Origin of the sequence: Flavobacterium sp. HJ-32-4 (genome assembly GCF_022532105.1) — a bacterium.
Taxonomy (GTDB): domain Bacteria; phylum Bacteroidota; class Bacteroidia; order Flavobacteriales; family Flavobacteriaceae; genus Flavobacterium.
In genome coordinates, this window is record NZ_CP092832.1 from 864,637 (window position 1) to 922,307 (window position 57,671).

The 57,671-nt window shown below is 50.0% G+C and carries 53 protein-coding genes and 2 pseudogenes (2 of these 55 only partly in view); 16 read left to right on the forward strand and 39 right to left on the reverse strand.

Annotation, left to right across the window (positions count from 1 at the left end; all coding sequences use genetic code 11):
* Positions 1–76, reverse strand: partial view of an ATP-binding protein gene (locus MKO97_RS03445; protein ID WP_241104673.1) — the 5' portion only. Its footprint begins 2,090 nt before the window's first position; the window shows 76 of its 2,166 coding nt (coding positions 1–76); it begins with the start codon at positions 74–76; the stop codon falls past the left edge of the window.
* Positions 77–1,336, reverse strand: coding sequence for a DNA cytosine methyltransferase (locus tag MKO97_RS03450; protein WP_241104674.1), 1,260 nt, complete (start codon positions 1,334–1,336; stop codon positions 77–79).
* A 101-nt stretch (positions 1,337–1,437) separates the two neighbouring features.
* Between MKO97_RS03450 and MKO97_RS03455 the strand changes: the two genes are divergently transcribed.
* Entirely contained in the window at positions 1,438–1,812 is a 375-nt protein-coding gene (locus MKO97_RS03455; RefSeq protein WP_241104675.1) for a very short patch repair endonuclease, read from the forward strand.
* 46 nt (positions 1,813–1,858) lie between these two features.
* Here the strand turns inward: MKO97_RS03455 and MKO97_RS03460 are convergent, their stop codons facing one another.
* The 3 genes from MKO97_RS03460 to MKO97_RS03470 form a co-directional block, all read right to left on the reverse strand.
* Positions 1,859–2,791, reverse strand: a complete 933-nt coding sequence (locus MKO97_RS03460) for an HNH endonuclease (RefSeq protein ID WP_241104676.1) — start codon at positions 2,789–2,791, stop codon at positions 1,859–1,861.
* Positions 2,772–3,980 carry a DNA cytosine methyltransferase gene (locus MKO97_RS03465; RefSeq protein WP_241104677.1) on the reverse strand — a complete coding sequence of 403 codons (1,209 nt, stop codon included), beginning with the start codon at positions 3,978–3,980 and terminating at the stop codon, positions 2,772–2,774. Before MKO97_RS03465 ends, MKO97_RS03460 begins: the two co-directional genes overlap by 20 nt.
* A 151-nt stretch (positions 3,981–4,131) precedes the next feature.
* On the reverse strand, positions 4,132–4,623 hold the full coding sequence (locus tag MKO97_RS03470; protein WP_241104678.1) for a hypothetical protein: 492 nt from the start codon (positions 4,621–4,623) through the stop codon (positions 4,132–4,134).
* A 566-nt stretch (positions 4,624–5,189) separates the two neighbouring features.
* Here MKO97_RS03470 and MKO97_RS03475 point away from each other — a divergent pair.
* Together MKO97_RS03475 and MKO97_RS03480 are read left to right on the forward strand one after the other, a co-directional pair.
* Positions 5,190–5,387, forward strand: a complete 198-nt coding sequence (locus tag MKO97_RS03475) for a YqaE/Pmp3 family membrane protein (protein ID WP_241104679.1) — start codon at positions 5,190–5,192, stop codon at positions 5,385–5,387.
* A gap of 31 nt (positions 5,388–5,418) precedes the next feature.
* Positions 5,419–5,991 carry a hypothetical protein gene (locus tag MKO97_RS03480; RefSeq protein ID WP_241104680.1) on the forward strand — a complete coding sequence of 191 codons (573 nt, stop codon included), beginning with the start codon at positions 5,419–5,421 and terminating at the stop codon, positions 5,989–5,991.
* Between the two features lie 219 nt (positions 5,992–6,210).
* Here MKO97_RS03480 and MKO97_RS03485 read toward each other — a convergent pair whose 3' ends face one another.
* The 17 genes from MKO97_RS03485 to MKO97_RS03565 all read right to left on the reverse strand — a co-directional run bounded on the left by MKO97_RS03485 (position 6,211) and on the right by MKO97_RS03565 (position 23,555).
* Positions 6,211–6,597 carry a DUF805 domain-containing protein gene (locus tag MKO97_RS03485; protein WP_241104681.1) on the reverse strand — a complete coding sequence of 129 codons (387 nt, stop codon included), beginning with the start codon at positions 6,595–6,597 and terminating at the stop codon, positions 6,211–6,213.
* A 794-nt stretch (positions 6,598–7,391) separates the two neighbouring features.
* Positions 7,392–7,820: a VOC family protein gene (locus MKO97_RS03490; protein WP_241104682.1), complete on the reverse strand. Its 429-nt coding sequence runs from the start codon at positions 7,818–7,820 to the stop codon at positions 7,392–7,394.
* A gap of 600 nt (positions 7,821–8,420) precedes the next feature.
* Complete coding sequence (locus MKO97_RS03495; RefSeq protein WP_241104683.1) at positions 8,421–8,729, reverse strand: hypothetical protein; 309 nt, start codon at positions 8,727–8,729, stop codon at positions 8,421–8,423.
* Entirely contained in the window at positions 8,729–9,697 is a 969-nt protein-coding gene (locus tag MKO97_RS03500; RefSeq protein WP_241104684.1) for a zincin-like metallopeptidase toxin domain-containing protein, read from the reverse strand. The genes MKO97_RS03495 and MKO97_RS03500 overlap by 1 nt, the downstream gene beginning before the upstream one ends.
* A 454-nt stretch (positions 9,698–10,151) precedes the next feature.
* Positions 10,152–10,403 carry a hypothetical protein gene (locus MKO97_RS03505; protein ID WP_241104685.1) on the reverse strand — a complete coding sequence of 84 codons (252 nt, stop codon included), beginning with the start codon at positions 10,401–10,403 and terminating at the stop codon, positions 10,152–10,154.
* Positions 10,404–10,406: 3 nt separating this feature from the next.
* Positions 10,407–12,968 carry an ADP-ribosyltransferase gene (locus MKO97_RS03510; protein WP_241104686.1) on the reverse strand — a complete coding sequence of 854 codons (2,562 nt, stop codon included), beginning with the start codon at positions 12,966–12,968 and terminating at the stop codon, positions 10,407–10,409.
* Positions 12,940–13,230, reverse strand: a complete 291-nt coding sequence (locus MKO97_RS03515) for a nucleotidyltransferase domain-containing protein (protein ID WP_241104687.1) — start codon at positions 13,228–13,230, stop codon at positions 12,940–12,942. The genes MKO97_RS03510 and MKO97_RS03515 overlap by 29 nt, the downstream gene beginning before the upstream one ends.
* A gap of 57 nt (positions 13,231–13,287) precedes the next feature.
* Entirely contained in the window at positions 13,288–13,587 is a 300-nt protein-coding gene (locus MKO97_RS03520; protein WP_241104688.1) for a YrhB domain-containing protein, read from the reverse strand.
* Positions 13,588–13,712: 125 nt separating this feature from the next.
* Positions 13,713–14,009, reverse strand: a complete 297-nt coding sequence (locus MKO97_RS03525; protein WP_241104689.1) for a YrhB domain-containing protein — start codon at positions 14,007–14,009, stop codon at positions 13,713–13,715.
* Between the two features lie 153 nt (positions 14,010–14,162).
* Positions 14,163–14,507, reverse strand: coding sequence for a hypothetical protein (locus tag MKO97_RS03530; protein WP_241104690.1), 345 nt, complete (start codon positions 14,505–14,507; stop codon positions 14,163–14,165).
* A 59-nt stretch (positions 14,508–14,566) separates the two neighbouring features.
* The gene (locus MKO97_RS03535; protein WP_241104691.1) at positions 14,567–14,827 is read right to left on the reverse strand and encodes a hypothetical protein; all 261 of its coding nucleotides are present in this window, start codon (positions 14,825–14,827) and stop codon (positions 14,567–14,569) included.
* A 280-nt stretch (positions 14,828–15,107) separates the two neighbouring features.
* On the reverse strand, positions 15,108–15,467 hold the full coding sequence (locus tag MKO97_RS03540; protein WP_241104692.1) for a hypothetical protein: 360 nt from the start codon (positions 15,465–15,467) through the stop codon (positions 15,108–15,110).
* Positions 15,468–15,524: 57 nt separating this feature from the next.
* Positions 15,525–15,803, reverse strand: coding sequence for a PepSY domain-containing protein (locus MKO97_RS03545; protein WP_241104693.1), 279 nt, complete (start codon positions 15,801–15,803; stop codon positions 15,525–15,527).
* A gap of 2 nt (positions 15,804–15,805) precedes the next feature.
* Positions 15,806–18,124 carry a zincin-like metallopeptidase toxin domain-containing protein gene (locus MKO97_RS03550; protein WP_241104694.1) on the reverse strand — a complete coding sequence of 773 codons (2,319 nt, stop codon included), beginning with the start codon at positions 18,122–18,124 and terminating at the stop codon, positions 15,806–15,808.
* Positions 18,117–18,464, reverse strand: coding sequence for a hypothetical protein (locus MKO97_RS03555; protein ID WP_241104695.1), 348 nt, complete (start codon positions 18,462–18,464; stop codon positions 18,117–18,119). Before MKO97_RS03555 ends, MKO97_RS03550 begins: the two co-directional genes overlap by 8 nt.
* Complete coding sequence (locus tag MKO97_RS03560) at positions 18,461–22,582, reverse strand: hypothetical protein (RefSeq protein WP_241104696.1); 4,122 nt, start codon at positions 22,580–22,582, stop codon at positions 18,461–18,463. Before MKO97_RS03560 ends, MKO97_RS03555 begins: the two co-directional genes overlap by 4 nt.
* A gap of 226 nt (positions 22,583–22,808) precedes the next feature.
* The gene (locus MKO97_RS03565; RefSeq protein ID WP_241104697.1) at positions 22,809–23,555 is read right to left on the reverse strand and encodes a hypothetical protein; all 747 of its coding nucleotides are present in this window, start codon (positions 23,553–23,555) and stop codon (positions 22,809–22,811) included.
* Between the two features lie 392 nt (positions 23,556–23,947).
* Here MKO97_RS03565 and MKO97_RS03570 point away from each other — a divergent pair, with 392 nt between their 5' ends.
* The gene (locus tag MKO97_RS03570) at positions 23,948–24,745 is read left to right on the forward strand and encodes an alpha/beta hydrolase (RefSeq protein ID WP_241104698.1); all 798 of its coding nucleotides are present in this window, start codon (positions 23,948–23,950) and stop codon (positions 24,743–24,745) included.
* Complete coding sequence (locus MKO97_RS03575; RefSeq protein WP_241104699.1) at positions 24,742–26,628, forward strand: beta-N-acetylhexosaminidase; 1,887 nt, start codon at positions 24,742–24,744, stop codon at positions 26,626–26,628. The genes MKO97_RS03570 and MKO97_RS03575 overlap by 4 nt, the downstream gene beginning before the upstream one ends.
* 194 nt (positions 26,629–26,822) lie before the next feature.
* Here MKO97_RS03575 and recO read toward each other — a convergent pair whose 3' ends face one another.
* The 3 genes from recO to gdhA form a co-directional block, all read right to left on the reverse strand.
* Complete coding sequence (gene recO, locus MKO97_RS03580; RefSeq protein WP_241104700.1) at positions 26,823–27,533, reverse strand: DNA repair protein RecO; 711 nt, start codon at positions 27,531–27,533, stop codon at positions 26,823–26,825.
* Positions 27,530–29,881: a two-component regulator propeller domain-containing protein gene (locus tag MKO97_RS03585; protein ID WP_241104701.1), complete on the reverse strand. Its 2,352-nt coding sequence runs from the start codon at positions 29,879–29,881 to the stop codon at positions 27,530–27,532. Before MKO97_RS03585 ends, recO begins: the two co-directional genes overlap by 4 nt.
* Before the next feature lie 142 nt (positions 29,882–30,023).
* Complete coding sequence (gene gdhA, locus MKO97_RS03590; RefSeq protein WP_241104702.1) at positions 30,024–31,367, reverse strand: NADP-specific glutamate dehydrogenase; 1,344 nt, start codon at positions 31,365–31,367, stop codon at positions 30,024–30,026.
* Between the two features lie 268 nt (positions 31,368–31,635).
* On the opposite strand from gdhA, the gene MKO97_RS03595 reads away from it, so the two are divergent.
* A complete protein-coding gene (locus tag MKO97_RS03595) occupies positions 31,636–32,454 on the forward strand; it encodes an outer membrane beta-barrel protein (RefSeq protein ID WP_241104703.1) in 819 nt (272 codons plus the stop codon).
* Positions 32,455–32,494: 40 nt separating this feature from the next.
* Here MKO97_RS03595 and MKO97_RS03600 read toward each other — a convergent pair.
* Positions 32,495–33,640 (reverse strand): annotated as a pseudogene (locus MKO97_RS03600) (cystathionine gamma-synthase); the annotation flags it as partial.
* 84 nt (positions 33,641–33,724) lie between these two features.
* On the opposite strand from MKO97_RS03600, the gene MKO97_RS03605 reads away from it, so the two are divergent.
* Positions 33,725–34,474, forward strand: coding sequence for a DUF3298 and DUF4163 domain-containing protein (locus MKO97_RS03605; RefSeq protein WP_241104705.1), 750 nt, complete (start codon positions 33,725–33,727; stop codon positions 34,472–34,474).
* Here the strand turns inward: MKO97_RS03605 and MKO97_RS03610 are convergent.
* Positions 34,467–34,925: a DinB family protein gene (locus MKO97_RS03610; protein WP_241104706.1), complete on the reverse strand. Its 459-nt coding sequence runs from the start codon at positions 34,923–34,925 to the stop codon at positions 34,467–34,469. The genes MKO97_RS03605 and MKO97_RS03610 overlap by 8 nt on opposite strands.
* Positions 34,926–34,970: 45 nt before the next feature.
* Here MKO97_RS03610 and MKO97_RS03615 point away from each other — a divergent pair, with 45 nt between their 5' ends.
* The 9 genes from MKO97_RS03615 to MKO97_RS03655 all read left to right on the forward strand — a co-directional run bounded on the left by MKO97_RS03615 (position 34,971) and on the right by MKO97_RS03655 (position 46,078).
* Positions 34,971–35,333, forward strand: a complete 363-nt coding sequence (locus MKO97_RS03615) for an arsenate reductase family protein (RefSeq protein WP_241104707.1) — start codon at positions 34,971–34,973, stop codon at positions 35,331–35,333.
* 35 nt (positions 35,334–35,368) lie between these two features.
* The gene (locus MKO97_RS03620) at positions 35,369–36,229 is read left to right on the forward strand and encodes a YicC/YloC family endoribonuclease (protein ID WP_241104708.1); all 861 of its coding nucleotides are present in this window, start codon (positions 35,369–35,371) and stop codon (positions 36,227–36,229) included.
* A gap of 17 nt (positions 36,230–36,246) precedes the next feature.
* Entirely contained in the window at positions 36,247–36,816 is a 570-nt protein-coding gene (gene gmk, locus MKO97_RS03625) for a guanylate kinase (protein ID WP_241104709.1), read from the forward strand.
* A 3-nt stretch (positions 36,817–36,819) separates the two neighbouring features.
* Positions 36,820–37,401 (forward strand): nicotinate (nicotinamide) nucleotide adenylyltransferase, encoded by a 582-nt coding sequence (gene nadD, locus MKO97_RS03630; RefSeq protein ID WP_241104710.1) that lies wholly within the window; start codon positions 36,820–36,822, stop codon positions 37,399–37,401.
* A gap of 269 nt (positions 37,402–37,670) precedes the next feature.
* A complete protein-coding gene (locus MKO97_RS03635) occupies positions 37,671–38,666 on the forward strand; it encodes an NAD(P)H-dependent glycerol-3-phosphate dehydrogenase (RefSeq protein ID WP_241104711.1) in 996 nt (331 codons plus the stop codon).
* Positions 38,667–38,689: 23 nt separating this feature from the next.
* Positions 38,690–40,297, forward strand: coding sequence for a sensor histidine kinase (locus MKO97_RS03640; RefSeq protein WP_241104712.1), 1,608 nt, complete (start codon positions 38,690–38,692; stop codon positions 40,295–40,297).
* Entirely contained in the window at positions 40,294–40,953 is a 660-nt protein-coding gene (locus MKO97_RS03645) for a LytTR family DNA-binding domain-containing protein (RefSeq protein ID WP_241104713.1), read from the forward strand. The genes MKO97_RS03640 and MKO97_RS03645 overlap by 4 nt, the downstream gene beginning before the upstream one ends.
* Positions 40,954–41,046: 93 nt before the next feature.
* On the forward strand, positions 41,047–45,855 hold the full coding sequence (locus MKO97_RS03650; RefSeq protein WP_241104714.1) for a LamG-like jellyroll fold domain-containing protein: 4,809 nt from the start codon (positions 41,047–41,049) through the stop codon (positions 45,853–45,855).
* 10 nt (positions 45,856–45,865) lie between these two features.
* Positions 45,866–46,078 (forward strand): hypothetical protein, encoded by a 213-nt coding sequence (locus MKO97_RS03655; protein ID WP_241104715.1) that lies wholly within the window; start codon positions 45,866–45,868, stop codon positions 46,076–46,078.
* On the opposite strand, the pseudogene MKO97_RS03660 reads toward MKO97_RS03655, so the two are convergent.
* From MKO97_RS03660 to MKO97_RS03715, 12 genes and pseudogenes are all read right to left on the reverse strand, one after another.
* Positions 46,075–46,362: pseudogene (locus MKO97_RS03660) on the reverse strand (hypothetical protein); the annotation flags it as partial. The gene MKO97_RS03655 and the pseudogene MKO97_RS03660 sit on opposite strands and share 4 nt — an antisense overlap.
* 17 nt (positions 46,363–46,379) lie before the next feature.
* Positions 46,380–47,954: a T9SS type A sorting domain-containing protein gene (locus MKO97_RS03665; RefSeq protein ID WP_241104716.1), complete on the reverse strand. Its 1,575-nt coding sequence runs from the start codon at positions 47,952–47,954 to the stop codon at positions 46,380–46,382.
* A 30-nt stretch (positions 47,955–47,984) separates the two neighbouring features.
* A complete protein-coding gene (locus MKO97_RS03670; RefSeq protein ID WP_241104717.1) occupies positions 47,985–48,389 on the reverse strand; it encodes a hypothetical protein in 405 nt (134 codons plus the stop codon).
* A 298-nt stretch (positions 48,390–48,687) separates the two neighbouring features.
* Complete coding sequence (pheS, locus tag MKO97_RS03675) at positions 48,688–49,707, reverse strand: phenylalanine--tRNA ligase subunit alpha (RefSeq protein ID WP_241104718.1); 1,020 nt, start codon at positions 49,705–49,707, stop codon at positions 48,688–48,690.
* 177 nt (positions 49,708–49,884) lie between these two features.
* Entirely contained in the window at positions 49,885–50,241 is a 357-nt protein-coding gene (locus MKO97_RS03680) for a hypothetical protein (RefSeq protein WP_241104719.1), read from the reverse strand.
* Entirely contained in the window at positions 50,241–51,065 is an 825-nt protein-coding gene (locus tag MKO97_RS03685) for a hypothetical protein (RefSeq protein ID WP_241104720.1), read from the reverse strand. Before MKO97_RS03685 ends, MKO97_RS03680 begins: the two co-directional genes overlap by 1 nt.
* Before the next feature lie 91 nt (positions 51,066–51,156).
* On the reverse strand, positions 51,157–51,900 hold the full coding sequence (locus MKO97_RS03690) for a tetratricopeptide repeat protein (protein ID WP_241104721.1): 744 nt from the start codon (positions 51,898–51,900) through the stop codon (positions 51,157–51,159).
* A gap of 12 nt (positions 51,901–51,912) precedes the next feature.
* Positions 51,913–53,652, reverse strand: coding sequence for a BatD family protein (locus MKO97_RS03695; RefSeq protein ID WP_241104722.1), 1,740 nt, complete (start codon positions 53,650–53,652; stop codon positions 51,913–51,915).
* A 28-nt stretch (positions 53,653–53,680) separates the two neighbouring features.
* Positions 53,681–54,433, reverse strand: a complete 753-nt coding sequence (locus MKO97_RS03700) for a tetratricopeptide repeat protein (protein WP_241104723.1) — start codon at positions 54,431–54,433, stop codon at positions 53,681–53,683.
* Complete coding sequence (locus MKO97_RS03705) at positions 54,430–55,467, reverse strand: VWA domain-containing protein (protein ID WP_241104724.1); 1,038 nt, start codon at positions 55,465–55,467, stop codon at positions 54,430–54,432. The genes MKO97_RS03700 and MKO97_RS03705 overlap by 4 nt, the downstream gene beginning before the upstream one ends.
* Positions 55,468–55,472: 5 nt before the next feature.
* On the reverse strand, positions 55,473–56,474 hold the full coding sequence (locus MKO97_RS03710; RefSeq protein ID WP_241104725.1) for a VWA domain-containing protein: 1,002 nt from the start codon (positions 56,472–56,474) through the stop codon (positions 55,473–55,475).
* Positions 56,471–57,671 carry the 3' portion of a BatD family protein gene (locus tag MKO97_RS03715; RefSeq protein WP_241104726.1) on the reverse strand. The gene runs 440 nt beyond the window's last position, so only the last 1,201 of its 1,641 coding nucleotides appear in the window; the start codon falls outside the window, past its right edge; its stop codon occupies positions 56,471–56,473. The genes MKO97_RS03710 and MKO97_RS03715 overlap by 4 nt, the downstream gene beginning before the upstream one ends.

Sequence of the window (57,671 nt, forward strand, 5' to 3'; positions counted from 1 at the left end):
TAATTAGTTTGTCTCCTAATTGAAGGAGTAAACGAGCGCGAGGTTGGAAGAAATTTTTTTGGGACTTTAAATCCATCTATAGTATATTGTGAATTGCTGCAGCTATTTTTCTCGCCATCAATGGAGGAACTGCATTTCCAATTTGTTTAAATGCTGCTGTCCTATTCATTCCCTCCTTGACGCCTTCAAAAAAGTAATCATCCGGAAATGATTGCAAACGGGCAGCTTCTCTTACTGATATCGAACGGTTCTGTTCGAAATCATTGTGAATATAATAATGACCATCTTTTGCAATATGCGCTACAACTGTATGCGAAGACCGCAGGTTATGGGCAACAACTTTGAATCGATCGGTAAAGGACGTACGATTCACGTGAGTCTTCAATTTTTCAGGCAAATCATTATAGTTGAGCCTTTCCATCTTGGTTTCCCATTTGTCAACCGCGTATTTGTAAATTTCCTTGTCTTGATCGCTATGAGGTCTTGCAATGTGCTGCGTGACAAAGTCAAGTCCATTTCTGATGCGTGCTTCCGTCAAATACGTAGATGGTCGAGAGCTATAATTTATAAATCTTTCTGAGCCTTCGCCCGCCTTCAACCTACTAAGGTCATTGAACACATCATTAACAAATGCAAACATGTTTGACGTCAGAGATTCGAGGTTAGGTAATAAGGGCACCAAGTCCTTTTTCCATCCTACGATGATAAGACGCCTGCGCTTTTGCAACACGCCAAAGTTCTCAGCATTTACCCTGAAGATTTCGATCTCGTAGCCTTTCTTCGAAAAAAGTTTGCGCATATTCTCAAGATAAATGCCTTTTCCTGCGGATAATAGTCCAATTACGTTCTCAAAAACAAACATTTTTGGCTGGTAGCGTTCCAGAAAAGCGGCATACTGAACATAAAGGAAATTTCTGCTATCTCCTTTCATATTATCTTCAGATCTGGCCCTCCCGACAAGGGAATAGGCTTGGCATGGCGGCCCTCCAACAATTAAATCAATTTCCTTCCTTTTTAGGTTAGAAATTTGGTTATCGATCTGTTTAAAAATATCGAGATTATTCTCCGGCCCGATACCTTTATTGATTATGCTCGTTGAAACTTCATTAGGTAAAAACCCGTATAACGTTTGGCGGCTTATCTCGCCTCGAAGGTATTCGCAATAAGTACTAAAAGAATTGTTCTCTTTTAAATGGTGATAGGCCGCTCTTGTTTTTAAAGTAAAACAGGCAGCCGTATCTATTTCTACGTGGGCAACAGGGTTAAATCCTTGAGCCTTGAATCCTTCGGACAAACCTCCGGCTCCCGCAAATAAATCAATGTAATTAAAGCTCATTAATATAAGAAATTCTACGGAATTTTGTAAGTTTTGGCTAGTGTGTCAAATTTACCGATAAAATTCGCACTAATACAAAAAAAATTAATACCCTGCAAATCATGGATGTGCATTCTCGTGAACAGAGGTCTAGAAATATGGCTGCGATAAAATCGTCAGGCACAAAGGCAGAAATTCAACTCGGAAGAGCCTTGTGGTCGCAGGGATATAGATATAGGAAGAATAATAAAACTGTTATCGGTAAACCTGATTTTACTTTCAAGAGACGAAGAATAGCGATTTTTGTAGATTCGGAGTTTTTTCACGGAAAAGACTTCCAGACGAAGAAGAAACCAAAAACAAATGCTGAGTTTTGGGATAAAAAGATAAAACGAAATATCGCTCGGGACCTCGAGGTAAATCGCTATTTGACCGAGCAGGGGGGATCGTACTACGATTCTGGTCCGCTGAAATTAAAAAGGACCTTACAGGTGTAATAAACAAAATTGAACATCATCTTAGAAAAGTGTGACCGGAGTGGCTCTACCCTTTCTCCTTCCTGTGCACTTCATCATGACAAACCGTGCATAAAGTGATCAGGTTTTCTTCCGTGTTAGCTCCTTTGGTTTTATGCGATATGATGTGATGCAGCTCCAGATGCCTCGGGTCAGAACGATTCCATTCTTCCTGAGTCCAGCCGCAATTTTGGCACGTATAGTTGTCTCGCCGCAGGGTATTGCTGCGGACGCTGTCCGGAATGCGGCGGTCGTGTGTAGGGCTTTGCCTGTCAGACTCCAAGACATAGGTGCCAATGGGTAGGTCAGGCCTGCCGGAACTCTTACTCACGACGCTCCAGCCTTCCTCCGTGCGCAATTCTCTCACGCGTCGGGCCCACTCCGTAGCGTTATTGGCCACATACCTCAATTCCTCGCCTGTCACCGGCTTCCCCACGTTTGCCTTGAGATATTCCAACAACTTCATCTTCACGCCATCAGGACGCTTTCGGATATCGTTTGCAATATTCCAACGCAGGGCCGCATCACGGTCTTGTTCATCCGATAAAAGAAGGTAGTCGTCGGGTTTCATGGCAGCCAGCGCTTGTTTATCAATGGTCAGGTCGTCCTCCTGAGCCATTTCTTTTGCTGTCATCCCGGTTATGATCGACCATCCAAATTGAACTCTCAGTTCCCGTATGCGGCGGGCATACTCCTGAATGCCGGAAACCACTAAAAGTTCATCACCACTTATAACCACCCGCGGGTACTTTTTAAAATAGAACAAGATACGATCCCGAGCGCTCGACGCGGTAGTTTTCGGAATTAGGGATTTGCCGGTATCCCGCAATAAATGAAATATCGGGATAATCGACTTCACTTTTCTTCTCAAGTCGTCGCTTTCGAGTTCTTTTTCAAAATTACCCAAAAGCGATTCCAACTTCGCTTTCAGAGCCGGGAGGTCACTGCTGATTTTCTTCATGGAAGTGTTTCAGTAAAACGTATGCTACATCGGCGATTCGGGCGGCCAGTACGGGTGGCACGGCGTTGCCTATCTGTTTCGCTATTTCAATCTTACTGCCGGCAAATACGAACGAGTCGGGGAAGCTCTGTAAACGGGCTGCTTCCCTGTGTGTAATAGGGCGGTGCTGCTCAGGGTGGAGGTATCTTCCCTTTTCAGGTTTGAAAAACTCCGTGCGGATAGTAACCGCCGGACGATCCCACCAGAGTCTTCCAAATAAATCGGTTCCTCCGGTAGTTTTGCGGATCCAACAGTCTGGCGTAATATCGGGGGCATTTTTTTGTAAATCAAATCGATTCATTCCCTCAAGAGGAATTGCATGATAACGACGGATGCTCAATGGGGTAGGCGTCCGGCCGAAATGTAGGTTCATCGGTGGTCGTACCTCCGAAACATTTGTTCCGTCTGGCGGAGCTAGATCGTAAATGGCGTCGCGCACGGTTTGCCATCTCTCCATTTGAGGCATAAACAAATCCGGAGCCTGACCCTTCGGCCCATCTGGATTATAGTGCGTTTTACGCGGCGGGAATGCCATTGTTGGGTCGATGTTCTGTACACCGATGATAAACGCCCGCGTACGTTTTTGGGGAACGCCATAATCAGCAGCCATTAATTTCCCAGAAGCGAGCCTGAATCCCATTGCTTCCGCGGTCTCGATAATGTCCGCATGTTCTTGTGAACCAAGAAGCTGGGGTACATTCTCTATGATAAATAATTTCGCTTCACTACGTCGCACAACCTCTAGAAATGGCCTCCACAATTCGCGTCGCGGATCCCCCTGCCGATTTCTGTTTAACAAACTAAAACCCTGACAAGGAGGACCACCAATTACAATATCAGCCTTTGGAATCTTCGTATTTGGATCGGACAGAATTTCTACTATGTCTCCCTCTATGCAGTGGTTTCCAAAGTTCTTGTTGTAAGTTTCAACAGATTCTTTGTTGTAATCATTCGCCCAAATAGGTTTAAAATTATGTCCAAATGCTCTTGTGAAACCCAATGTCATCCCCCCGGCACCACAGAATAGATCGATTAGTTTGTATTCTTTCCTGTCGTCCGCATCCTTTGACTTCCGGGAGTAATAAAGGAACTCGTCCTCTAAGAGGATACTCTCTAAAGTTGGTATGGGTAAATAGTCGGTACGGAGCATGACAATTTGTTTGAAACAAATATATTTTGATTCAGTCGATTTTAGTGTTAACAACTATTTTACATCTCCAATGAAGCATTGTACTGCGCAAACTCCGCCGCGCACCCGTCTCCTACTTTGCGCGACCTTGCGCCCTCACATCAAAACCAACTCACCATTTTTTAATAAACTGGTACACTACAGCCGCTACGACAATCAGCCAAAGCTCGCCTTTCCATGGTGTGAAGTGGCGTCGGAGGCGATACATCAAAACACCTGACAAAACAATTACCGAAAGGCGCATCGGCACATACCACAGGGCCTTATGCCACTCGAGGTAGGGCTTGAGGCAGGATTTGTCAACGAAAAGATTGCCGACTTCGTAAACCAATGGGCAAAGCAGCACAGTAAGTAAAAAGAGTCCGGGAAGCCGCCGGTATCTTGATACGACAAGAAAACCAACCGTCGCTGCCGCCAGAAGGGTGATATGGAGCGCAACGTCCATCAAAACCCGGTGTTGTTGGATGGTCTGTACGGGCGTTCCGGAAGGGTAATCCGTGATGCGTTTAAAAACGACACGCCCTACATTGACCGAAACATCCCTGAAGTAATAGAGAATGGCAAGGCAACCGATAAAGAGCAGTATCTTTTTAACGTAAAGCACGGATGAGGTTGTTTTATCGTGGTGGTAAATATAGCGCTTTGCAGCTCCGCTCCGCAAACATCCCCGAGGGTGCAGCCCCACATCGCACAACCACGAACCACGAACCACTAACCAAAAACCAAGAACCAAGAACCAAGAACCAAGAACCATGAACTATAAACCAAGAACCCCCTATAGCCATTTCGATTTCGAGCGTAGCCGAGAAATCCAAAGAAACGGTACGGCCCGCGTCATCCCGAGCACCGCGAGGGACCTCTCACTGCCTCCCGAAATCGAAAGAAATCCCCGCAACTACCGAATAAAAGGTCAACCCTGAACTACCAACCCCCACATCCCACAACCAAGAACTAAGAACTATGAACCATGAACTATGAACCATGAACCATGAACCCTCAACCACTACCCACTGCCCACTGTCTTGTCCTAGCAATACACAGATAAAGCATGGATAGAGTATGGATACTGTATGGATACTGTATCACGAATGTATCAAAACCGCATCCCGCTGCTAACGGCGTGCAGCCACACCTCAAAATACCTATCTTTATCCCATTAACCGACTTGTTATGCGTTACGTCCTTGCGTTTTTCTTCCCGTGGCTGTCCCTGCTCTTACAGGGAAAGATCGGGTCGGGTATCGTGTGCCTGATCCTCCAGCTCACCCTCATCGGCTGGATCCCCGCCTTTATCTGGGCATGCACCTCCTTAAACCGCATGTATGCCGACCGGCGTACCAACCGTATTATAAAAGCAATGCGGAAGTAGCGTATCGAAATAAACACGTAAAAAAACCACTATGAGCTTCTTTAAAAAATTGTTTTCCGCCAATAAAGACAAACAACCGGAAACGGCGTCGCTTCCCAAGTTTATCGCAACCGACGAATATATCGATACGCGCTACAAGGAGGAGAGAATCCCAGACAAGATACGGGAGGGTAATGAAAAAATGATACGAAGCTATTACGTAGATAACGCTATCGTGCCGAAAGTGGCCGAGCCACTGAACAGTCCGTTGAACCTCGACCAGATCAACGAGAACGATGGCTTCCTACACTATTGCCGGGGATTTGGTTTGCCTGATGTGCAAATCATTTTTACGCTGGCGGCTTCCTTTGCCGCGTTTTTCGAATCGGAACATGGCTTCAAGCTTTATAAAGACCTTACCCCAGACTCGGAACTACGGGGAATGGTGATGAAGTATGAAAAGAATGGCGGGGTTTTGTTCGCGTATCCCTTTGAGTATGCGCTGGCCGCCCTCAATGGAGAGAAGAGCTTTGAAAACCTGAACAAACAAGTGGGCGAAAAAATCGGGAACCTCCCCACCACCCAGGATTTTCTGGACCAGTTAAAGAAACAGATGGGCGAGTAGCATGTCGAAACCGGCGTATGCACTCGTCGCGAAGAAACGCTAAGCCGTCTTCTCCCATGGCGCGACCTCTCCTATCGAAAAACATAGCCACGTGGGTTTCACCCGTTTCGAGCGCCGCCGAGCAATCAAAGGCTACCGCAGGGCCGGCAACTCTCAACCCCCATTTCGCACAACCAAGAACCATGAACCAAGAACCAACAACTATGAACCCTCAACTCCCTACATCCCGATTTCGTCGATTTCGTTCCCATACGGGTCGGGTCCGTATTGGTTTTCGCGCGGTTGCCCCTCACCTGCTAACAATACGATCAGCCATATCGGACCTACTAAGGGCACGAATTGAATAAAGAAGTACCAACCGCTGTTCCCCGTATCGTGTAAACGACGGACCGCCGCGGCCACCATCGGCAGTACCCCACCCAGTAAATACAGCAGGTAAAACGGACCGCCGGAACCCTCCTCGAAATTGAGGCCAAGAGCCTGGTCAAGGCAATACGCAGCAATTAAAAAGATGATGTGAAAGAGGACAGCCATCCAATATTCGCGGCGCGTAGTACGTCCCCGAAACTGGGCATACTGCTTCAGTACATTGAGGAAGTATTTCATGTCAGGTAGGATTTTACAGCGCCGATATTACAAATTCCTGTTGACATTTTCAAGAAATGGAATGCCGGCGGTGCATTTTGCGTGACCTGCTGCACAAAAGACGTAGACGTTGGGCAACCCTTATTAGCCGCTCCTTCACAACAGCCCGCATCCTGTTTCATCCTGTCTTGTCCTGAAATAACGATACCCAGATACTGCCTGTATAAAGCGTAGATAAAGCCTATATAAAGCGTATCTAAAGCGTATCGTGTGACAGATTCCTATCGCACGCCGGCCCTCAACGTGATATCCACGACCCATCTAGACATTTCGATTTCGAGCGCAGCCGAGAAATCCAACGTAACGGCACGGAGCGCGTCATCCCGAGCGCCGCGAGGGACCTAACCAGTCTTCAGTCGCAGTCACAGTCGCAGGAGTGGGCAGTAGGCAGTCGCAGTGGGCAGTGTTTCCGGATAACCCATTATCTAATTGACGAATTATCTAATTGTCTACGCCCCGCCATCCCGAGCGCCGCGAGAGGCCTATCCGGTATTCAGTCGCAGTCACAGTCTCAGGAGTGCGCAGTAGGCAGTCGAAGTGGGCAGTGTTCCTGGATACCCAATTATCTCATTATCTAATTGACGAATTATCTAATTGTCTACGCCCCGCCATCCCGAGCGCCGCGAGGGACCTACATCCGCTCCCGATATCTACAGGATCCTGCAAAACCCGAATAAACGTCGCGTCCGTCTCCACGGTCAACCCTGAACTATCAACCACCAACTACCAACCCTGAACTACCAACCCTCAACCTTTCACTCCCCGCTCCTCCTCGCATCAAAATCCACCATCCACTCAATACCATACTTGTCGCGGAACATGCCGAAGTACGAACCCCACGGACTGTCGCTGATCGGCATTTCCACCTGGCCGCCTTCCGATAGTCCGTGAAACAGCCGGTCGGCCTCCTCTTTGCTGGCGGCGCCGATGGCGATCTTGCTGCGATTTTCGTTTTCGTTGGTGCGTCCCATGGCTTCCGGCACGTCGTTGGCCATCAGCACGCTGTTGCCCACCGGTAGCGCGATGTGCATGATCTTATCGGCCTCGTGCGGCGCGAACGGAAAACCGGGCAGGTCTTTGAAGCGCATGACCATGGCGAAATCGCCGCCGAATACCGAGCGGTAGAAGGTAAACGCCTCTTCAGCGTTGCCATTGAAATTGACGTGTGGGTTAAGTGTTGCCATTGTTATATGCGGTGGTTTAGGCCCGAAGGCGGTTTTGGTAGGGAAAAGGTACGATTTTTTTGTTTGGAACAAGTCCGGGTTGACAGTAGCCACCGCATTTCGAGCGCAGCCGGGAAATCTAAAAGCTGCGATACGCCCTCGTTATCCCGAACCCCGTGAGGGACCTACACGCGCTCCTGATATCTAAACGCTTCTGCAAAACTCGAACAAACGCTAAACCTGTCTCCAAGGTCGCCCCTCAACCAGCAACCAAGAACTATGAACTCTCAACTCTCACTTCGCACAACCACGAACCACGAACCCTGAACTATGAACTATCAACCACGAACCACCAACCCCCGATGGCGCGGATTTGCAATCCGTGCGTGCTCAAATAATCCAGTACTTAGAATTCCGCAAATTGAGGGCACAGCACTTTTTCACAGAAGTATTGCTCTTCATTTTAACCACGGGCACGGATTGCAAATCCGCGCCAGCGGGGGTTGCGAAGGCAGGGGTAGACAATCCTGTTTACCCGCTACTTGTTCCCTGGTTCTCTTTTCGATTATTGTAAGAGTGTATCAAAAATTCGTTCCCGTCCTCAAACGATAATATCTTTGACTAGTTGTCTTTGCGATGATAATTACCCTTATTATCTCTAACTATTTCGTATACAACCATATTGAAATTTTGGTAATATAGAGGTTCTCCAGTTCTATCAGATATTGTGAGGAAATCCACATTATCAAACGGTGCTTTGATGGCGACCGTCCAACTAGGATGTGGTTTACCTTTGTTGATATCCCGGGCCATCTCTTTCGCCTCATTAAAGTACGCATTTTCAATGTCCGACTCTTTATATCTTTCGCCCCTCAGTCCCTGAAGAACAGTCTTCGCGATTTCTAAAATTTGCTGTTCGGTGTGGGTCATTATATTATAATTTTTAATGGTGTCAAATTGTGTCCGTACTTTGGGTTAGTTCTAATATCATTGATGTAGTTTAAAGCATCTCTTAGTTCGGAATCAGACCATTTGTTTCTGCTTGCTAAGATTTGCTCCCAAACATATGTTTCTTTTTCCAACCGAGAAAGGGTCAGGTAAATCTCACCAACCTCTTCAAAATGCCTCAAATGCGCCATTTCATGGAATACAACTATTTCTGTAGCACTCTTACTTAAAAAAAACTGCTTAGTGTGCGCATTGAATGCACCCCGTAAGCCGTCACCTTTCATTGCCTCGAATAAATCTTCAATAGTTTTAAAACCGTCGACAGGCTTGAATAACCGGGTAATATACTTCGCGTCCCCCTCTGCAATCAAATGAATTCCTTTTCGTTTTAAAATCCCGCGTAACTGCCTTATCTGAGATGCTTTTAAGACTCTACCGCCTAAGTTCCCCGTTTTTCGACTGGCCATCCAGTCCAATTCAGACTTGGAAAGGTTAGGGACATCATCAGCTATTTCCCTCAAAACATCATCAGACACCCCCTTCAACTCCTGCATCACCTCCATCCTCGTTCCCTGGGCGATGATTTGGCCATCGTAAAGCGCGGCCACCAATTTCTGCCCATTCCTGGCATCCGAAACCCCTTCTACAAATATAACCCCTGCCTTCCACAATTTGTCGGCGCGCGTAAGGAATTCCGCGCTATGGAACAACTCGGTAGGCTCGACAAAACGAAGCGTGTTTTTGACAAAGCCTGAAATCTCGATTTCAAGCACCAGCCGGGCGATACTGGCCCTCAGGAAGTTCTTCGTACTTTCCACCGCCGCCTTTCCCAGTAGTCGCGTTCCCGCCGTTATCAGGGAACCGGCAAGCGGCAGGGCCGTTACACCGGCTACGGCAAGCGTTACTTTGTTATAACCCTCAAGGAAGGCGCGCCCTTCATCGCTCTGCATTAGTTGGTCCTCGGCAAGCGCCACGCCAATGTCAAAGGTAGAAACCGCAATATCAGTGAGGGCGAGGAAATGACACGAACACTATCCGAGCTTTCGACTTCGAGCATGAGGCGACGCTGGTCCGAGGTGTCCTGATTTACTTGAATACAGAGAAAAGGGCTGTCTCGAAATTGAAGACAGCCCTATTTTATCCTTATGCTAAACTCAGAATGACTCGACAAGGTTCCCGTTTTCATCCCACTCTTGGAAGGTTCCTTCAATAACATCGTTATTGTGATTATTTGAAACCTGCTTCAGCCTGCCGTTTTTATGATAGGTTTTGATCCAACCTTCTTGATAGCCTTCTTTATATTGCGCTTCCCAAGCAGGAAAACCATTGTCATGTTCAATAAATACAATGGGGCTGTCTCAAAAGGATAGCCCCTTTGAATCCAAATCACCACTCTAAAAGTAGTCAATCTTCTGAATGTTTCTCAATGATGGTGTTTTGTTCTTTTAGAAACTCCTCTCTCTCTTTCGGGGTCATCAGCTGTAATTTAAGAGACATTATTTCTTTTTGTATTTCTTTTAATTCTTCAAGTTCGGCTTTATTGTTCTGAATGTACTTTTCAATTTCTTTTTTAGTAGGGAATGACACAGACCCATGCTTTTTTAGCAATACATCTCTCCTTTCTTGCAGTTGATGTAAGTTCTTATTTTTATCCATTTATCATTGTTCTATTAAGACTATTTCCTTTACATACTTCATAAAATTGTCAGGATCTGCCAAATCAATTGTATATCCTATTTTCTTTACGAGACAAGTAGTTTTTGATTTAAATAAGACTTCTTTTTCAGATGGGAGAGAGGATAATTTTTCGATTAATCTACCATTTTTCCCTTCAATTCTAATAAGAACAGTATACTTTCGAAAAAACATTGCTTCACTTATCGCTTGCTCAGAATATGTAGAAGAGGTGAAATGCTTGTTTTCTATATTTTGGCCTACTTTATAATAGCTATCAATTTCCATATCCGTCAGATCTTCAATCCTATATAAAAGGTCGTCTGACTTAAATTTTGGAAGTTTATCTAAAGCCTTGTTCATCAGCTTTTCCTGTGCAATGAATTTTTCAGATACTGATATTTGTTTTCTCAATGCCGAATTTAAATCTTTATAGCCCACTTTTGTAGTATAGTATTTCAACACTGATTCCTCGCCAAGAGTGAGTATAGACGAGTACGTTCTTGAAATGCCGATTTTTAATGCATCATAAATTTCCTTAAATTCTTTATCCTTTAGTAGGGTAGATAGCGCCTTAAATTCATATGTTTCTTCAAGAGCATCAGTTAGAGCTTTACCATCAAATTTTAAAAAGCTCTTCAGTTCTTGCATCACTTCAAATTTAGTTCCGCTGATAATTACCTCCGTTCCATATAATGCCCCAATCAATTTCTCTCCTTTTGTTCCAGACGAAACTCCTTCTACAAATATAACCCCTGCCTTCCACAATTTGTCGGCGCGCGTAAGGAATTCCGCGCTATGGAACAACTCGGTAGGCTCTACGAAACGAAGCGTGTTTTTGACAAAGCCTGAAATTTCGATTTCAAGCACCAGCCGGGCGATACTGGCCCTCAGGAAGTTCTTCGTACTTTCCACCGTCGCCCTTCCCAGCAGTCGCGTTCCAGCCGTAAGCAGCGAACCTGCCAGCGGCAATGCGTTTGCGCCGGCGATGGCCAGCGTTACTTTGTTGTAACCCTCAAGGAAGGCGCGCCCTTCATCGCTCTGCATTAGTTGGTCCTCGGCAAGCGCCACGCCAATGTCAAAGGTAGAAACCGCAATATCAGTGAGTGCGAGGGCTGTAACCAGTGCAGGTGTGGCCGTACCCAACGAGGCGATGCTCAGCACAATCGATAATACGTTGACACCGATCCGAACGTTGGTCATGATGTCTTTCCATTCCGCTTCGTCCGAAAGGGTTTTCACGTAAATGGCAGGCACTTTATACGTAATGGGCTCCTTTCCAGAAGCATCCGTAAGGAATACAGGCGTAAGGGGATGGAAGTAGGCGCCGTCATCAACCGGTTCAAACGGGCGTTCCTTTATCTCCATGGGTTGGCCAATGCCCGTCGGGATATACTTTGTACGTTCCGAAGCACTTCGTTTAAATTGCCGTAGGAAGATAGCGTCCTTTTTGGCGTCAGATGAACTTAATACATTACTATCCAACTCGTATTCCGTACCAATGAAAAAGGTATAGATGGGCCTGTTGTCAAATTCAAAACGTTGGTTCGCACACAACATCCAAAGTAATGACGCGAATACCATTCGGTTTTTTGTAACCGTTCCTTCAAAAACTGATGTGCCATCTAAGTTCTCATATAGTTGCTTCACCAAAACCGGGTTGCTATAGAACGCCTGATAAAGGAATTTTCCGTTGCCGATGACACGTAGAATACTAAGCACCGCATTGCTACTATCAATGAACCACGACGACTCGTCGTATTTTTTCAGCGAGATAAGATGACCAAATGCCGTTCTTGAGGAGAGTTTGTTTCGAAGACCCTCATAAGCAAATTCGGGTATGTTGCGATATAGGAACTCAAGTGACGACACATTAGTTTCAAGCTGTAGCTTTTCAACAAAACGCGCGGTGATTCGGTCTTTTAGTTGCGCCGCGAGTTTTTCCCCCGCTACATGTTGAACGAGGTAGGCGAAATCAAGCATATTTTCCGCTCGCAATTCAACGGCAAGATAAGCGTCATTAACCTGAAAGTCGTCCGGATTATCAGTAGTAGAAAGAACAGGTTTACGATATTGTTTTGTCTTATCGTAAAAAGCAAGTAGGCTGGCATACATTACCTCCTTTGACGCATCAATGAAGACGGTAAAACCCAACGGATCTTCCAAAAAGTCAACCCGTTTGTTAAGTCTGGCACCCAGGCGGACTCCCACATTCTCTTTCCGCACAGCGTCGTACAAAGCTACAGTAGCAGAGAAGAAATCGCGCGGAGGTCCCATCACCACCGGTCGTCCGGCAAAACCAGCCTGACCTGACATGAATTGCTGGCGATCATAGATTTGCGACGAATCTTTCTGAACCTCTCTAAAAAAAGCAATCAATTCCGTAAATCGAACGCCTTCGCCCCGACTGGTGGGCTGGTAAAAATCGACGGTATACGGCCCCGTATCCGGCCTAGGCCCTTCGAACGCCGTACCACTTCGCATTTGCTGCCATACTCCCCTTGAAACCGCATTGAAATCATCCGCCATAACCCACCTCCAATCCATTCTTAGGGTATAACTCCACCGTATGCACATGTTCAAAATACGACGCAGCGCCGGCCGCATCGGTAATCGTCAGGTCGATATGATAGTTTTCGGCCTGTGTCCAGATGTGGGTTTTTACGATCGGGTAATCGCATACCACCAGCACATCCCAGTCTTTGCCGGCCAGTTCGTCCCAACGCGATTGCGGCGTCCGGGCCCGGCTGCCATACAGGTACATCGAGCGGATTGGATTAAAAACAAAAAAACCGTAATGTAATGGCATTGCGGGTTTTCCGTGTTTCTTTTAAGAGGCACGGACGGGACGTCCGTGCCATCGGGGTTACTTCAAGGGCCAACGACCAGCTTCATATTCTGCAAGATAGTAAGCTTCGGATCTATTGGTCCCAAATTCGATGATGTTACCGGTATTCTTTTCCACCAGAAAAGGCGCATTTCCGGCGATACCATAAATGTCCTCTTGAGTTTCAAGGTATTTTTTACTTGTGTAAAAAAACACCGTTCCGTGTTGTGTTCGAATGAGCAAATCTGTTAGGATAACAAGTTCGAGGCCAACCCCCTCTTCGAACTGTTTTATAAAATCGTTGGCGATTTTAAGCATTTGTACTTCTGAAAGGGCCATTTTTAGTGTGTTTTTAAGTATTTAAAAGAATTGAATTCGGCGAGTAAATTCATTCTTGTGTGTTAGTCTCCACGTATAAAAGGGGAACATACTATTCGTCGTCATTGTCGTACCGCTGGCGGATATTACTTCAAAGGCCAGCGTCCAGCCTCGTACTCCTGAAGATAGTAGTCCTCTGATTTTGCGGTTCCCAGTACGACTATTCGTCCCGTTTTATTTTCTACCAGAAACGGAGCATTTCCAGCGAGTGCGTACTTAGAATCCCCCGTGTCAAGATGTTTTTTGGTCGTGAAAAAATAGACATTACCATAGGGCTTCCGTACGATTGATTTTTCTGGAATGACGACCTCTATAGTGGTTTTTTCGATTAGTCCTGAAGCGTAGTTTTCAGCAATCTGCAGCATTCTTTGTTCAGATAACATGGCCTTAATTTGTTTTCAAACATTGAGTGAAATATACTTTCGATGAAGCGAACTCGCAATCCGAGCCGTGCACTAACGTCGCATTTCCCTATAATGTAAAAGTAGAAAACCGCAGGTTATGGTTTGGATTTCATTGGTTGTGGAACTTTTTGTTTAGCCGTTTTGCACGGATTGTAAATCCTCACTATCCGCGGCCTCTTTGCATTCAGCGCTCCCAACCCGAAACTTACTGCAGCTCTTCCGGAACCCTATAAAGCCCACTTTTTGTGATGATTTTAAAAGTTTATGCGTTTTCCGGTCTACCGTTACAGTCGCTCCCGTGCCTCGTATTGGCGGGTTGAAACGAAAGTGGACGCGGTATTCAAACTCTATTGCTGGATCAATATCCAATAATAAGTCGCTTATTTCTCTATTAACTTTAACCTCATTATAGTCAGCCAGCAGCTTTAAGCTTTTGAGGGATTTCGTAGCTTTTTCTATTATCTCTCTATCTGTCATAATCTGTAACTTTTGAAGTTTTTTATTTGATCTCCGCATAGAAAACGCGAATATGAAGGTTAGAGTACCTCAAAGGATTGTGGGCCCAAAATGCTGAGTAGCCTCCTCGTTTTGTAATCAACATTTACAAAATATAGACTATATCCAAACGGATCATCTTTGTTATTTTCGACTTGATAGGTTACAATATAAACATCGCGTTTAGTACCGTCGATTTGTGGTGCATCTCTTCTATGACCTGCAAATGTTACGGAGTTTTCCATATAGTGGATGTTGTTATCATCTAAGTATTTTCGAACTTTTTCTACTAGCTTGTCCATGTGTTAGATTTTTGAAAGGTCAACGCCTCTTTTTTCAACCATGAATGTTATTGAATCGAAATAAATATAACTGTGCCACAATTCACCCGATGGCGCGGATTTGCAATCCGTGCGTGCTCAAATAATCCAAGTATTTAGAATTCCGCAAATTGAGGACACAGCACTTTTTCACAGAAGTATTGCTCTTCATACCACGGGCACGGATTGCAAATCCGCGCCATCGGGGCTGCTTAGAGTCGCAAGTAGATTCCTTATTATAGGGCCTAGGTTTTGGTAAGAGCTAATCTTCAATATCAATGTACCCATGCGGGGTCATGATATATAGCAATTCCGCTGAATGAGCATCAACAGAAACAATCATGCCTTTTTCTTCCTGCACCCAAGTGTCCAAGTAACGATAAGTGTAAATATCCGCAATTTGGCCCTTCCGCTTGCCATGTAAAATTTCTTTATTTTTCCACAAGGTAATCTTATTGAAATCATCCAATAATTTGGTATGAGAAACACGCTTGTCTGTTAAGTACTTTTCAACCAGTTTTTTAATTCGTTCCTTTTTAAGCATTCTATTTAAATTGGAAGAGGCGTATCTTGTAGGAGGTATGAGGCCAAGGTAGGGCAAACAAGCCTTGGTTTTTAACATGTGGCCCGATGACATACAAAAGTTGCTTTTTTTCTTTTCAAAGCAACATAAGTCAGTTTATTCCCGATTCTCAACAGATCCGTGTGGCCCCAGTGTTTTGATGACTTCACCCGTATTTGCATCAATAATTATAAAATATAAAATGACATCCATTGATTCAACTTCGTAGCACACGGTATAGGTATCTCTATACATGATTCCTTCCTCATTCGCTCCAATTTCGTGTTGTTTTCTATAAAAAATCTTATCAAGCTCGGAATCTAGTTTCGAATAACGCCTTGATTTTTGTTGCAAATATTTTTTTGCGATCGCCAGTGCTTGCTCTTTTGTAATCATTATTAGTTCAGGTTTAAGATTTTTGCTATACTAGCTTCCTGCCTTTTATTGGGGATTTTCGAAATGTCGAAATCGAAATCGACTTGTAGGGGATTCCCAAGTTCATCTGTAACTCCATATCTTTTATATGTAGAATTCATGTAATCTTTTGCCTCTATCAACTCATTTCTATTTAAATATCCGCGATGCTCCATTAATTTATCGAAAACAAAGCGTTCCCGGGCAACAACTCCAGCACTGTAACTGTTTTTCGTCAGATTATACCATCGAAGTTTCCCGAGGCTTTTACAATGCCAGTAATGTAACGACTCATGCAAAAGTTCCAGAACCGTTGCGTTTTCTCGAATGATTAAAGCCATTTTTTTACCATCTGTGATAAACATTGCAGCGCTGCCAGGCTCTAGAATAACCACTTTGCCCGCCCTGTTCATGTAGCCTTCTATCTCGAAGGCTCCTTGCGATGGAGCGACTCTTAGTTCAACCATTCTTTTTTCGAAAATCTCCCTCGCGACCTGTATTCCTTTAGCGTCAATTCTTTGTCCCTGAAGACGACCTCTCTCAATATTAGCTGCTTCTGCTACCTCATCCAAATGCTCTGCAAACTCATCTATTTCCTCGAGCGCCTTTCGGTTTTTGGTGGTCTTACGTAACTCGTCCAGTGCCTCCTTCGCCGATCCTGCTTTTTTAGCCAATATACGTGAGCTAAGGGCATCGGCGCCCAAAGTACATATTTCCAGCCAGAAAAGATATTCCCTTACTTTGTTTACGGCGTCGCGGTTTCTGCTGTTTTCGACCAGACTTAACCCGATCGAAATGGTGCTGCTGGCGACCTGTATGGTGCCAAAAATGGTTCTGAGCACCAAAACTGCAACCTTTTCGGTTCTGAGAAGATAGCGTAATTTTGCCAGATTACCTATTCCCGTATAAAGGCTTACTATATCAAAGGTAAGCCAAACCGCCTTCTCGAAGTTCTCCCATACACTCTTATCATCGAATGCCTTAAGATAAAAGGCGGGTATGGCTACGCCTTCCATCAACTTTAGGTCTTCATTTTCTGTTTCCTCTAGTTCCACCGTAGCAATTGGTTGAAAAGGGTGTTGCGTGATATACCTATTCAAACCCGGGATTTCGATGCCGCCTTCACCCTCAATAATCAGTACGTCGTTGTTTTTTTTGAATTCGAAACTGTAGTTGTCATTCCTGAAACCCAAAATGTATTTCTGCGTGTATACTAGGGAAGGCAAACGTTGGTAATCCTTATAGCGTTTGTTTTCCGGATCGGAATAGCTGCTCAGTATCCATATTTTGGTGAGTTGGATGATAATTTTGCTGAAATTGTTTTCGCCGCCCCAATCACGCATCTTGTCATACAGAATTTGGAACAATGACGAGCCAAGTACTTGTTTCGTTAGCAGGAGTTCAAGAAACTTATCGGGGTCGAATTCTCTTTGTGAACTCATCGCACTAAGCACCTTTAAGACGATTAGTTCTTTATCTCCATTCAACATATCGGCTGCTAAACGAAGAAATAAGGTGATGAGTGTTTTACTGCTAAAGTATTTCAGCAATTCAACGGGGGCGCTGTAAAGGAATATTAAACCGCTCTCGCTCAGTGCAATTGGTTCGAATTTTTTCGCAACCTCCGTGTAAATTGCTTCGGCATATGCTTTCCTTTTGGACCCGAGTAGATTTTGCAGGATAATCATCAAGCCATCAAAATCTAAATATCTGATTTTGATTGCAGATTGGGCTTCAAGGTAGTCAAGCGAGAATCTACCCAGCGAAACATTATTGTCGTTGGTATATGGAACATATAAACCAAAAGAGGTAACTCCTCTGCCCGTATCGGAAAGAAATATTTTTTCTCGGTCCAGGTACCCCACCTTTTTGTTTAAGATAGCCTGTCCAGGAAAATCAGTGCCCCGATATGTCCAGTAATTTTGGAAGTCTTTGTTTACATCACTGTACCTTCTGTAATCGAAAAGCGATGTTGAGTCAATTGACGAAACCTTCACCTCCTCTAACATACCCTTTTTCGGGATTGGACTATCCTCCTCCGGCATTGGTGCACCAATCCGCCACAATATTGGCAAGAAATCTACATAGCCTTCAAAGTAATCGCTGAGCTTAGGTTTTGCGAAAATACTCTCCTCCCCAAATGGACTTTGATTGGCAAATTCATTTAGCGATTTATCCTCAGTTAAACTTGAACTTAAACCGTCAAATCTCCCCTGCCTCACTCCCCCCGCCAACAACCGCGACAGGGGACTGTCTTCACTGTCATCCCTAAAAAAGGGAATGCCGTTAAAGGTATCAATCATAACCCACCTCCAATCCATTGTTAGGGTATAACTCCACCGTATGCACATGTTCAAAATATGACGCAGCGCCGGCCGCATCGGTAATCGTCAGGTCGATATGGTAGTTTTCGGCCTGTGTCCAGATGTGGGTTTTTACGATCGGGTAATCACATACCACCAGCACATCCCAGTCTTTTCCGGCCAGTTCGTCCCAGCGCGATTGCGGCGTCCGGGCCCGGCTACCATACAGATACATCGACCGGATCGGGGTCAGCGCCTCGATCCTCGCTTTGAGTCCGTTAAAAAGGTACGGCAGCACCTCTTCGGGCTGCCATACCAGTTCCATCCTTACCTGGCTCATACGCGGAAGCGGGTGAGTGGCAAAACAACATCGGCTTCGTTTCCACTGAGCAATTCGCCGTTACAGTCGCGCACCCGATACCGGATGTAGTTTTCCGAATACGAGACACGCACGCCGCCATTGGTGCAGGCTACTCTCAAGCGGTCGAATTCCGGCTCCCAGTCGCCTCCCGGGGTTTTCTTGATAAAACTAAAGTCGGCGATAATCGAGGTATCCACCGTAAACTGGATACAATCTGGGAATCCCGTCTCAGGGTCGTTGACCTGTACGGCCGTTATGCCGTTGATCATCGATAGTTGTTGGGCCAATCGTTGGTAGATGATTTGTGTATTCATACCGTTCGACCAGGACGCTTCGCGGTTGATCGTGATGGTTTGCCCCATGCACTCGTAGCGGCGGGGGAACATGTCCATTTGCGCGTAGTACTCCATGTTATAGTCAGCTACCGAATTTAGGTGTTCGAAATTCGTGAAGAAGAAGCGGATCTTGTAAGAGGTATCCCGACCCAACTGGGCGCTGCTGATGGCGAAATTATCACCGCATGGAACGTTTGTACCCGGTTCAAAATCAGCGGTGTCATCACAATTGCACGGCAGCGCTTTCTCTACCTGTAGCCCGATACTGTCGGCCTGCAGGATGGTCAGGCTGGTCGGCACACGGGTCAACCAGGCCTTTCCATACGGTTTGGGCTTGTGGCGTTTCACTTCATCGATTAGGCTGACGAACAACGGATCGCCCAATACCGGCGGACGACCACCGTTCCATAGAATCCCCGTCGAGAGATAGAGTCCTACCGCATCCTCAAAGCCCGGACGCACCGTCACGATGACGCGTGCCATACCCGACTGCATAAAGGCCCGGAAAATCGGATCATCGGTGCCGTCGTACGTATACAGTTGTGTCCATCGCGAACGACTGCCCCAGTAATACGGATAGAAATTATACGACATAATATCCCACTCGAAAGCCTGCTCCATAAACTGCACGAAACTCGCGTAATCGCCCAAGCCGGAAAGCTCCACCTCGCCATTGTCAAAACTCTTCGGGAACGGCAGGAAATTCCGACCGTAAGTGCGCGCAGCCGACGTGTTCCGATCCAACAGGTACGAGATACAGTTCTTGCGCAAAATCGTATTCTCGATCTGGCGATAAAAGTTAGGGTTGGTAGCCAGCACCTCTGCCGTAGCCGTCTGCTGTGACGCGCTCTTCTCACGAAATTCTGCCAAGGCGTCCTCATACGCGTCAATGATGACTTTGAAGGTCTTGTTTCGCCAGTTGGCAAGCCCTTCGTCTGACAGGTCACAGGTCACCGTTACGTTGACTTCCCCCGCCACGTGGTTGCCGAGCAGGAAAGAAACGGGAACGTCCTTGACGTACTTCGCGTCCGCAAATGGCTTGACTTGACTTTGATAAGCACTTGTCAAGGACTGGTTTTGTGGGATGGCTTCCAGAGTGTTGAGACTGATGCGCTTACTCGAGAATTTTCCCTCATACACTACACTCCGGGTACCTACCGTCAAGGAGAGGACCGAGCCAGTGATACTGTCGTTATCACTCGAGGCGGTGAAAATGCCGACCGCTGACTTGGCAACATACCCCTCGGGAATGGCAATCTTGGCATTCCCGGCGTTGGATTCAACCCGGTCGAGTTTAGCCGTATTGTCCCACTTGATATTGAAGCTGTCACCCATGCTGATGGTTGTCAAAGGTTTGGCTTCGATTTCAGCGTTGTATAAACCGGCCCAGTAACTGGCGTTCGCAAGGGTGATCTGTGACGGGCCCGCAATCCTTAGATCCAGATCGTCAACAGTACGCGGATCCACCGGTTCTTCGATTTCAGACGTGCCCGTGTCGGGGCTTGACACCGCTGTGGTCATCGCGGCCACATGCAGGGCGGCGGGTTCCGGCACCATGAACTCCAGCATCATACGGGTGCCGTAATTCTGGATTCGGTTCTTGTATAATTTATCGACCCAACGGTAAACACCTACCACATGTTGGCTGCCTTCGCGGTTATCGAAACCGTGTTTGTTGTTCTCTTCATATTCCTCGAGGATCTTCACCACGCGCTCTTCCTTTATTTTCTGTACGACCCGGTCCATGGCGCGCTCCGTTACCTCTTTTGCTACCGTGGTCATTTGGTGGATACTGTTCTCGCGGTTATTGTTGTTAGCGGTATTGATACCGGCGTCCAATTGCCACCTGTCGCCACGCACGCTTGTGTTGGCAAATGCCGCAAAATCCTTTGTTTGCGAGATCACCTGGCCGATTTCCGATTGCATCTCGAATCGATCGGTCGAGGTCGTATCGGAAAGCCGCTCTGCCTCCCGCTCTGCGCTTGTGGTAGTGGTTTGTTCGTTCCGTCGAAGGATACGCGTTGCCTTTTCCTTATACTCCCGCGCCATGATATTTTCAATGTGGGAAACTTCTCCCTCCACATAACAGTGCACGGTCTGCTCGAGTTTCAGGTAGTCGGCAGACCCGATATTTCGGAAACCACCGGCGACCGGGATGAAACCACCGGGCGTGGGTTCCTCCCCTCCGGTTGGGTCAGTGGCATAGCCTCCCGTACCGTGGCTGGTGGTGATGAGTATGCCGGTTATTCGTTTTACTTTCGTATTGGAGAACGTCAACTCAAACTCAAATACCGGAGGAGCTGTTGCCAGATCCGAGGCGGTATAGGTATAAAAACTGCTGATTAACAACGCATTTCCATTGAAAGTTGCCGTCGGCGTCCAGACATCGTGGTGGAAAACCGAATTATTAGGTTTCGTTCCGGTAACTTTTATATGGGAGATTTGCCAGCTATTGTCAGGCACCCCGATTAGCAGGGTAAAAACCTTGGAATTATTGATCGAAGAAAAATAAATCTCATACTCGAATGGCTGACTGACATCCATGTTCCAAACACGGAATGACATACCATTCATACGGACGCTGCGTTTTGACAATGTCGCATTCTGGCTGATGCTGGCGGTGGCACGCGTTGTCTCTTTATCCACTAACGCCAATAAGCTATTGTAGGTCTTATAGCGCCTGAACAGCTGGTTTTCAGATGGCGTCTTTGTCTTGAAGTCATAGCCTAACACCCCGAGCATGGTGTTGTAGGCGTCAGCCGACAGTTCGCCCTGAAGTTTAGTAGGGGTAACCTCCGCATCGTAGGTAAAGGAAAAGTCCGGAATCGTCGGCTCCGGCACGTATGGGGGCTGGTGGCAAGGATCGTCGGGATTATATTCGCCATGGGCATTGGGCGAGGAGCAATACGTCGCCCGTGCGTTTTCTTTCTGCTGGCGGTAGTCCTCCCAAAGTTGCGCTACCGTGGTCTGGTATTGCTTTTCGGCAGCCTGGTACGCCGTTTCGTAGGCAGCCTGGTGGTCGGTTTGAGCGTCAAGAAGGTCTTGCCGGAGGTTGTCGAGCGCGCTTAAACGAAACTGCTCTTCTGTGACGGTGAGCTTTTTCCGTAGCGACGCACTTGGCACAGCCGGACGGGCCGTCAGGTCTGCTTGCGGGGGCGCGCTTACTTCCGCCAAAGTGTCAAAAAGCGCTGGGGGAAGTGTCACCGATACATCCAGTATATCTTCCGCGCTATTGGGAAGCACCGTCGGATTTTTACCGTAGAGGGTATACACGTGGTGGGCGACCAGCATTTGGGAAATAGACTCCAGTAATTGCGGAGCATTGCCGGCTACGAGTCGGTAATAGAAATTATCCCATAGCGATGTCACAACGCCCTCGTAAGAGCCTCCTGTAGTTACTTTTTGCAACTCGGCCGTGAGCTCAGCATTGGTGTAGGTCGTACGGTTCCGCACGATCCAAATCGAGAAGTTATAGAGGGCGGGCGCCGCTTTTCTTAGATCCGCTTCTGATTCATACAGTTTCGATTGCGTGTTGCCGGTTGGAGGATAGGGCACCGATGCAGGAAATTGTTCAGCTGCCTGCCGAAGCGCTTCCCCTTTTGTCATTCCCTCGGGTAAAGGATTCGGCACGGTATCGTGGAAGAAACCAGAGAGAGGATCTTGCATTGCGAAATGACGGGTGCGTGTGCTGGTATCTGCCAGTTGGACGCCCCTGTAACTGACAAACCGAAATAAGGTGTGCGTAACGGGATTTTTTTCCATGGGTATAATGTAAAAAGGTTATTTTCGTTTCTAAACGAAAACCGATCCGTTCCCATGGATGGGGGAGCAAAGGAGCGTCGAGCTTCGTCTGATATTTCCCACAACGACCAAATATTTGGATTAGTATGCGAACGTTATTAAATTTTTCATAACGTCGTATCTTTATTGTTCTCCTATAGAAAACGCCCTTGGGGTAGACGTTTCTAAAACCAAAGAAAAAGTGTTATTATACCACCGCCACCACGTGCAACACGTTGAAATGGCAGGCGTTGAACTCATACAGCACGCCGTTTACTTCCTGGTAGAAAGCCACCAACAGCAAAACAAGTCCTAGTCCATCGACGGTCGGAACAGAAGGAGGGGCCAGCACGGGCGACACCTCTTCATCTAACGTAAGGGTCGTGTCGGCACTCATGACCAGTTCCGAATCACCCGTAGCGAAATCCACCCGTAGGAAACCGCTTGCCAGTTTCACATGCGTGGCACCCGGAGGCGCATCGAAATGCTGTCCGGTAACCAGTTGCGGAAACGAAATAGTCCCCGTAGTCGCATCTACTGTAAAAGCCGCAAACAAAACACGTGTCAGTTGCGCCCGGCTGTTGAAGTCAAAACCCCGCAGCAACAAACGGCCCTCCGCCGTTCTAAAACCTTCCGCCACTTGTCGGCTCCCCCGCCTCGACAAAGTGTCCAGGTTCTTCGCCAGCGTCATCAAGCGCATCAGCCTATTGTGCAACCGCGGATCATACGCACGCCGAAACACTGGGGCCCCTCCGTGTCGGAGTATCCTGCTTGCGCTCGCCACCATCCCAAACTCCGAAATGTTCTCGCGCGTTCGCTGAAAAGCCGGATCATTCATAAGTCGCTCCCGGCTCACCCCACCCTTATTCCGCACCAAATACACATCGCCCCGCTTATAGAAACTCAGTTCGTCGATCTTTCCTTCGATCTTGAAAATGCCACTCTGTTTCGCCATAACATAAAGAATAAAAAATGAAATACCAACTCAAAACACCCTGTCAAAACTAAAGAGCGACCCTCCGGTTTTCCAAAAAACGATTTCCGAAAACGACCTAAATAGACCTAAATTTCCGAAAACGACACTTTTTTCCCCACTGTAAAAGGGTAGTCACGGAATACCTCGGTCGTGCGTCGGGCCGTTCTTCCTTAAACAGCGTTCGTATCCGCCCCGTATATATCCCGTATATATCCCGTATATATCCCGTGTATACCCCGTGTATACCCCAGACACAATCCCCATCAATAGATACCCAACGTCCACTTCATCCCACACACCCCGTCTCACGTCCGGTGCGTAGACGCTTCCCCATCCGCCCAAATCCGCTATCTTTGGGCAACACCATTATTATGAAGAAACTCGGGCTGCTTTTGCTGCTGGTCACCACAACGTTGACCGCACAATACCAAACCAAGACCGCCATATCCTACTATCCCGACAAAGGCGATACGTATCGCAACACCCAATGCATACTGGATCTCTATTACCCCACAAAACCCGGCTTTGCTACCGTCATCTGGTTCCACGGTGGCGGCCTTACCGGTGGAGCACGGGAAATACCAAAAGCCCTTACCGACAAAGGAATCGCCGTCGTAGGCGTCGGGTATCGCCTCAGTCCTAACGCCAAAGTCGTCGACATCATCGGCGATGCCACAGCCGCCGTCGCCTGGACACTCCGCCATATTGCCGAATACGGAGGCGACCCGAAAAAGGTCTTCCTCTCGGGCCATTCCGCCGGTGGCTACCTCGACCTGATGGTGGCGCTCGACAAACACTATCTCGCCGCCTACGAACTCGACCCCAACACACTGGCGGGCATCGTGCCGTTCAGTCCGCAGGTCATCACCCATTTCACCGCACGCAAAGAACGCGGCATCCCCGAAACCCAACCCGTCATAGATGAACTCGCGCCTTTATTCCACATCCGCAAAGACGCACCACCGATACTGCTGATCACCGGCGACCGCAACCTCGAGCTGCTCGGGCGTTACGACGAAAACGCCTACCTTGACCGCATGCTCACCGTCATCGGCCATCCCGACCACCGCCTGATCGAACTCGGCGGCTACGACCACATGATGGCCGACCCGGCCTACACGCTTTTACTGCGGGAAATCGACCGCGTCCTCAAACAACCACGCCCATGAAGCTTCGTTACCTCTTACTGCTTGTGCCCCTTTGTTCGTTTGCCCAATCCATCATCCCCGAGCCAGTTGAGATGACCACCCGACGGGGTCGTTTCACCCTGCCGAAGGTGCTGACGTTCACCGCAACCGACGCCAAACGCTGCCAGCCGGTGACGACTTACGTAAAAGACTTCCTCGTCCGGCCCACAGGCATCGTCCTTCGCCCGGCAGCGCCAAAAGAGAAGGCCGCACTGCATTTCATCCTCAACAACGAAACCGATCGGTTGTTGGGTGACGAAGGCTATCGTCTGGCCGTGAACTCCGGCGGGATTTTTATCCGGGCCAATACCGAAAAGGGCCTCTTCTACGGCGTACAAACCGTATTGCAACTCCTGCCCAAAGACATCGAACGCACCGACCGGCTGCGTAACGGACGGTGGTCGGTTCCGTTTGTGACCATCACCGATTACCCGCGTTTTGCCTATCGTGGACTCATGCTCGACGTGGCGCGGCACTTCTTCACCAAAGCCGAGGTCATGGACTATATCGACCGTATGGCACGCTACAAGTTCAACACCTTCCACTGGCACCTGGCCGACGATGAAGGTTGGCGGGTGGAGATCAAAAGTTACCCGAAACTTACCACCGTGGGTGCCTGGAACGTGAAACGGGAAGGGCATTTCGGCGATTTCTCTCCCATTGGCGCCGATGAGCCCCGCGACAATGGCGGGTTTTACACACAAGAGGAAATACGGGAGGTAGTGGCCTATGCCAAAAGCCGCTTCATTGACATTTTACCCGAAATCGATATGCCCGGACACAGTCTGGCGGCCATCGCGTCCTATCCCGAACTGTCGTGCACGCCCGAGGCGGTCAACTACCGGGTGAGTTCCGGCGAACCCATTATGAGTTGGCCCGGCGGCGGCCATTTCGAAGCCATTTACGACAATATGTTGTGTCCGGCCAATGAAAAGGTTTACGCTTTCGCGGATGCTGTATTGGGCGAGATCGCCGCGTTGTTCCCGTATCCGTACCTTCATGTCGGAGGCGACGAATGCGCGACCAACTTCTGGGCCAAGAACCCACAGGTGCAGGAACTGATGCAACGGGAAGGCATCACCGAAGTGGCAAAAGTGCAGGCCTATTTCGAAAAACGCATCGAACAGATCGTCGCCTCCAAAGGCAAACACATGATCGGCTGGGATGAAATCTACGAAACGGGTGTATCACCCTCAACGGCCATCATGAATTGGCGCAAACCGGCCTTCGGGGCAGCGGCTGCCGCCGATGGGCATGAGGTGGTGTTATGCCCCACGGGGTATTCCTACCTCGATTATATGCAGGCCGATGTGTCGGTCGAACCGCGCGTCTACGCCGGCCTACGATTGAAAAAAACCTACGCCTTCGAACCCATCGCCGACGGCATCAAAGAAGGACAGGTGAAAGGCATCCAGGCCAACCTCTGGACCGAGCAGGTATTTCGGTTCCGGCAAGCCCAATACATGACCTGGCCACGGGCATTTGCCGTGAGCGAAACCGCCTGGTCACAGCCGAAAAGCAAAAACTGGAAGCGGTTTGTCGACAAGGTCGAACAACAGTTCCGCAGGCTCGATGCCGCGAATGTGCGATATGCACCCTCATTGTACGACCCCGACTTCCGGGTCACGACCGACGAGAAAGGACGGATGCTCCTCTCGCTGGTCCCAGAACTCGATGAACTCGAACTGTATTATTCCTTCGACAATTCGGAACCCGATAATTTCTATCCTAAATATACAGGTCCGGTTCTCGTACCCATCGACGCCACCCAGGTCAAGGTGCGCGCCTATCGAGACGGTAAACCCATCGGGCGTATGAACGTCATGCTGGTAGAGGTGTTGCGGAAGCGGGTGAAGGTGAAGTAAGAAGTAGTCAGTAGTCAGTGGGCAGTGGACAGTGAACAGTAGGCAGTGGGCGGAAGTCTCTGGCTCGGTTCCTTATGTTTTTTTTGGCGGCAGGGTAGCGCTTAGACCTCAAAGGTTTTTAAAACCTTTGAGGTCTAAAGGTCATCGTTTCACGGGAATGAGGGATACGGGAAAACCGTAAAAGAATCCAACTTTTATGAAAACACCTCTGCTAATACCTCAAGCGATTTGGGTTTCCGGAAGCCTTCTATGTGTGCCGAATAATACTGAACAAACAACTTCAGCAGTTCGCGCCGTTGGGCCGATGTGAAGGCTTTTTCAGCGTCTCCGAACCGCAGGCCGGCGAGGGTGCGCATACTGGCCGACACCTCTTCTCCGGTAGTCTCCACCCCGGGTGCGTACTGGAAACGACCGTTGCGCAGGTCAAAAAAACGTCCCGTCGAAGCCAGATCCGGATAAAACCCAAGATGCTTGGTCATCTCCAACAGTAAGATCAAATGGAAGTTGGCAACCTCTGAATGGTTGTCGAGCCACTGCAACGCAGCTTCCAGCAAAGCATACAAGGGCGGGTTCGGCGCTCCGTCGTGCAGCGAGTGGTGCAGCATCTCCGACAGAAACAACGCAATCGTCCCTTTCATGACATCTCCGTGCAGCGTGGTGTAGGGATAGGCAATCCGGATTTCCCGTATCGATTCTAAAGTGCCTTTCTTTTTGTGAACGGCCTCCAGTTCCAAAAGGGTCAGGGGAAGGAAGAAGGCCGCTTTTGGTGCCCCTTTCCGGGTGGAGTAGGCATTGGGAACGAAATAGGAAACGCGTCCGTCGACCTGCGTAAAACAGGTAACCACCAGTCCTTTTTCCTGATACCGGACGGCAGCCGTCACGATGGCCGGCGTCTTGACGGTCATCGCACGATCATGAGTTTCTTGACGGCAGTTTCCGCCCCGTCTTCGGTCGCCACAAACACCATATACACACCCGAGGCGACCCGGTATTTCCCAAAAGCGGTCGTATCCCATTCCAGCGTTCCGCCTTCTGCAATCGCCTCAAATACGAGGCTTCCGGTGATATCGGCGATTTTCACATTGGCCTTGTCGGTAAGTCCGGTGATCTTTACCGTCCCGGCGTAGCCCGGCCGAACCGGGTTCGGAAACACTTTTACGTCTTTCAGGTCATCGCTCGGTGCAATGGCACTTCCTTTATACGAAACCATCCCGGAAACGGTCGCAAAAAACACCTCTCCGGTCGTTTGGTTGATATCGATGTCATTGACGTTATTGCTCGGGAGCGGCGAATTGGAGCTGGTAAAATGATGGATGGTTTCCTGTCCGTCAGGCGACACCAGGAACACACCTGCGCCCGTTGTGCCGATCCACTTATTGTTGGCACCATCCACTACGATGTCGCTTACAAACTGTTCGTACATCAGTTCCTGCGCCAGGCCATTTTCAAGTATGATAATAGAGTTGGTCGTAAGCTGGGTGTTTTCCTCCCCCAGAAAGCGGTCGACGCTTGAAAGCACGCGAAGGCCCTTTCTCGTGCCAATCCACAACTGGTTGCGGTTGTCGACAGCCACACACTGCACGGATTGTGAGGGAAGGTTGCCCACATCGGCGCCCTCATCGATGCGGCGGAAAGGCGTGGCGCGGTTCTCGTTGTATCCGATCAGGCCATCCTCAAGCGAACAAATCCACTTGGTGTTGTTTTTATCGACGACAAGACGCGAAAAACGGGCTCCGAACGTGTCATCTACTACGCCTTCGACGCTGGCTTCTCCCCAGCCGCCACCCGATTTGAGCACTTTCACCGCATCATCGATCAGGCCATTCGTCATCCAAAGATTCCCCTGGCTGTCGAAGGCGCTTTGTTCGATACGCACGCTTTTATAGTCGGGCGCACTCGGAATCACCAACGACTCCAGTCCGCTGTTGGTATAAGTATAATGGTCGGCCAATACGTCATTTTGAAATCGAAGCAAGCCATCGAAATGCGAGCTGAAGAACACCTCGGTTTCATCTGACGGATTCACGGTGACGCGCACCAGGTCACGGGCGCCGTCCATCTGGCTATACGGGATGTTCAGCCAACCGGCGTCGGCGGAGTACTTACTCACACCATATTCCCGCAAATAGGGCGTTTGGAACTGGTCATACTCCCCAAAAACGGTCCATAATGTACCGGAAGGTGCCACCGTAAACGCGAAAATGTTATTGCGTTGCGGGCCATCGGGGCTGATAAATTCATAGCTGGAAGGATTATCCGCGTTCAATAACAAAACGCCGTATTCCTTCGTTCCGATGTATAGTTTACTGCCCACGATGGTTGCACAAGTGAAGGCCACGGCTTCTTCTGTAACCGATGCGGCCGCGAAGTGCGCCTGTTGCACAAACGAAAGGTCGTAGGTATATACATGGTTGGCATTGACGAGCAGCAAGCGGTCGTCAACGGCGCGGAGGTCACTGATGGGAGGGGAGAAGGAAGGGCCGAAGGACGTAAACGAAACACCCGATGTCGACCGTCGCACCTGTCCATCCGAGGTGGCCGTCAGCACGGAATCACCAAAGGCTTCCACCGCCAAAAATACGCCGCTGGCAATAGGTTGCCATTGTGTGGCATCGATGAGGTTCGAATTGGTTAGGGCACCGCGTTTCAAACCTTCCGACAAGGTAGCCGCGTAAATATAGCCGTCAAAGAACGCCGTTTGGGTCACCACGATTTCTGGTGAGGTCGTTCCGATGAAGTAGGTATCCCCGAATTCCAACGTCGCCAGGTCGTAGGTGACGATTCCGAAGTCGCAGGAAATATATACCACTCCCTCATGCTCCATGAAGTGGTTGATTTTCTTGATGGTCGGGTTCAGTTGCTTGTTGATGATGTCGACCACTTTGGTGATGCTGCCATCGGGAAGGATGACGACCATCAGGCCACTTCGATATCCGACCAGAGTGGTGTTAAAGGCGGTACTCCGATAGACCGCGGAAATCTGCTCGCTGGGCAGTCCGTCTATGGTATTGATCGTCCGTATTTCACCACTGGCAGCATTGCTCGAAAAGAGGGCGTTTTCCGACGCGGCATAACAAAGGGTCGCCGACTGTGCCAGATCGCGCACTTCCCGATAGGAAAAGTAGCCTTTCCAAAGTGCGGTATTCTGTGCCGATAGCGACAGGGTGATGAAAAAACAGACAAAAAGAAGGGATTTTCGCATCCGGGATAACTGTTTGGCAAATATACTAAACGGCGGGATGTGGGTTTTCATATAAATAGGGAAGTTTGGTGTGGGAAATCAACAGCTCTGAAAAGGAGATGGTACGTATTCGGCACGTTTCCGTCCTTTCCAAATAAAAATGCCTCCCCGAAGGAAGGCATTCTCGCAATTTATAATTTGGTTTATTGGTTCGTTACACAACGCCCTGTGCGAGCATCGCCTCGGCCACTTTTACGAAACCGGCGACGTTGGCACCTTTTACGTAGTCAATGTAGCCGTTTCCGTCAGCACCAAACTTCACGCACGATGCATGGATGTCAAGCATGATGCGCTTCAGGCGCTCGTCGACTTCCTCACGCGTCCAGCTGAGACGAAGCGAGTTTTGGGACATTTCAAGTCCGGATGTGGCTACACCACCTGCGTTCGACGCCTTGCCCGGCGCAAACAGGATCTTGGCATGGGCAAATACGGTGATGGCCTCCGGAGTGGAAGGCATGTTGGCACCTTCTGCCACGCAGATACAACCGTTTGCCACAAGCGCTTTGGCTTCGTCTTCGTTCAGTTCGTTCTGTGTCGCACATGGCAGGGCCACGTCGCACTTGACTTCCCATGGACGTTTGCCGTCTACGTATTGGGCATTCGGATATTTTTTCACGTAGTCGCTGATACGACCGCGAAGCTCATTTTTGATATACATCACGTGCGCCAGCTTGTCGGCATCGATGCCATCCGCGTCGTAGATATAACCGGAAGAGTCTGACATCGTCACTACTTTTCCACCCAGTTGGGTTGCCTTCTCAGCGGCATATTGGGCCACGTTACCAGAGCCGGAAACCGCCACGATCTTTCCTTCAAAAGACTGTCCTTTTGTGCCCAGCATACTCTCTGCGAAATACACACAGCCATAGCCGGTCGCTTCCGGACGGATAAGCGATCCGCCAAAGGTGATGCCTTTTCCGGTCAATACGCCTGTAAACTCGTTACGAAGACGCTTGTATTGTCCGTACATATAGCCCACTTCACGTCCGCCTACGCCAATGTCACCGGCCGGAACGTCCGTATCAGCACCAATGTGTTTGGCCAGTTCGGTCATGAACGCCTGGCAGAAACGCATCACTTCATTGTCTGACTTTCCTTTTGGGTCGAAGTCAGAGCCACCTTTACCACCGCCCATTGGCAATGTCGTAAGGCTGTTTTTGAACGTCTGCTCGAAAGCAAGGAATTTGAGGATGGAGAGGTTTACCGAGGGATGGAAACGCAGACCGCCTTTATACGGCCCGATCGCTGAGTTCATCTGGATGCGGTAACCACGGTTTACCTGTATGTTGCCTGCGTCGTCGGTCCAAACGACACGGAACGTAATAATACGCTCGGCTTCGACCATGCGCTCCAACAACATTTTGCCCTGGTAGCGCGGGTTTTGTTCAATAAAAGGGATGACGGTCTCGGCCACTTCGTGTACGGCCTGGAGAAATTCGGGTTCGTTAGGATTCCGTTTCGCAACCGCGTCGACGAAAGCCTGTATCGATTGAGACATGTTAAGTTATTTAGTAAAACGCCTTTAAGAAAACGTTTTCGTTTGCGGGTACAAATATAAAGGAAAGCGCGTTTCCGCCGCTACGCCAACCTAAATCCGTCTGCAAAAATGCATTTTTTTCAGGACGCGATAGTCAGGTGTTTCGAAATTATGCATCTTTTGTCACTTTCTTTACCGAATACGGACAAAGACGCGCCGAATACGGATTTTTATTTCGGTTGTATAGGATGTTTCATATATTTGCTCATCCCTAACTCCCGTAAACCCTATGTTTAAGAGGGCTTTATACCCAATCGTTGCCTTTTTTGCAGGATGTTGCATCCTTCACGCGCAACTTCCGTTTTCCCACGAAATCGGTATCATATCAGGACCCGTTGCCTTCCAGTCGGATTATGGCGAACGGAACGATCTCAGTACCAACGCCGGAAACACCGGTTTTGGCATTGGAATTGTCCACTATATGAACTTCTCGTATTTGGCAGAATGTAACTGTTACGCGCCGCATACCTACGTCAATGACCACTTCAAGTGGCGTACGGAGCTTTCGTGGAACAAAACCGATTTACAGCACTTTGGGCGATGGGTCGACAAAGATCCCACATCACCAGACGTACAAAAGTTGCGTGCTATGAGGGGACGGACCACGGTGTTTGACATTGGTGGACAACTCGAGTATTTCCCGCTCAGCATCCGCGACTATCAGGTGTCAATAGGAGCGCTTGCACCTTATGTGAGTTTCGGGATCCACTACAGCTATTTTACGCCTGACACCTGGTCGGAACTGGGGCCGCTCGGCATACCGCAAACAACCATCCCCAAATACCTTGACCCCTCTGACGGCAAGCCCAATGGGTTTTCTACCGACGATGGAAATACGTGGTCCATCGTCTGGGGCGTAGGTGCGCGCTACAAAGTGTCGCCTCTCGCAGACATGACGGTAGAACTACGCTGGCAATCGTACTTCTCGAACTGGGTGGATGGGTTGAACCCAGACCCGAATAAATACCCGGAGAACCGTGCCAATGACTGGAATGTCTGGTTCAATGTCGGGTATGTTTACTATCTCGACTTCGCCAACGGATACTAAAAAATAAAAAGAAACCCCGGTACATACCGGGGTTTTTAGTTTATCCAAATGCCTGTTCGAGGTCGGCAAGGAGGTCGTCTATGTGTTCGACGCCTACACTAAGCCGCACCAGGTCGTCGGTAATCCCGTTTTCTTTTCGTTTGTCTTCGGGTATGGAAGCATGTGTCATAAGGGCCGGATGGTTCGCCAACGACTCTACGCCGCCGAGTGATTCCGCAAGTGTAAACACTTTCAGTTTTTCAAGGAAGGTGGTAGCGTCGGCTTTCGCGCCAGAGGCAAAGGTAAACGATACCATTCCCCCAAATCCTGACATCTGTTTTTTGGCAATGGCATGGTATGGATGGCTCTCGAGTCCGGGGAAATAAACCGTTTTCACTTTCGGATGTTTCGACAGGTACTCCGCCACTTTCGCCCCGTTCTCACAATGCCGCTCCATACGCAGGTGAAGGGTTTTGATGCCCCGTAACACCAGGTATGAATCCATGGGCCCCAGCGTGGCGCCCGTCGCAAACTGCTGGAAATGCAATTGTTCTGCCAACGCCGCGTCTTTGATGATCAACGCACCGGCTATCACGTCGGAGTGGCCACCCAGGTACTTCGTAGCCGAGTGCATCACGATGTCGGCACCCAGGTCAAGCGGGCGCTGTAGGGCCGGTGTCGCAAAGGTGTTGTCGACCGCAAACAGGATGTTGCGACCTTTCAACACGTCGGCAATCGCACGGATATCGGCGACTTTCATCAACGGGTTGGTCGGCGTCTCGACCCAAACGAGTTTGGTGTTAGCATTGAGCAGCGACGTAAAAGCCGCCATATCGTTCATATCAACGAAATGGAATTTGATTCCTGAGTCTTTATAAATCCGGGTAAACAGGCGATAGGTGCCGCCGTAGAGGTCGTCCATCGCAATAACTTCGTCTCCGGCTTTCAGCGAGCGAAGCAGGCAATCGGTAGCGGCCAGTCCGGATGAAAAGGCCAGTCCTTTCGTGCCGTTCTCGATGCTCGCCAAGGCGTCTTCCAATGCCGTACGTGTGGGGTTGGCCGCCCGGCTGTATTCGTAATCGCCTACGGGTTTGCCGGGCGTCACCTGCGCATAGGTTGACGTCTGGAACACCGGAGGCATCACGGCTCCGGTCATCGGTTCGTGGTGCTGGCCGCCGTGTATGGTTTTCGTTTCGAATTTCATGTAACTATAGTTTGTGGCTGTAAAATTACCTTAATTTCAGCCGGAACGCAAAAGCAAATGCGTAACTTCGGGTGTCACGAAACCGCTATGAAACGTATTTGTATTCCCCTTGTGTTTTTTCTGCTTTTGACGGCCTGTGAGAAAGAAGAAGTGCTGACCTTCGAGTCGGCCACGTATTCGAAGAAAAGTAATGTGCCGTGCACGAAGGAATGTCCGGAAGCGACGGTCACCCTTCCAATTGCCGCGGGTGTTCCGGTTGTGGCAGACAGTATCAATAAGAGAATATTCAACGTCATCCGGAACAACATCATCGTTTTCGGTGAGCAACCATATCAGGCGTCTGATTTCAATGAACTGCTATCGCGGTTTATGGCGTCGTACGAAGAACTGCGGAAAGACGACCCGGAAGAGACGGGTTGGTCGGCTAAAGTAGAAGGGCGCGTGGCCTATGAGAGTGACAGCCTGTTAAACATCGAACTCCGCCATTACATATATGAAGGGGGCGCACACGGCTACAGCGGCCGGACCTCGCTGTTATTCAATCCTAAAAACGGGAAGGCCATTTCACAACGACAGTTGTTCCGGAACAAAGCCGGCTTCAAGGCCTTCGCTGAAAAAAAATTCCGGGAGACGTTCCACATCGCCGAAAAAGACTCACTAAACAGCGCCGGATTCATGTTCGAGCATTCCAAATTCGTCCTGCCGCAAACCTATATCTATACCGACAAAGGTTTCCTTCTCTACTATAATGTCTACGAAATCGCCTCGTATGCAGAAGGGCCGAAGGAAGTGCTGATTCCCTATGATGAAATGAAGCCGTACCTGTTGATCAGATAAACTTCCGGAGGTGGAGCATCATACCCAAATGGATGCCCTCATGATAGTTATTGAACAACAGCGCATCGTCGACGTTTTGCAGGACGTGCCCCACCGTTGCAATCGGGAACTCTGTGAAGTGTACGAAACGCCCCTCGGCATAATCGCGTTCGGTTTGGTCGAGCGTGGCAAACAACAGCCGCTTCATCTCGCGAATCTCGTCCTCACCAATAAAACCCTCTGGTCGGGTGCCTTTCTTATACCGGTCAATCAGCTCTTTTGATACCATCGGCGGAAGTCCGGATAGCCCATACACCAACCCCTGCTGCGTCACGATGATATGACCGAAGTTCCACGCCAGGTTATTGGAAAAGCCCGGCGGGATATGATTTAACTGTTCGATCGAATAGGCGCCTACGAGTTGCAGGAGGGTGTTGCGCGAGCTGCGGTTGAGGGAAAGGACGTGTTTCATGGAACTAAAGGTAGGGATTTCCCACAAATGCATTTCCTTTGCATTATGGACAAAATGTACTTTCTCAGCACCTGCGACACCTGCCGGAAGATCATCGGACGATTGCCGGCCCAGGCCAAACTCGTATTCCAGGACATCAAAAAAGAACCGATAACAGCGGCACAACTCGATGAGATGCGACGGCTGTCGGGCAGTTATGAAGCCCTGTTCAGCCGGAAGGCGCAGTTGTATAAAGAGCGCGGACTGAAAGACCAGACGCTTTCGGAAGACGACTACCGCCGCCTGATACTCGAGCACTACACTTTCTTAAGCCGCCCTGTTTTCGTATTGGGCGACACGATTTATATCGGTAATGCCGCCCCCACCATCGATGCAGTAGTCGCAGCGCTCTCGGGCGACCGCGGTTGAATCGTTTTTACTACATTTGCGGCAATCCTTTTCGTATGGTACAATCGATGACAGGCTTCGGCAAAGCCACGGTGCAGTTGCAGGCAAAGAAAATCACGGTCGAGATTAAGTCGCTCAACAGCAAAGGCCTCGACCTTAACATGCGCCTGCCGCAGGCCTACCGCGAGATGGAGCTCGAATTGCGGAACATCGTGTCGCAGCGATTGGAGCGTGGCAAGGTTGATTTCTGCATCTATGTGGAAAACACGATCGAACAGACGGCCTCCAAAATCAATGCCCCCATCGTAAAGGCCTATATCGAGCAGATGCGCGAGGTCATCCCGGATGCCGATGCCACTGAATTGATGAAGATGGCGGTTCGTATGCCCGACGCCTTGAAAACCGATCGCGAGGAGGTCGACGAAACGGAATGGAAGCAGATTCGAAAAGCCATCGAAGAAGCGCTCGACAACATCCAACAGTTCCGTCGTGACGAAGGCGCGTCGCTTGACAAAGAATTCCGTATTCGCATTGACAACATCCGAACCTTCATGGAAGCGGCCTACGAGATCGATCCCGACCGGATTGCCGCCATCAAGGAACGCCTCCACAATGCGGTGACCGAGTTGAAAGCCGAAATCGACCAGAACCGCTTCGAACAGGAACTCATCTATTACCTCGAAAAACTCGACATCACCGAAGAAAAGGTACGGCTGAGCAACCACCTCGATTACTTTCTCGAAACCCTCGACCTGCAGGAAGCCAACGGCCGCAAACTGGGTTTCATCGGGCAGGAAATGGGCCGCGAGATCAACACGATGGGATCCAAATCCAATCATTCGAAAATGCAGAAGCTCGTCGTTTTGATGAAAGACGAGCTCGAAAAAATAAAGGAACAGGTACTCAACGTACTCTGATCCGTCCACAACACAACATGGAAGGAAAACTCATCGTCTTTTCGGCGCCGTCGGGCTCCGGCAAAACTACTATCGTACGGTACCTGCTCGGGCTCCCGGAACTCAATCTCGGCTTTTCAATCTCGGCGACCTCGCGCGAACCGCGGGGGGCAGAGGAGCACGGCAAAGACTATTACTTCATCTCGCTTTCGGAGTTCAAAGAACACATCCGCCACGGCGATTTCCTCGAATGGGAGGAAGTGTACCGCGATAATTTCTACGGAACCTTGCAAAGTGAGGTCGAACGGATATGGGCCGAAGGCAAACACGTGATCTTCGATATCGATGTGGCGGGTGGACTTCGGATCAAGCGAAAGTTTCCGGAAAAGACGCTGGCCGTTTTCGTAAAACCACCGAGTATCGACGAGTTGAAGATCCGACTCAAAAAGCGCTCGACCGAGTCAGACGACAAGATCAACATGCGTATCGCCAAAGCATCGGTCGAATTGGCCACCGCGCCGCAATTTGACCAGGTCATCAAAAACTACGACCTTGACGTAGCCAAAGAAGAGGCGCGGCAATTGGTGGCCGATTTCCTAAAGTCATAAGCGATGAAGATCGGGCTCTATTTCGGTACGTTCAATCCGATCCACACCGGACACCTGATCATTGCCAACCACATGGCCGAGTTCACTGACCTGCAACAGGTGTGGCTCGTCGTAACGCCCCATAACCCACACAAGCAGAAAGCGACCTTACTCGACGATTTCCTACGGCTCGACATGGTGCGGCTGGCCACGGAAGACTATCCCAAACTGCGCCCGTCGGATGTCGAGTTTAAGTTACCGCAGCCGAATTACACCGTCAACACGTTGGTGCATCTGGGCGAGAAGTTTCCGGAGCATGAATTTTCGTTGATTATGGGGGAAGACAATATCCGCTCGCTGGCGAAGTGGAAGAATTATGGGTACATCCTCCAGTACCATGACATCTACGTCTATCCCCGCGTCTCGTCTGAAACGGATGCCATCGCCTTTGCCGACCATCCCCGCGTGCGGATCATAGACGCGCCGGTGGTGGAGATCTCGTCGACCTTTATCCGAAACGGACTGAAGGAAGGCAAAAACATCCGTCCCTTGCTGCCCGAGAAAGTGTGGCAGTATATCGACAAGGATCTACTTTATCGGAGTTGAGCGCGACGTTTGGTACAGACTCGCCCATTTACTAAAAAAGCGCTCCGATGGTATCGAAGCGCCTTTCCAAAACACCAAAAACAAATTTAATCGACTATGCCTGATGAGGGGCATTTGCACTATGATAACGCAGTCGGTGCAACCGCATTGCCGTGCCGAATGCCAAAACTTCGTTAAAATTATAAATAAGGAAAAGTGGCAACGGTGCGAAATATCCGGTCTGGGGGCGAAAAATCCCTATTTTTGGGAGTTGAAAACGAATAGGCTTCATGGGTAATACTCCGAAATTCGCCGTAATCGGTGGCGGTAGCTGGGCAACGGCCATCGCGAAAATGCTTTGCGTCAACCAGGACGAAATTGCCTGGTATATGCGCAACGTCGACGCGATCGCCCACCTGAAAGAAAACCGTCACAATCCGAACTACCTGAGTTCTGTTGAATTCGACACCAAAAAGCTGCATTTGACGGCCGATATCAACGAAGCGGTGGCCTACGCCGATTATGTGATCTTTGCCATTCCGTCGGCTTTCTTAAGTGCCGAGTTGGCGCGGCTGACCGTGTCGCTCGAAGACAAGGTCGTGTTTTCGGCTATCAAAGGCATCGTGCCCGAGACCAGCCTGATCGTCGGCGAGCATTTCCACAATACTTATGACATCCCGTATCAGAATATTGGCGTCATCACCGGGCCCTGCCATGCCGAAGAGGTCGCCCTCGAACGCCTGTCGTATCTGACGATTGCCTGTGGCGACGCGTCGAAAGCGAAAGTCATGGCAAAAGCGTTGGCCAGCCATTATATCAATACGAAGATTTCCGACGATATCGTAGGCACTGAATATGCGGCGATGCTGAAAAATATTTACGCCATTGCAGCCGGTATGGCGCACGGACTCGGCTACGGCGACAACTTCCAGTCAGTGTTGATGAGCAACGCCATCCGCGAGATGAAGAAGTTCATCCGGAAAGTGCACAAGATGAAACGGAACATCAACAACTCGGCCTATCTGGGGGATTTGTTGGTCACCGGTTATTCGGTGTTTTCGCGTAACCGGATGTTCGGCAACATGATCGGAAAGGGCTATACCGTGCAAAGCGCCATGATGGAAATGAGCATGGTGGCCGAAGGCTACTACGCCGTAAAAAGTGCCTGGAAACTCAACCAGAAATACAAAGCCAAAACCCCGATTATCGATGCGGTGTATGATGTTTTGTACGATGGAAAGGAAGCGCGGAAAGTGTTTAAGAAACTGACGGAGAAACTCGATTAGCAGGCCTAAACGTGGCGGTTGTGATGCATATCCCTCCTTTCTTCCGCTGCCTCACGGTTGCATTCCTGCTCGGGATATCGGCCCCTGCCGTCGCTGCCAACCCCACTCCAACACAGGCCGGTAAGGCGTCAAAATACGTCGCCCAGGCCAGGAAGCTGAAAGAACAGGAGAAACTGGACAAAGCACTCTATTGTTTGCGTGAGGCCGAAAAAATCTACCGGGCCTACGGCGATCGTGATAGTCTGGTGTATGTCAACACGGCACTGGCCGAGGTCTTTCGCTCGCTTACACTTTCCAAAGAGTCGTTGCAGTACATTGGACTGGCTTCCGCCCACGTGAACAACAAAACACCGAAAGACATCCTCGCTTTTTACTATAACAGGAGGGCGGCAATCGAAAACATGTTCGGAAGTAAAGTCAAGGCACTTGAGTTGTCGGAACGCGTTGTGCATCTTGAGCGACAGATTAAAAACAAGGAAATTGTGGTGTATAGCTACAATGAAATTGGGGCCCTTAAGGAGTTCGAGTTTGCCAAAGACCGACCCGAGCTGTATGTGGAAGATTACAAAGCCGCACTGAAGAAAGCGGAGGATTATCAGTTGCTGGCGCCCCAAATGGACATCCTGATCAATTTGGGAAGGACCTACGACCACCTCAAACAGTATGACCGGGAAATCAGCAGTTACGACCGCGGGCTTGAGATTGCCCGGCGACTGCACAGCGATTATTACCAGTACCAGTTCGAATTCAACCTGGTGACGCCGTATAAAAAAAAGGGCGACATGCAGCAGGCCTATGATCACCTGATGCAGGCGTTTATCAAAAGCAATCAGCTGAAAGACCGGGCGATGGCATCGAAGATTTCAGAGGCAGACAAGAAATACAATGTGGAAAAGAAGGAGAACGAACTCCGCATCAAGAACATTGAAATCCAAAACAACAATCGCCATTACGGCTACAGCCTCGTCATCCTGGCACTCACTTCGGTCGCCACCATCACGCTGGTGTATTTCTATCGGAAATCACGCAAGACAAACAAACGACTGAAACGGCTTTCAGCGGAAAACGAATTCCTGCTCGGAGAAGCCAACCATCGCATTAACAACAACCTACAGTTGATCATCGTGTTGCTTTCCGATGAGTTGAAGAACCTCTCAGACGACCAGGCGGCACAAATCCGCATCCTCCCCAAAATCGAGTCGATCGCGTACCTGCACCGGCATTTGTACCGCTCAACCGATAAACGGCACATTGCGCTGTCTTCCTATCTCGAAGAGATTAACGTCAATTTTTCGGAGTTGTTCAATAGCCATCAGGTGACGGTTTCGTTCGAGATCGAAGAGCGATGGGTGGATACCGATAAGGCGATGTACCTCGGACTCATCCTGACCGAGTTACTCATCAATTCGCTGAAGTATGCCTTTGGCGAACAGGTGGATAGAACAATCCAACTTCGGTGTTACACAGAGGATCGCACATTCCATTTTTCGTATTTTGACAACGGACAACAAAGTAAAGGAACGGAAGTCAAACCCAAACTGGTGCTGAAATTGTGCCGACAGATTCAGGTAACACCCAACATCGACACTACTGACGGGTTCCGCCTTGACTTCAACACGGATAAGATATGAAAGACCGCGTACGGGTATTGATTGTGGAAGATGAGGTGTTGATTGCCGACTACATCTGCGAACTCTTGCAAGAGGAAGGGTACGAACGAATCGAGTTGGCACATAACTGCGCCGACGCCCTGCGGTTGTTCGGGTCCTTCCGCCCGGATATCATCCTGATGGACATCAATATCGAAGGTCCCAATACAGGAATCGAACTGGCAGCACACCGACCGGCCGATTCGTCCCTGGTGTACGTCACTGCCCAGCAGGATTCGCATACGATTCAAAAGGCCATCAGTACCCATCCCGAGGGCTATCTTACCAAACCCATCAAAAAAGCGGATCTTATCGCTACAATGCATATACTTTCCGCCCGGAAAGGACGTGAATATGTGATTGTTCGGGACGGGCACGATGACATACGCCTGGAGGTGGCGGGCATCCTCTACGTCAAAAGCGACGATATCTACATCGACGTGGTGACCGCCCATCGCAAATACACCCTTCGAAAGTCGCTCGACGCATTCCTGCAGGAACTTGACGACCCCAATTTCCTGAAAGTACACCGCTCATATATCGTCAATAAGGCGCACATCAGCCAGAAATCGGCCCAGTATGTGGTCGTACACGATGAAAAAATCCCGGTTGCCCGGGGACGCCGTTTCGACTTATAGCCGTTCACCTACAAAAAACCGTCGTTCGCAACATTCACACGACACGAGGCCAAGCTGCAATCTACTTTTGGCACTTAAACGATTGCAAAAACTATGGCGTCACAGTTACTATCTTTTTGCGGACTGGGGACGGGCTTGCCGCGATTCCTTTTCCTCTTTGCAATGCTCGTGTCTTCGGCGACCGCGCAAACCAATACGTTTACCGGTACTTCCACCATTGGAACCACAAGCGACTTTACCCGTTCGCCACGCTTTGCCGATTTCGATAACGACGGGGATGTCGATATTGCCTTTTACTCGGATGGTACCAATTACCGACTGTACAAAAACGACGGGACCGGCCTGTTCGCCAACACCTTTACCACGTTGGTCGCAGTGACCAATATGCCCATCGAGGTGGCTGATATGGATAATGACAGTGACGTAGACCTCGTCGACTACAATGGGAAGGTGTGGGTCAACAACGGTTCAGGTAGTTTTTCGCAGTTGTCAGGCGTGACGCTGAAACAGAATGCAGGCGGCGGCATTGGGGCCATCAAGCTCATCGACTTCAACGGCGACGGCAAGAGAGATGTGGTATGGGGCAATAACGCCACCGGTGCGACGGCCCGGAATGAAGTTTGGCTGAATTCAGGAACAACGGGCGCCCCGGCCTTTACCTATACCTATGGATTTTCGGCTACAAATGGCAACAGCGCTATCGACGTGGGCGATATTGACAACGATGGCGATAATGACATTCTCTTAGGGGCAAGCGCAAACGGCACGGAGGTTTTTAAGAATAACGACGGGGTCTTCACGGCCGGAACCTTCGCCGGGACGTATTCAGCGGTTGTGAAGCTAAACGACTGGGACAAAGACGGCGACCTCGACCTGCTAACCTGGTCGACCTATAATGGTGTGGGGATGCGCGTCTTCCTCAACAATGGCAGCGGCACTTTCGGTTCGCTTTCCTACACGGCGCCCGTAATGGGTGGTTCGATTGATTATGGGGATGTAAATGGCGATGGCTATCTGGACGCATTGATTAGCAACGGAACGGGTGGTACTACCAGCCTCTTGATCAACAACGGATGCGCGCTGGTCGAACGCACCAACGTGGCCGTCCACGGTCCGCACGGTTCTTTTCTGGCCGATTTCAATGCCGATGGACGGCCAGATGTCTTCATCGCTTCCCGTTTCAACACCACGACGAACCTCAGCCAGATCTACACCAGCAGCCTGGGCAAAACGAACATCCGGACGGCGCCGGGCAACGCGCTGAATTTTGACGGTGCAAACGATTATGTTTCCGTTCCCGATGCCAACTCACTTGACCTTACCACCAACTACACGATCGAAGCCTGGATTCGACCCACCGCTTTTTCCGCCTTGGCCGGTATCGTCAGTAAAAATCAGGTAAACGGATCGGCAGGCTATACCCTCAGACTGTCCGGAACGGCGCCCTTTACGGGAATCAATTTCGACGGGCTCGAAACGGCCGCCGGAGTGCTTGAAGCCGGAAGGTGGTACCATATTGCGGCCGTGAAAAGTGGTACGACCCGAACGCTGTATGTCAACGGCATCGCGGTAACCATGACGGGCACCGCGCTCACTACAGCCGCCAACACCGACGCGTTGACGATTGGTGTCGATTATCTTGCCGCTCCCCGCTATTTCTCCGGCTCTATCGATGAGGTACGGCTGTGGGCAGCCGCGCGTTCGCTCAGCGATATTACGTCGAACAATAAAAACATCCTGAGTTGTGGCACCCAAACCGGTTTGGTGGCCTATTACAAACTCGACAATGGAACGGTGGGCGCCAACAATTCCCTCTACTTTGTTGCCAATGACTTTACCGGCGCCAATAACGGCATCCTTACCAATTTCGCCCTTACGGGTACTGGCAGTAATTGGGTTGAGAGCTATGCAATGGCAGTTCCTACGGCCACCGCTTCGACGGCGAATACCGGCGTCGGCTTTACCGCAAACTGGACCGCCCCCGCCGTTGGCCTGGTTACGAATTACCTGCTTGATGTCTCCACGTCTTCGGCCTTTACGTCTTTTGTTTCCGGCTATAATGGGCTGAGCGTAAGCGGCACATCTTATGCCGTTACGGGATTGTCCGGCAACACCACATATTACTACCGCGTTCGCGCCGATAAGAATACGCTGTCGGGGCAAGGCGCTTATTCGAACACGATTGCCGCATCTACGCTGCCGACCGCACCCGGCAACGCATTGGGCTTTGACGGCGTGAATGATTTTGTCGCCGTTTCATCACCGACGGCCATACCGATTGCCAATGCGACCTACACGATGGAGGCCTGGATGCTGCCACGAACCCTTAACTCAAACGGCAACGGCAATGGCATCATCGGATGGGGTAATTATGGCACGACCAACCAGGCCAATGCCTTCAAATACCAGAACGGGAGCCTGGCCAATTATTGGTGGGCCAATGACCTCAGTGTATCGGTCGGTAACCTGGTAGGAAGGTGGAGCCATGTGGCCTGCTCTTTTGATGGCACCACCCGCAGAATTTACCTGAACGGCGCGTTGGTCGCGTCGGATACCCCAACCGGGCATAACGTACCGAATGCGGCTAACTTCCGGGTCGGGCTTACGATCTCATCTGCGGCCCTGTTGAACAGTTTTTTCGATGGCAGTCTCGACGAAGTGCGTGTCTGGAACGTGGCCCGTACGCAGGCACAGATTCAGGCCGGTATGTACACCACCATCAGTCCGTCCAGCACCGGCCTGGTGGCTTACTACTCCTTTAACAGCGGATCGCCTGCCGGAACCAATACTGGCCTATCTACACTCGTAGACCAAACGTCGAACAACAACGCCGGCACACTGACGAATTTTGCCCTTTCGGGGAATACAAGCAACTGGCTGGAAAGCTACGCGATGGTGATTCCGACTACCACCGCCGCCACGGCTATCGGTTCCACCGGCTTCACCGTGAACTGGACAGCGCCCACGGTGGGCACGGTTACGAATTATCTTTTAGACGTATCGACCTCTTCTACGTTCGCCAGTTTTGTGCCGGGCTATAATGCGCTCGTCGTGAACGGCACCTCACAGGCCGTTACCGGATTGGCCGGCAGTACGACCTATTATTACCGCGTGCGGGCCGATAAAACAAGTGTTACCGGGCAGGGTGGCTATTCAAATGCCACCAACCTTACCACCAATCCGCTCCTGACCTGGACGGGAGCCACAAACAATGACTGGGCTATCGCTACGAACTGGTCGCCCAATCAGGTGCCCGACGGTACAGTCGACATATTGGTCGCCTCCGGAAATCCGGTATTGAATACGGCGCTCACCGTTGCAGCCAACAAAAGCCTGACCATCAGCGGAACCGGTGCGCTCACCGTTGGCCCCACCGGAGTGTTGACCGTAGCCGGAACTGTCAATTTCAATGGAAAAGATGTGACGCTCAAGTCGGATGCAACCGGAACCGCGTCGATAGGTCAGGTTACGGGAAGCCTGTTGGGCGCCACCAATGTCACCATCGAACGCTACATCCCGGCAAAGCGCGCCTGGCGGATACTGTCGGCCCCGTTGAAAGGAACGTCTAACAATGGCATTGCGGCCAACTGGCAGGGAGTGCCCACCGAGGGGCTCTTGCTTTTCAGTCCGGCGACTTACAACTCGCAAACCATGACAGGCTATACAACCGGAGGGAACGCGCCGAACATCTGGAGATACGCGGCGGGCTGGCAGGCGATTCCAAACCTGACGACCGAAAGCCTATACGGGGCCGCCGCCGCTGACACCAAACCCTTCCTCGTGTTTGTGACCGGCCCCCAGGGGAGCGCGAACATCGGGGCGGGTGCAACGGCGACCACGCTGAAGCCAAAAGGGGAGTTAGTGACGGGTGCGGTGAACTACAGCGGACTTTCCACCGGTGTTTTCCAGGTAATGGCTAACCCGTATGCCAGTGCCATTGACCCGGTAGCGCTGGCTGCCTCGAATCCGAATTTCAAGTTCTGGATGTTGGATCCTTCGCTAGGATCGCTGGGCGGCTACGTAACCTATGACGGCACGAACTGGACGCCTGTTGCGCCTGTTGGGAACGCCAGAAACATCCAAAGCGGACAAGGCTTTTTCGTGCGCTCTGCCTCCGGTACGGCCTTTACACTACAGGAAAGCCAAAAGGTGTCCGGTAGTAGCACAAATTGGTTTGAACGTAACGGTTCGGGTGTGATGACGGAAGACGCCGATAAGATTCGGATCCTGCTGTACAAACCCGACGAATCGGGTTGGAAACTGGCCGACGGAATATTGGCTGTCAATCAAGCCTCCGGGAACAACGCCCTTGACGAAGCGGATACCAATAAGATTTCGAATTTCAATGAAAGCCTGATGTTCCGCAACGGCACCACAAACCTGGCAATCGAGTACCGTGGACTGCCGGAGTTGGGGGATACACAACAAATCCGGATGACAGGTACTACAGCAGGTGCTTACCAACTGGAGGTGATAGTGGAAAACTACACCAACAGCGGCCTTCAGCCCGCCCTTGAAGATACGTTGGCCGGAACCGTAACGCCTATTCCGACCGATGGCGCCCCCTTGACGGTTCCGTTCACTGGCGTAACCGCCACTTCGGCGAACCCGGATCTTAGGTTTCGAATTGTGTACCCCACCGCATTGGGTGTTGCATTACCGCCCGCCCGCGAGATCCGTGTGTTCCCCAACCCGGTTACGGACGGCAGGCTCCAGATTGTACTAGAGGATGCCACGCCCGCGCAATATGTAATAACCAACCTGTTAGGGCAGTATGTGCAAAAAGGGGTTTTAGAAAAGGAGACAACCGTACTTCCTGTTTCGCACGTGCCTTCCGGACTTTACCTGATTACCATCACGCAAGGAAGCCTTGTGTGCACCAAGAAAATCCAAATACAGTAGCATTTTACCGATGAAGACAGTTTGTAAAGTTCAATGGCTCGTTGCCTTGCTGATGGCGTCGGCCCCCATGTGGGCACAGGACGAGGAGGACCCTGGCTTTCCTACAGGGGGTGACCCCGGTGCGCCGATAGACGGCTACGTGGTGCCGTTTGCTATCGTGGCAGTGCTACTGGCATTTTATGTCTACAAAGCCTGGGAAGGAAGCGACAAAAAGGCGTTTTAGCGAACGATCACGCCTTCTTTGAATAAAATCGGAACTTCCTCCATCGCGTCTTCAGAGAGCGAATTAGCCCTGAAGATATACTGTTTATCGTAGAGCGTGCTGCCGATGAAATACGTCAGCATGAACTCGTTGTTCAATGCGAGTACGCTTTTTTCAATCATTTCGATCTTGACGGCCGAAACAGCGGGCATCTCCACAAGCGCATGACGTAACATTGAGGTTTTGCGCATCTCACCGGCGATGGTTCCGAAGTCTTTCGATACGACCATGATATCGTGAAGGTGATTAATGGTAAGAGAAACTATTTTTTAAGAACCTTCAAGGTAACATCCTTGTCCTCGGTGCTGATAGTCAAAAAATAAAGTCCTGCCGATAAATTAGATACTTCAATTGGCGAAACAGGTCCTTTTTTTACGTACACCAAATTTCCATACACATCTTGAATCGATATACCTGTAACTAGGAGCTGGTTCTGGTTTTGTATAAAAAGTTCACTGCCAACCGGATTCGGGAACAGCTTAAATCCATCATTTTTGGAAATATCCGCTACGTCAAGGGAGGGTGTGGTAGGATTGTCGTAAAGGCGCATCATTGCAAACGCAAATCCAAATGCTGAGTATTGGTTATTGGTTCGTCCGGCTGTGACGACTCTTCCGTCTGCATGGCGATAATAGGCCATGGTGTAGTCTTCGTTGTTTACGACGGGCGGCACAGCGTAGGTAAAGTTTCCCGTTCCGTTAAAAGTGAGGTCGGGTGTTCCGTCGGCGTTTTTTTTCAACAGAGTTGCCTTCCGGCTGCAGATAGTCGATCCAGACCACGTGCTACACGAGTACATACCGGTTAAGAACGTTTTCCCAGAACTATCTATAGAATAGTCGCAATATTGATCAGGAACTGAAGATAAGAACTGGGTGACGAAAACGTCGGTTGAGGGATTGTATTTTGCAATATATGCCCCTGCAAAACCCTGGCATCCCTGCGTGAAATATAGGTAGTAGTTGCCATCGTCGCCGATAACGCCACGTTTTACCGTCCGGCTACACAACATTGATGAAGGTGCCAACTCGAATAGTTTCTTTCCGTTGCTACCATAAGAAGAGATTGGGTTTCCAGCTAAATCTGTTTTTAGTAGCACGGCATACTTCACACCCCCTACTATATTCGGACCAAAAACGGATGCGCCCATTATCAGAAGCTCTCCCCCCTGGAGAAATATACTGGCCGCAGAAGATGTTTCGGGGTTATTCAGGGGATACGTCCGGTAACCGGTCGAATTGAAAGACGTATCGAGTGTACCCGACGGAGTGATTTTGCAAACAAGCATAGTTTTGTTACTATATCCCGCGCCATACAACTCACCCGTATCTGTTATCAACAGGTCTTTGATACCCTCATCCGTATATCCGAAGTCGAGATTTGCTTTTCCATTCGTGCCAAACGTAGGGTCCGGAACGCCAGCCAATGAAATCTTCACAACAAAAGCTTTTTCCTGTGTAGATGTGCCAATTTTCGTCGCCCCGAACAAATACAGGAAGCCGTTATGTAGTTTAGCGTACTTAACGTAGTCGTTTTGCCCTGTTGAGTTGAAGTAGTATGTTCCACCCGATCCGAACGCGGTGTTTACGGATCCGTCGAAGTTGCGGCTACATACTCCGTTGGTTTCGAGGGCCACATAATAGTGATCATTTTCATAGAAAAGGCGCAGCGGATCCTGGGAAATGTTGGTGCTGGCGGCAATGCCATTTGTGCCAAATGTCGTGTCAAAGGTAACCTGCGCGGATGTTGGGAAGATGATAAACGATAGCAATAACGCAAATAAGACTCGCATAAGCTGACGATAGATTCCTGATTTTTGTAAAGTTACAAAAAAACGCACTGATTTAGGAAAAGGGATGCGCCGGGACTATTAGGCGATTACCCCCTCCTTCAACAGTACAGGGACCTGTTGCATAAGCGGTTTTTCAGAAAAGTTTGCTTTGAAAATGTACTTTTTATCGTAAAGTATATTACCAATGAAATACGTCAGCATGAACTCGTTGTTCAATGCGAGTACGCTTTTTTCAATCATTTCGATCTTGACGGCCGATACCGCCGGCATCTCCACCAGCGCATGGCGCAACATCGAGGTCTTGCGCATCTCACCGGCAATAGTGCCGAACGCCTTTGAGACGACCATGATGTCGTGGAGGTCGTCGTCAGAGTCGTTGATGAGGTAGACGTTCCAGACTTTGTCCATGAAATCGTCGCTCCATTCCGGTAGGGCGGCCATGAAGACGTTTTTAACTTCGGGGATGGTGATGTCTTTTTGCATAGTAAGTTCGGAAGTTGGGAAGTTCGGGAGTTCGGAAGACCTGTTTTGGAAGTTCTACCTACAAGGTTTCCAAAACCTTGTAGGTCTTTTAGTAGCGGTTATGGGAGTTCTATCGTTCGGAAGAGGAACTAGTGATGGGAAGGATTTCGCCTAGCCCGGATGGAAGCGGCAGCCCCTGATGACGGAAGGCTGGTGGGGCCGGATGCCGGGCGCGACCAGCGGAAGCGTTTGGCAACCGACGCCACACCGCCTGATCGACGAAGGGCTATAGCGGACAGCCGGATCAGCTTCCTACAACCTAAATTCCCGCCTTGAACTGCTCGAGGAAACGGACATCGTTTTCATAGAACATCCGGATGTCTCCGATTTGGTAGAGCAGCATCGCGATGCGTTCGATGCCCATGCCGAAGGCGAAACCGGTGTATTCGTCGGGGTTGATGCCGCAGTTTTTCAGTACGTTCGGATCGACCATGCCGCAGCCCATGATTTCGAGCCAGCCGGTTCCTTTGGTGATGCGGTAGTCGGTTTCGGTCTTGAGTCCCCAATAAATATCCACTTCCGCACTCGGCTCGGTGAACGGGAAGTACGACGGGCGCAGGCGGATCTTCGACTTGCCGAACATTTCTTTTGTGAAATAGAGCAGTGTTTGCTTGAGGTCGGCGAACGACACATCTTTGTCTATGTAAAGTCCTTCGACCTGGTGGAAAATGCAGTGCGAACGGCTGGAGATGGCTTCGTTGCGGAACACGCGACCCGGACTGATGGTGCGGATCGGTGGTTTGTGGGCCTCCATGTAACGGACCTGCACCGATGAGGTGTGCGTGCGCAGCAACACGTCGGGATTGGTCTGGATGAAGAACGTATCCTGCATGTCGCGCGCCGGGTGGTATTCCGGCAGGTTGAGCGCGGTGAAGTTGTGCCAGTCGTCTTCGATTTCAGGTCCTTCTGAGACGTTGAAGCCGATATTCGAAAAGACATCGATGATTTGGTTTTTGACCAGCGAAATCGGATGGCGGGAGCCGATGGCCACGGGCTCGCCCGGACGGGTGAGGTCGCCATAGATGCCTTTCGCCTCTTCTTTGCTTTCGAGGGCTTCCTGCAGTTCCTTCAGTTTTTCCTCTGCGGCATTTTTCAGGGTATTGATGACCTGTCCGAAGTCTTTTTTCTGGTCGTTCGGGATGTTCCGGAATTCATTGAAAAGGTCTTTCAGAATGCCTTTGCTTCCGAGGAATTTGATACGGAAGGCCTCCAACTCGTCTTTCTTTTGGGTGGAGAACGACTGTGCTTCTGCGATGTATTCTTTAATCTTGTCGATCATCTTGGGCGATTGAGAGTGCAAATTTAGGGAAAAGAACGGAGAAGTTCGGAAGATGGGGAGATCGGAAGTTGGGAAGATCGGAAGATCGGAAGACCGGAAGTCCGAAAGTCCGGAAGTGTTGTACCTGCTAGGTTTCCAAAACCTTGTAGGTCTTATTTTACGGTCGCGTCGGGCTGATTAGGAAATATACTCCCGTTCCAGGAAATACTGCACAATGGCTTCTTTCATTAAAACGGCCTGCTCGCCGGCGCGCAGCGGCGGTAGTTCTTCTTTGATTTTGTAGTGCGGCCAGCCATCGCGGTCGAAGAAGTCGAATTCGTAATAGCCGTAGGGCTCGAGTAACCGACAGATGGCGATGTGCATGAGGTTGACCTTTTCGTCTTTTTTGAACTCGCGGTGCAATTGGCCGAGTTCCTGCAGGCCGATGAGGTAAATAATGCCGTCAAGATCGAGGGGTTCGCCATCGGCAAACTGGGCCGATAGTTTCTGTACGACGGTTTCCCATCGCTGTTTCAGTTGTTCGTCGCGCGACATTAGTTTTCGATGTACTCGAAATTCCGTTCGGTTTCAACGTAATCGTCCGTCACGTTTTTCTTGCGGATTTTCGTGGCGCGGCCTAAGGCATCTGTGGTGATGGCGTAGGTATATTTCTCCGTTGCTTCCGGACTTTCAATAGGGTAGAAGAGGTCTTCTGACGTAACATTATTGAAGTTCAACGGGTTCGTCATATCGAACTGCATGAAAAACTTCTGAAGGTTCGGATTGAGGAAACGATACGGATTCGCGTCATCATCGAAACCATAGACGGTTTTGCCAACTAAGACGTCAGTACCGACAAAGGCGGTGTCAGTGCGTTCTGCAATATTGTCGCCTGCATACGTCAGCATTGATGAAATTTGCGTCTTCCAGCCGTTTTCGACCAGTGTCTTGTATTCGATTTTGGTGAGCACGTCGTCAGTGTAGGTAAACTCTGATTTCGCCGGGTTATCATTGTCGTAAGAAACGATCTGCACCAATTGCCCGTCGTCGTTGTAATGGAACAGGGCGGTAAACTGGAGTTCTTCACCCACCATATAATCGGCAGAGGTCACTTTGGTGTCGTTTGCGTAATGGAACTTGATGGTGTATTCTCCCGTGGCAACCTCCGCAAGACGCCCCACACGGTATACGAAGCTAGTTTCAAGTTCGACGGTGTCGGTTTCGGAGAATTGGCTTTCCTTTATTTTGGAAAGATGGAACGCCCCGGTTGGAGGCGGTGGATCGATCGGATTGTTGTTGCTGCTGCTGACGGTTTCATCACACGAAAACAGGCAGGTGGCGATTACCGACAGGAATACGAAGCGAAGCAACTTGGCCATCTCTTTTCAAAGGTTTTTGCAAAAATAGCAAAAGCACCTTCATGGCGACGGACTTAATTGAAAATAATAGGCTTTTAACACCTGAGGGTGTTTATTTTATCTCCCGTATCGCCGTCGCCGGAATCCAACCCTCCGTATCGTCCGGGAGTTGCACTTTACGCCAGCGGTCAAGGGTTTCCAAAACCCGCACTTTCGCACCTTCATGCAAAACGAACGCGTCGGGGGCCTCTTGTTTGGGTTCCGCTTTCGCTGACACTACTTCCGCAAAGACGATGGCAGGGCGGTCGCGCCGATATACATCACGACCGAAATACGCCGAGAAACAGGCAACCAGCAAAAGCAACAAAGACGCCAGCATGCCTGAGAAGAAAAGACGTTTCCGAAGCGGCGTGGAAGCAAGGTAATAACCCACGAAAAACCCGGCAAACACAAACGCTGCCACTACGGCAATCCAGGCCCAGCTTTCGTAGTGGTAAAGTCCGGCCAGGTCAGTGGTGATTTTCTCGAACCCTACCTTTGGTTTTTCGCGCACATCGTCGATGGCCAATTTTCGCGCAAATTCCAGGTTGCCCTTGATGTCTTTGTCATGAGGCGCCAGTAATAACGCTTTCTCGAAGTTATAGATGGAAAGTGCTACTTTGTGTTGTTTGTAATAGGCATTGCCCAGGTTGTAATAGAGTTCAGCCGAGTGCTTCCCGCCCCGCAGGATCCGCTCATAGGTGTCGGCAGCGGCGGCATAATCGCCTTTTTGGTAGTAGGCATTGCCGCGTTCGAACGCGCCCTGCGCTGAGGCAAAGACCGACAAAAACAGGAAAAAAACCACCAGTCGTTTCATCTTCTAACGTGTTTAGATCTGTTTGCTGAGTTCGGTGAGCAGTTGTGCGGCCAGGTCGTAATCCTGTTGCATGCGGCCGTCGGTTGACGGGGCGTATCGGGCAAAGTCGCAATTCTCCATCAGTTCCAGGAAGCGGTTGACCGTCGTAGGGTCGGCCTTGCGGTCAAGCAGGATCTCCCGTATCTTGTCTTTGCTCATCTCCGATGTTTCAATGTGCAGTTTCGCCTTCAGGAAATTGTGCATCGCCTTCTCAAGTGCGACATAGAACGCTTCTTTCTGTCCTAATTGTTTGCGGGCCTGGCCCAGGTAGCGACGGGCCAATTGGCTGGCGGCGCGTGATTTCTTACCGGCCACATCGCGGTCGAGGGCTTCACGGCGGCGCATGACGAGCAGGAAAAATGGCAGCAAGGCAAACGGAATTCCCACAAGGGAATAGAAGGTGCCCGAGCCAAAGAAATCGACATGCCGGATGGGCGTCAGTTTCGTCTTCCGCTTGATAAACTGGAACTGTTGCGACGTCGCGACCGTTTGCTTCTGTGGCGAGTTGGCCGCAACGGCCGCCTGTTCCGGTCCGCCAATCACACGGATCATGATTTCCTGCGTCGTGATCGTCTTATAGCGTCCGCTAGAAAGGTCAAAATACGAGAACCGCATCGGCTTGATGGGGTAATTCCCTTTGTATTGCGGGATGATGGTGTATTTGTCGGCAATCGATCCTGTCATTCCCGAAAGTGGCGTCGACACCTTTTCATCGTGCACCGGATCATACATCTCAAGGGCATTCGGCACTATTGGTTTTGGCAGGTCGAACAGTTTGAGGTTGCCTTTTCCGCTGACTTTGACCACCAGGTCGAGGCTTTCGCCGTTTTTCACCGTCGAGCGGGAAGGGGTAGCCGTAAAGGTAAAATCACCCACGGCTCCGGTGAAGTCAATCGGTTTTCCGGCTTCTGGCAGCGACTTGACGTTAATGACCTTGGTACCGGTGGTTACGCGTTTGTTGACTTCCTGCATCTGCACGCCCCAGAAGGTGCGGCGGTTGGTCGGTAACACCAGGTCAAAGTCGAGCGACAGCGGTTCAATGGTCAAACGACCCGATTTCTGTGGGTAGAGCACGGTTTTGCGCAATACCACCATACGGGTGCGTTCGCCGTTATAGGTGGTTTCCACAACCTGCGGGTTCTTGACATCGATGTTCTGGCTCCAGAAGTCGTTGTATTTGGGTTTCTCAACTTCATGCCAGGCGCGGATTTCCGCGTTATAGCCGAGATAGAGTTTGTATTCGACGGTAATCGGTTCGTTCAGATACGGACTGCTTTTCGATACGTCGGCCACCAACTGGAGGTCGTCATACCCAATGAGCTGCGGCGCATACGGATCTTTCGGAACTGGAATTGCATCGGTAATCGTCACCTTTATCGGTGACGTTTTGTAAATCTGTCCGTTGATTTCGATGCTCGCCTGACGGATGGTCAGCGTTCCTTTTTGCAGCGGCGTCAGCACATACGAATACGATTTGTTGAACGACCCGCGGCCGTTGACCCACATTTGCTGTACCGACTGGAAAGGGCCCGAGAATACCCGGAAGCCTTCAAACGCGGGTGGCGTGAAGTTGTCGCCGTCAGCGTTGACGGTAAAGGTCACCGTCAGCCGTTCGTTGACGCCGAGTTTGGCTTTGCTCGCCTTGGCTTCGAACTGCACCTGTGCCGATACGGCCTGGCAACAGAGCAGGAAGAGAAAGAGGAGTCGTTTCATGGCGGTCATCTGCATGGTTCCTTATGTGTTACCAATCTTTTTCAGGTTGAACTGGTTGGGCTTTTGCCTTCTCCTTAACTTTATCCTGTACCTTTTTTTCTTCGTTGTTGATCGCGTTCAGGATGTTGTCGATACGTTGCTTCGAAGCACCCTGCGGACGCGGTTGCGGCTTAGGCTGGTCGCCCTGGCCTTTGTCTTTTTGCTGGTCACCCTGCTTTTTCTGCTGGTCTTTGTTTTGGTCGCCCTGGTCTTTTTTGTCCTGCTTGTCCTGCTGGTTCTTTTGCTGTTGGTTTTGCTTTTGCTGGTCCTTGTTCTGGTCTTTCTTGTTGTCTTTACCACCTCCGTTCTTAGGCGGGTTGTTTTTCAGGTAAAGCCGCGCAAGGGCATAGTTATAGCGGGTCTGTTCGTCGGCCGGGTTGTTGACCAGTGCCATTTTGTAGGCATTGACCGCAGCTTCATAATTCTTCAGCTTCATATAGACGTTCCCCAGGTTGTGATACGCTTTGTGCTTTTGGGTATAGGTCTTGGCTTCTTTTATTGCTTTCGTATACACATAACCGGCTTCCTCCGGAAGGTTCAGTGTATAGATGGTGTTGCCGAGGTTATAGGTGGCAGGTGCCTTTCCTGGGGCTACATTCTGCGAAAGACGGTATTCGACTTCCGCGTCGGCATACTGCTTACCGGCCAACGCCTCATTCCCTTTCGCGAGATGGCGGTCTTTCTTCTGGGCTACGACGCAAACAGAAACGAATAACAGGCAATATGTGAGCAGCGTTCTCATCCTTTGTCGTTAAAGAGGTTTAGTCGGCGGATCCACGCGGTTTTTTTCTCAAGAAGCAAAAGGTCAAGGCACAACAGGAAGACGCCGAACCCTAAGAACCACTGGAATTGCGAAGCGAAGTCGGTAAACTGTTGCGCTTCAAAATCCGATTTTTCAATGTTATCGAGTGTTTTCTTGACATATTCTACCACTTCCCGGGTGTTGTTCCCGTCCACATAGCCGCCTTTGGTCGCTTTGGCGATTTCCCGCAGCGATTCGTTGTTGCGCTTGGTGACAACGGTCTGTCCCTGCCGGTCTTCCTGGAACCGGACGCCGCCGTTTTCCCGAAGCGGGATGCGTCCTCCGGCCTCGGTTCCGACACCCACCGTGATGATTTTTACGCCGTTTTTGGTTGCCTCTTCGATGGCCTCATCCGAGTCTTCCCCATGGTCTTCCCCATCCGACACCATGATCACGAGTTTGCTCACGTCTTTGTCGGTGTCCTTGAAGATGTCGTTTGCTTTCTGCACCGCGTCCTGCAACGATGTACCCTGCGAGGACACCATGGTATAATCAAGGCTTTCGAGGTACATTTTCGCTACGCCGTAGTCCGTCGTAATCGGCAATACCTGGTAGGCGCTTCCGGCGTAGGCAACGATACCGATGCGATCGGCCGCCAGGTTGTTGATGATTTGCGAAACGATCTGCCGGGCTTTCTTCAGACGGCTCGGCGCCACATCCTCACACAACATACTTTTCGAAACGTCGACCGCGAACACGATGTCGATTCCCTGCCGTTTGACCGTTTCCGTCTTCATACCGATTTTCGGGTTGACGAGTCCAATAGCGATACAGGCGAGTGCCAACACCAGTACGCCCATTTTCAGCGCACTTTTGAAGTCAGAGCGTTCGGGTGCCAGTTGGCGAAACAGGGACGCATCACCGAACTCGTGTTGCCGGCGTTTCTTCCAATACAAAGTATAAAGGAATAGCAGCACCAGCACCGGAACGGCGAGCAGCAACCACAAGTATTTCTTTTCATCCAATTCCCACATAGCCATCAGATAAAGCTCCGTAAGAGCGTTTTTCGAGCCACAATTTCAATCAGCAATAAGGCAAAAGCCGCAAGGGCAAACGGACGGAATTGCTCGTCATAATCATAGAATTTCAACTCCTGTATTTCCGAGGTCTCCAGCTTGTTGATTTCCTGGTAAATTTCCTCCAGACGGCTGTTGCTGGTGGCCCGGAAATACTTCCCGCCGGTTTTTCGGGCGATGTCGCGCATCAGTTTCTCGTCGATTTCCACCTGCGCCATCCGGAAGATAAAGTTGCCCCGCGCGTCGATGGCCGCCGGTGTTTCTGCCGTTCCGTTGGTGCCGAGTCCGATCGTATACACCTTGATGCCGTATTCACGCGCAATGTCAGACGCATCTTCCGGCGTGATAAACCCGGTATTGTTGACACCGTCCGTCAGAAGGATGACAATCCGGCTCTTGGCCTTGCTGTCTTTTACACGGTTGACCGCCGTAGCGAGTCCCATTCCGATTGCGGTACCGTCGTTAAGGGTCCGGTCGTAATTGGTTTTGGCCAGGGCGTCCAGCACAACGGCTTTGTCGCTTGTGACGGGAGTTCGGGTGTAGGCCTCTCCCGCATACACCACCAATCCGATGCGGTCGTTCGGACGCTCGTTGATGAACTTGGCCGCGACTTTCTTTAATGATTCGATCCGGTTGGGCTTCAGGTCACGCGCCAGCATACTGGCCGAGATGTCCATCGAAATGACGATGTCGATGCCTTTCGTGGTTTTCGTTTTACTGCTCACATCCACAGTCCGCGGACGTGCCATCGCCGTGATCAATAAGGCAATGGCGACTATTCGGAAGGCGAAAAGGGTCCAGTTCAGCACTGACCACACGGTACCTTTGCCCGCGAAGCCCGAAAGCGACGGCATCCGTAACGTAGCCGACTGCCGACGGCGCTGCCAGATTTGCCAGGCCACGAGCGGCGGAATCGCCAACAGCAGCCAGAACAATTGCGGATACATGAAGGTTACCTGTGTCATGACTTTGGAAGGACTTTGAGTTCGATTGATTTCATGACACGTTCGAAGATTTTCTTCCCGTATTCATCGCCTTCGCCATACTGTACGAAAACCTGTTGCAAGCCGCCTTCCTGCGTAAAGAGGAACACTTCGTAACACAGTTTCGACTTCTTACCGGTCAGCGGATTTACATGGTCGAATGTGCCAAAGCCGTGGGTTCCATCTATACCGGATTTGGTGCTGAAGGCTTCTTTTTTGACTACGATATTCTGTGCTTTGCCGGCGGTTTGGAGGTAGGTAACCGTATTCTCGAGCACTTTGTCGGCATCAAACGTTACGGCCTGTTTCTCCTTCCGGGTAGAGACCACGATGGAGAACTCATCGAGCACACTTCCATAGGCAAAGGTCTGCATTTCACGCAGCGTCGCCATTCCTTCTTTCGGCATCGTCTGCGCCAGGTCGAGCCGTTTCAGGATGCGGGGTGTTTCGATGTAAACCGGCGGATTGCCGTATTCGCTCGACACCCATTCACCTTCCCATAATTCACGTGTAGGATGCCCCAGCACTTTGTCTTTTATGAACTCTGGTCCTTTTATGAACAAGAGTATAATAAGCGACAGCATGAGGACGCCTACCGATGCGCCCACACCAATCAGGATGCGGCGTTGTTTTTTCTTTTTCAGGGCCCTTTCGCGCATCATCCTCGATAACTCACTTTCCCCTTCCTCAATCACGGCAACCGGCACCGCTTTGTGGATCTGGAGGATGGTCTTCTCGATACGTTTCTTGTCGTCTTCGATTTCGAAGTCGATGGGTTTTGATTTGGCAAATTTCACAAGATCCGCCTGGCGAAGTACTTTCTCCAGGTTTTCAAGCGTTTCCGGCGTCAGCTTCATGTTCTTCCGGCGCGCTTCACGGCGGAGGCTGTCGATGACTTCACTCGTGGTACTCTCCATTGCCGGGACGTTGATTTCCTCCTCGATATAGGTACGTGCGATATTGGTCAGCTCCGAATAGTAATCCTTCACCTCTCCTTTTTGCCATAACGCCTTTTGGTCGAGTTGTTGCAGCAGGGCAGTGGCTTTTTCGATCGGGGATTTATAAACCGCCTGTCCGAGTTTCGTCTTCTGTCGTTTTTTAATCAGGTAGTAAACGCCCACTCCGACGCCGCCCAATACAAGCAGCAGGGCAAGTGCCACGATGATCCAAAGCCAACGC

What these genes read in the sequence shown, in the direction of transcription:
- MKO97_RS03450 (WP_241104674.1), bottom strand. Translation starts at nt 1,336, where the DNA reads ATGAGCTTTAATTACATTGATTTATTTGCGGGAGCCGGAGGTTTGTCC.
- MKO97_RS03455 (WP_241104675.1), top strand. Translation starts at nt 1,438, where the DNA reads ATGGATGTGCATTCTCGTGAACAGAGGTCTAGAAATATGGCTGCGATA.
- MKO97_RS03460 (WP_241104676.1), bottom strand. Translation starts at nt 2,791, where the DNA reads ATGAAGAAAATCAGCAGTGACCTCCCGGCTCTGAAAGCGAAGTTGGAA.
- MKO97_RS03465 (WP_241104677.1), bottom strand. Translation starts at nt 3,980, where the DNA reads ATGCTCCGTACCGACTATTTACCCATACCAACTTTAGAGAGTATCCTC.
- MKO97_RS03475 (WP_241104679.1), top strand. Translation starts at nt 5,190, where the DNA reads ATGCGTTACGTCCTTGCGTTTTTCTTCCCGTGGCTGTCCCTGCTCTTA.
- MKO97_RS03480 (WP_241104680.1), top strand. Translation starts at nt 5,419, where the DNA reads ATGAGCTTCTTTAAAAAATTGTTTTCCGCCAATAAAGACAAACAACCG.
- MKO97_RS03485 (WP_241104681.1), bottom strand. Translation starts at nt 6,597, where the DNA reads ATGAAATACTTCCTCAATGTACTGAAGCAGTATGCCCAGTTTCGGGGA.
- MKO97_RS03490 (WP_241104682.1), bottom strand. Translation starts at nt 7,820, where the DNA reads ATGGCAACACTTAACCCACACGTCAATTTCAATGGCAACGCTGAAGAG.
- MKO97_RS03495 (WP_241104683.1), bottom strand. Translation starts at nt 8,729, where the DNA reads ATGACCCACACCGAACAGCAAATTTTAGAAATCGCGAAGACTGTTCTT.
- MKO97_RS03500 (WP_241104684.1), bottom strand. Translation starts at nt 9,697, where the DNA reads ATGCAGAGCGATGAAGGGCGCGCCTTCCTTGAGGGTTATAACAAAGTA.
- MKO97_RS03505 (WP_241104685.1), bottom strand. Translation starts at nt 10,403, where the DNA reads ATGGATAAAAATAAGAACTTACATCAACTGCAAGAAAGGAGAGATGTA.
- MKO97_RS03510 (WP_241104686.1), bottom strand. Translation starts at nt 12,968, where the DNA reads ATGGATTGGAGGTGGGTTATGGCGGATGATTTCAATGCGGTTTCAAGG.
- MKO97_RS03515 (WP_241104687.1), bottom strand. Translation starts at nt 13,230, where the DNA reads ATGCCATTACATTACGGTTTTTTTGTTTTTAATCCAATCCGCTCGATG.
- MKO97_RS03520 (WP_241104688.1), bottom strand. Translation starts at nt 13,587, where the DNA reads ATGGCCCTTTCAGAAGTACAAATGCTTAAAATCGCCAACGATTTTATA.
- MKO97_RS03525 (WP_241104689.1), bottom strand. Translation starts at nt 14,009, where the DNA reads ATGTTATCTGAACAAAGAATGCTGCAGATTGCTGAAAACTACGCTTCA.
- MKO97_RS03530 (WP_241104690.1), bottom strand. Translation starts at nt 14,507, where the DNA reads ATGACAGATAGAGAGATAATAGAAAAAGCTACGAAATCCCTCAAAAGC.
- MKO97_RS03535 (WP_241104691.1), bottom strand. Translation starts at nt 14,827, where the DNA reads ATGGACAAGCTAGTAGAAAAAGTTCGAAAATACTTAGATGATAACAAC.
- MKO97_RS03540 (WP_241104692.1), bottom strand. Translation starts at nt 15,467, where the DNA reads ATGTTAAAAACCAAGGCTTGTTTGCCCTACCTTGGCCTCATACCTCCT.
- MKO97_RS03545 (WP_241104693.1), bottom strand. Translation starts at nt 15,803, where the DNA reads ATGATTACAAAAGAGCAAGCACTGGCGATCGCAAAAAAATATTTGCAA.
- MKO97_RS03550 (WP_241104694.1), bottom strand. Translation starts at nt 18,124, where the DNA reads ATGATTGATACCTTTAACGGCATTCCCTTTTTTAGGGATGACAGTGAA.
- MKO97_RS03555 (WP_241104695.1), bottom strand. Translation starts at nt 18,464, where the DNA reads ATGAGCCAGGTAAGGATGGAACTGGTATGGCAGCCCGAAGAGGTGCTG.
- MKO97_RS03560 (WP_241104696.1), bottom strand. Translation starts at nt 22,582, where the DNA reads ATGGAAAAAAATCCCGTTACGCACACCTTATTTCGGTTTGTCAGTTAC.
- MKO97_RS03565 (WP_241104697.1), bottom strand. Translation starts at nt 23,555, where the DNA reads ATGGCGAAACAGAGTGGCATTTTCAAGATCGAAGGAAAGATCGACGAA.
- MKO97_RS03570 (WP_241104698.1), top strand. Translation starts at nt 23,948, where the DNA reads ATGAAGAAACTCGGGCTGCTTTTGCTGCTGGTCACCACAACGTTGACC.
- MKO97_RS03575 (WP_241104699.1), top strand. Translation starts at nt 24,742, where the DNA reads ATGAAGCTTCGTTACCTCTTACTGCTTGTGCCCCTTTGTTCGTTTGCC.
- recO (WP_241104700.1), bottom strand. Translation starts at nt 27,533, where the DNA reads ATGACCGTCAAGACGCCGGCCATCGTGACGGCTGCCGTCCGGTATCAG.
- MKO97_RS03585 (WP_241104701.1), bottom strand. Translation starts at nt 29,881, where the DNA reads ATGAAAACCCACATCCCGCCGTTTAGTATATTTGCCAAACAGTTATCC.
- gdhA (WP_241104702.1), bottom strand. Translation starts at nt 31,367, where the DNA reads ATGTCTCAATCGATACAGGCTTTCGTCGACGCGGTTGCGAAACGGAAT.
- MKO97_RS03595 (WP_241104703.1), top strand. Translation starts at nt 31,636, where the DNA reads ATGTTTAAGAGGGCTTTATACCCAATCGTTGCCTTTTTTGCAGGATGT.
- MKO97_RS03605 (WP_241104705.1), top strand. Translation starts at nt 33,725, where the DNA reads ATGAAACGTATTTGTATTCCCCTTGTGTTTTTTCTGCTTTTGACGGCC.
- MKO97_RS03610 (WP_241104706.1), bottom strand. Translation starts at nt 34,925, where the DNA reads ATGAAACACGTCCTTTCCCTCAACCGCAGCTCGCGCAACACCCTCCTG.
- MKO97_RS03615 (WP_241104707.1), top strand. Translation starts at nt 34,971, where the DNA reads ATGGACAAAATGTACTTTCTCAGCACCTGCGACACCTGCCGGAAGATC.
- MKO97_RS03620 (WP_241104708.1), top strand. Translation starts at nt 35,369, where the DNA reads ATGGTACAATCGATGACAGGCTTCGGCAAAGCCACGGTGCAGTTGCAG.
- gmk (WP_241104709.1), top strand. Translation starts at nt 36,247, where the DNA reads ATGGAAGGAAAACTCATCGTCTTTTCGGCGCCGTCGGGCTCCGGCAAA.
- nadD (WP_241104710.1), top strand. Translation starts at nt 36,820, where the DNA reads ATGAAGATCGGGCTCTATTTCGGTACGTTCAATCCGATCCACACCGGA.
- MKO97_RS03635 (WP_241104711.1), top strand. Translation starts at nt 37,671, where the DNA reads ATGGGTAATACTCCGAAATTCGCCGTAATCGGTGGCGGTAGCTGGGCA.
- MKO97_RS03640 (WP_241104712.1), top strand. Translation starts at nt 38,690, where the DNA reads ATGCATATCCCTCCTTTCTTCCGCTGCCTCACGGTTGCATTCCTGCTC.
- MKO97_RS03645 (WP_241104713.1), top strand. Translation starts at nt 40,294, where the DNA reads ATGAAAGACCGCGTACGGGTATTGATTGTGGAAGATGAGGTGTTGATT.
- MKO97_RS03650 (WP_241104714.1), top strand. Translation starts at nt 41,047, where the DNA reads ATGGCGTCACAGTTACTATCTTTTTGCGGACTGGGGACGGGCTTGCCG.
- MKO97_RS03655 (WP_241104715.1), top strand. Translation starts at nt 45,866, where the DNA reads ATGAAGACAGTTTGTAAAGTTCAATGGCTCGTTGCCTTGCTGATGGCG.
- MKO97_RS03670 (WP_241104717.1), bottom strand. Translation starts at nt 48,389, where the DNA reads ATGCAAAAAGACATCACCATCCCCGAAGTTAAAAACGTCTTCATGGCC.
- pheS (WP_241104718.1), bottom strand. Translation starts at nt 49,707, where the DNA reads ATGATCGACAAGATTAAAGAATACATCGCAGAAGCACAGTCGTTCTCC.
- MKO97_RS03680 (WP_241104719.1), bottom strand. Translation starts at nt 50,241, where the DNA reads ATGTCGCGCGACGAACAACTGAAACAGCGATGGGAAACCGTCGTACAG.
- MKO97_RS03685 (WP_241104720.1), bottom strand. Translation starts at nt 51,065, where the DNA reads ATGGCCAAGTTGCTTCGCTTCGTATTCCTGTCGGTAATCGCCACCTGC.
- MKO97_RS03690 (WP_241104721.1), bottom strand. Translation starts at nt 51,900, where the DNA reads ATGAAACGACTGGTGGTTTTTTTCCTGTTTTTGTCGGTCTTTGCCTCA.
- MKO97_RS03695 (WP_241104722.1), bottom strand. Translation starts at nt 53,652, where the DNA reads ATGAAACGACTCCTCTTTCTCTTCCTGCTCTGTTGCCAGGCCGTATCG.
- MKO97_RS03700 (WP_241104723.1), bottom strand. Translation starts at nt 54,433, where the DNA reads ATGAGAACGCTGCTCACATATTGCCTGTTATTCGTTTCTGTTTGCGTC.
- MKO97_RS03705 (WP_241104724.1), bottom strand. Translation starts at nt 55,467, where the DNA reads ATGTGGGAATTGGATGAAAAGAAATACTTGTGGTTGCTGCTCGCCGTT.
- MKO97_RS03710 (WP_241104725.1), bottom strand. Translation starts at nt 56,474, where the DNA reads ATGACACAGGTAACCTTCATGTATCCGCAATTGTTCTGGCTGCTGTTG.